General features: G+C 40.9%; 50 protein-coding genes and 6 pseudogenes (1 of these 56 running past the window's edge). 18 read left to right on the top strand and 38 right to left on the bottom strand.

The window, feature by feature from the left end:
• The 4 genes from H6G14_RS19085 to H6G14_RS19070 all read right to left on the bottom strand — a co-directional run.
• Positions 1–123, bottom strand: partial view of a phage tail protein gene (locus tag H6G14_RS19085; protein WP_190568888.1) — the beginning only. The gene continues 414 nt to the left of window position 1, outside the view; 123 of the gene's 537 nt are visible here — the first part of the coding sequence; it begins with the start codon at positions 121–123; its stop codon lies off the left edge, out of view.
• A 12-nt stretch (positions 124–135) separates the two neighbouring features.
• Complete coding sequence (locus H6G14_RS19080) at positions 136–2,037, bottom strand: phage tail sheath subtilisin-like domain-containing protein (RefSeq protein ID WP_190568887.1); 1,902 nt, start codon at positions 2,035–2,037, stop codon at positions 136–138.
• A 215-nt stretch (positions 2,038–2,252) separates the two neighbouring features.
• On the bottom strand, positions 2,253–2,396 hold the full coding sequence (locus H6G14_RS19075) for a hypothetical protein (protein WP_190568886.1): 144 nt from the start codon (positions 2,394–2,396) through the stop codon (positions 2,253–2,255).
• 600 nt (positions 2,397–2,996) lie between these two features.
• Complete coding sequence (locus H6G14_RS19070; protein WP_190568885.1) at positions 2,997–3,929, bottom strand: ParB/RepB/Spo0J family partition protein; 933 nt, start codon at positions 3,927–3,929, stop codon at positions 2,997–2,999.
• A 784-nt stretch (positions 3,930–4,713) separates the two neighbouring features.
• Here H6G14_RS19070 and H6G14_RS33170 point away from each other — a divergent pair.
• Positions 4,714–5,709, top strand: a complete 996-nt coding sequence (locus H6G14_RS33170; RefSeq protein ID WP_338421205.1) for a PEP-CTERM sorting domain-containing protein — start codon at positions 4,714–4,716, stop codon at positions 5,707–5,709.
• A gap of 311 nt (positions 5,710–6,020) precedes the next feature.
• On the opposite strand, the gene H6G14_RS19060 is transcribed toward H6G14_RS33170, so the two are convergent.
• The 5 genes from H6G14_RS19060 to H6G14_RS19040 form a co-directional block, all read right to left on the bottom strand.
• Positions 6,021–6,224 (bottom strand): hypothetical protein, encoded by a 204-nt coding sequence (locus tag H6G14_RS19060; RefSeq protein ID WP_190568884.1) that lies wholly within the window; start codon positions 6,222–6,224, stop codon positions 6,021–6,023.
• Positions 6,225–6,317: 93 nt separating this feature from the next.
• On the bottom strand, positions 6,318–6,515 hold the full coding sequence (locus tag H6G14_RS19055; protein WP_190568883.1) for a hypothetical protein: 198 nt from the start codon (positions 6,513–6,515) through the stop codon (positions 6,318–6,320).
• Positions 6,508–6,894 carry a hypothetical protein gene (locus tag H6G14_RS19050; protein WP_338421204.1) on the bottom strand — a complete coding sequence of 129 codons (387 nt, stop codon included), beginning with the start codon at positions 6,892–6,894 and terminating at the stop codon, positions 6,508–6,510. Before H6G14_RS19050 ends, H6G14_RS19055 begins: the two co-directional genes overlap by 8 nt.
• A gap of 69 nt (positions 6,895–6,963) precedes the next feature.
• The gene (locus H6G14_RS19045; RefSeq protein WP_199326222.1) at positions 6,964–7,758 is read right to left on the bottom strand and encodes a hypothetical protein; all 795 of its coding nucleotides are present in this window, start codon (positions 7,756–7,758) and stop codon (positions 6,964–6,966) included.
• 256 nt (positions 7,759–8,014) lie between these two features.
• Entirely contained in the window at positions 8,015–8,296 is a 282-nt protein-coding gene (locus H6G14_RS19040; protein ID WP_190568882.1) for a helix-turn-helix domain-containing protein, read from the bottom strand.
• Positions 8,297–8,624: 328 nt separating this feature from the next.
• Here H6G14_RS19040 and H6G14_RS19035 point away from each other — a divergent pair, with 328 nt between their 5' ends.
• From H6G14_RS19035 to H6G14_RS33160, 4 genes are all read left to right on the top strand, one after another.
• A complete protein-coding gene (locus H6G14_RS19035; protein ID WP_190568881.1) occupies positions 8,625–10,262 on the top strand; it encodes a coiled-coil domain-containing protein in 1,638 nt (545 codons plus the stop codon).
• 101 nt (positions 10,263–10,363) lie between these two features.
• Positions 10,364–11,713, top strand: a complete 1,350-nt coding sequence (locus H6G14_RS19030) for a hypothetical protein (protein ID WP_190568923.1) — start codon at positions 10,364–10,366, stop codon at positions 11,711–11,713.
• Between the two features lie 4 nt (positions 11,714–11,717).
• Positions 11,718–11,945 carry a hypothetical protein gene (locus tag H6G14_RS33655; RefSeq protein WP_190568880.1) on the top strand — a complete coding sequence of 76 codons (228 nt, stop codon included), beginning with the start codon at positions 11,718–11,720 and terminating at the stop codon, positions 11,943–11,945.
• Between the two features lie 463 nt (positions 11,946–12,408).
• The gene (locus tag H6G14_RS33160) at positions 12,409–13,425 is read left to right on the top strand and encodes an alpha/beta hydrolase (protein WP_199326221.1); all 1,017 of its coding nucleotides are present in this window, start codon (positions 12,409–12,411) and stop codon (positions 13,423–13,425) included.
• Between the two features lie 488 nt (positions 13,426–13,913).
• Here H6G14_RS33160 and H6G14_RS19015 read toward each other — a convergent pair whose 3' ends face one another.
• Both H6G14_RS19015 and H6G14_RS19010 read right to left on the bottom strand, forming a co-directional pair.
• The gene (locus tag H6G14_RS19015) at positions 13,914–14,777 is read right to left on the bottom strand and encodes a hypothetical protein (RefSeq protein ID WP_190568879.1); all 864 of its coding nucleotides are present in this window, start codon (positions 14,775–14,777) and stop codon (positions 13,914–13,916) included.
• 896 nt (positions 14,778–15,673) lie between these two features.
• Complete coding sequence (locus H6G14_RS19010; protein ID WP_190568878.1) at positions 15,674–16,156, bottom strand: hypothetical protein; 483 nt, start codon at positions 16,154–16,156, stop codon at positions 15,674–15,676.
• Positions 16,157–16,339: 183 nt separating this feature from the next.
• Between H6G14_RS19010 and H6G14_RS19005 the strand changes: the two are divergent.
• Positions 16,340–16,647, top strand: a pseudogene (locus tag H6G14_RS19005) (HNH endonuclease).
• A 41-nt stretch (positions 16,648–16,688) separates the two neighbouring features.
• Here the strand turns inward: H6G14_RS19005 and H6G14_RS19000 are convergent.
• Positions 16,689–17,156 (bottom strand): annotated as a pseudogene (locus H6G14_RS19000) (transposase); the annotation flags it as partial.
• Between the two features lie 93 nt (positions 17,157–17,249).
• Between H6G14_RS19000 and H6G14_RS18995 the strand changes: the two are divergent.
• Positions 17,250–18,043 (top strand): IS5 family transposase gene (locus H6G14_RS18995; RefSeq protein ID WP_190568877.1). Its coding sequence is split into 2 segments (ribosomal slippage): positions 17,250–17,601 and positions 17,601–18,043, totalling 795 coding nucleotides; the frame shifts between segments, so codons are not numbered across the junction.
• Positions 18,044–18,065: 22 nt separating this feature from the next.
• On the opposite strand, the pseudogene H6G14_RS18990 reads toward H6G14_RS18995, so the two are convergent.
• Positions 18,066–18,941: pseudogene (locus H6G14_RS18990) on the bottom strand (transposase); the annotation flags it as partial.
• A 217-nt stretch (positions 18,942–19,158) separates the two neighbouring features.
• Between H6G14_RS18990 and H6G14_RS18985 the strand changes: the two are divergent.
• The 3 genes and pseudogenes from H6G14_RS18985 to H6G14_RS18975 all read left to right on the top strand — a co-directional run.
• The gene (locus tag H6G14_RS18985) at positions 19,159–19,737 is read left to right on the top strand and encodes a hypothetical protein (protein WP_190568876.1); all 579 of its coding nucleotides are present in this window, start codon (positions 19,159–19,161) and stop codon (positions 19,735–19,737) included.
• 126 nt (positions 19,738–19,863) lie between these two features.
• A pseudogene (locus H6G14_RS18980) lies at positions 19,864–19,941 on the top strand (DUF2887 domain-containing protein); the annotation flags it as partial.
• Between the two features lie 2 nt (positions 19,942–19,943).
• Positions 19,944–20,279: pseudogene (locus H6G14_RS18975) on the top strand (transposase); the annotation flags it as partial.
• Positions 20,280–20,480: 201 nt separating this feature from the next.
• Here H6G14_RS18975 and H6G14_RS34345 read toward each other — a convergent pair.
• From H6G14_RS34345 to H6G14_RS18905, 14 genes are all read right to left on the bottom strand, one after another.
• On the bottom strand, positions 20,481–21,233 hold the full coding sequence (locus tag H6G14_RS34345; RefSeq protein ID WP_190568875.1) for a Fur family transcriptional regulator: 753 nt from the start codon (positions 21,231–21,233) through the stop codon (positions 20,481–20,483).
• A gap of 100 nt (positions 21,234–21,333) precedes the next feature.
• Positions 21,334–23,106, bottom strand: a complete 1,773-nt coding sequence (locus H6G14_RS18965) for an ABC transporter ATP-binding protein (protein WP_190568874.1) — start codon at positions 23,104–23,106, stop codon at positions 21,334–21,336.
• Positions 23,107–23,124: 18 nt separating this feature from the next.
• Positions 23,125–24,117 carry an ABC transporter substrate-binding protein gene (locus tag H6G14_RS18960; protein WP_190568873.1) on the bottom strand — a complete coding sequence of 331 codons (993 nt, stop codon included), beginning with the start codon at positions 24,115–24,117 and terminating at the stop codon, positions 23,125–23,127.
• 13 nt (positions 24,118–24,130) lie between these two features.
• On the bottom strand, positions 24,131–26,782 hold the full coding sequence (locus H6G14_RS18955) for a TonB-dependent siderophore receptor (protein WP_190568872.1): 2,652 nt from the start codon (positions 26,780–26,782) through the stop codon (positions 24,131–24,133).
• Positions 26,783–26,889: 107 nt separating this feature from the next.
• Positions 26,890–27,891 carry an AraC family transcriptional regulator gene (locus H6G14_RS18950; RefSeq protein WP_190568871.1) on the bottom strand — a complete coding sequence of 334 codons (1,002 nt, stop codon included), beginning with the start codon at positions 27,889–27,891 and terminating at the stop codon, positions 26,890–26,892.
• 153 nt (positions 27,892–28,044) lie between these two features.
• Positions 28,045–28,434, bottom strand: a complete 390-nt coding sequence (locus H6G14_RS18945) for a MerR family transcriptional regulator (RefSeq protein ID WP_190568870.1) — start codon at positions 28,432–28,434, stop codon at positions 28,045–28,047.
• Between the two features lie 99 nt (positions 28,435–28,533).
• Entirely contained in the window at positions 28,534–28,989 is a 456-nt protein-coding gene (locus tag H6G14_RS18940) for a DUF1392 family protein (RefSeq protein WP_190568869.1), read from the bottom strand.
• Complete coding sequence (locus H6G14_RS18935) at positions 28,989–29,243, bottom strand: MerR family transcriptional regulator (protein WP_190568868.1); 255 nt, start codon at positions 29,241–29,243, stop codon at positions 28,989–28,991. Before H6G14_RS18935 ends, H6G14_RS18940 begins: the two co-directional genes overlap by 1 nt.
• On the bottom strand, positions 29,240–29,512 hold the full coding sequence (locus H6G14_RS18930; RefSeq protein WP_242053480.1) for a hypothetical protein: 273 nt from the start codon (positions 29,510–29,512) through the stop codon (positions 29,240–29,242). Before H6G14_RS18930 ends, H6G14_RS18935 begins: the two co-directional genes overlap by 4 nt.
• Positions 29,513–29,529: 17 nt before the next feature.
• Entirely contained in the window at positions 29,530–30,336 is an 807-nt protein-coding gene (locus tag H6G14_RS18925) for a hypothetical protein (protein WP_190568867.1), read from the bottom strand.
• Positions 30,337–30,451: 115 nt separating this feature from the next.
• Positions 30,452–30,646 (bottom strand): hypothetical protein, encoded by a 195-nt coding sequence (locus tag H6G14_RS18920; RefSeq protein ID WP_190568866.1) that lies wholly within the window; start codon positions 30,644–30,646, stop codon positions 30,452–30,454.
• Between the two features lie 22 nt (positions 30,647–30,668).
• On the bottom strand, positions 30,669–30,866 hold the full coding sequence (locus H6G14_RS18915; RefSeq protein WP_190568865.1) for a hypothetical protein: 198 nt from the start codon (positions 30,864–30,866) through the stop codon (positions 30,669–30,671).
• On the bottom strand, positions 30,859–31,182 hold the full coding sequence (locus H6G14_RS18910; RefSeq protein ID WP_190568864.1) for a hypothetical protein: 324 nt from the start codon (positions 31,180–31,182) through the stop codon (positions 30,859–30,861). The genes H6G14_RS18915 and H6G14_RS18910 overlap by 8 nt, the downstream gene beginning before the upstream one ends.
• A gap of 141 nt (positions 31,183–31,323) precedes the next feature.
• Positions 31,324–31,950, bottom strand: coding sequence for a hypothetical protein (locus tag H6G14_RS18905; protein WP_190568863.1), 627 nt, complete (start codon positions 31,948–31,950; stop codon positions 31,324–31,326).
• Positions 31,951–32,348: 398 nt separating this feature from the next.
• On the opposite strand from H6G14_RS18905, the gene H6G14_RS18900 reads away from it, so the two are divergent.
• The 4 genes and pseudogenes from H6G14_RS18900 (at position 32,349) to H6G14_RS18885 (ending at position 36,801) form a co-directional block, all read left to right on the top strand.
• Positions 32,349–32,561: a hypothetical protein gene (locus H6G14_RS18900; RefSeq protein ID WP_190568862.1), complete on the top strand. Its 213-nt coding sequence runs from the start codon at positions 32,349–32,351 to the stop codon at positions 32,559–32,561.
• 557 nt (positions 32,562–33,118) lie between these two features.
• Positions 33,119–34,751, top strand: a pseudogene (locus H6G14_RS18895) (hypothetical protein).
• A 105-nt stretch (positions 34,752–34,856) separates the two neighbouring features.
• Entirely contained in the window at positions 34,857–35,663 is an 807-nt protein-coding gene (locus H6G14_RS18890) for a BRO family protein (RefSeq protein ID WP_190568861.1), read from the top strand.
• A 40-nt stretch (positions 35,664–35,703) separates the two neighbouring features.
• Complete coding sequence (locus H6G14_RS18885) at positions 35,704–36,801, top strand: hypothetical protein (protein ID WP_190568922.1); 1,098 nt, start codon at positions 35,704–35,706, stop codon at positions 36,799–36,801.
• Between the two features lie 285 nt (positions 36,802–37,086).
• Here H6G14_RS18885 and H6G14_RS18880 read toward each other — a convergent pair whose 3' ends face one another.
• The 6 genes from H6G14_RS18880 to H6G14_RS18855 all read right to left on the bottom strand — a co-directional run bounded on the left by H6G14_RS18880 (position 37,087) and on the right by H6G14_RS18855 (position 46,025).
• On the bottom strand, positions 37,087–38,340 hold the full coding sequence (locus H6G14_RS18880; protein WP_190568860.1) for an alpha/beta hydrolase: 1,254 nt from the start codon (positions 38,338–38,340) through the stop codon (positions 37,087–37,089).
• A 219-nt stretch (positions 38,341–38,559) separates the two neighbouring features.
• Complete coding sequence (locus tag H6G14_RS18875; protein WP_190568859.1) at positions 38,560–39,651, bottom strand: trypsin-like serine peptidase; 1,092 nt, start codon at positions 39,649–39,651, stop codon at positions 38,560–38,562.
• Between the two features lie 15 nt (positions 39,652–39,666).
• The gene (locus H6G14_RS18870) at positions 39,667–41,193 is read right to left on the bottom strand and encodes a hypothetical protein (protein ID WP_190568858.1); all 1,527 of its coding nucleotides are present in this window, start codon (positions 41,191–41,193) and stop codon (positions 39,667–39,669) included.
• A complete protein-coding gene (locus H6G14_RS18865; protein WP_190568857.1) occupies positions 41,190–42,509 on the bottom strand; it encodes a hypothetical protein in 1,320 nt (439 codons plus the stop codon). Before H6G14_RS18865 ends, H6G14_RS18870 begins: the two co-directional genes overlap by 4 nt.
• 239 nt (positions 42,510–42,748) lie before the next feature.
• Positions 42,749–44,488 (bottom strand): hypothetical protein, encoded by a 1,740-nt coding sequence (locus H6G14_RS18860; protein ID WP_190568856.1) that lies wholly within the window; start codon positions 44,486–44,488, stop codon positions 42,749–42,751.
• 700 nt (positions 44,489–45,188) lie between these two features.
• Positions 45,189–46,025 (bottom strand): response regulator, encoded by an 837-nt coding sequence (locus H6G14_RS18855; protein ID WP_190568855.1) that lies wholly within the window; start codon positions 46,023–46,025, stop codon positions 45,189–45,191.
• Between the two features lie 254 nt (positions 46,026–46,279).
• On the opposite strand from H6G14_RS18855, the gene H6G14_RS18850 reads away from it, so the two are divergent.
• Positions 46,280–46,474, top strand: a complete 195-nt coding sequence (locus H6G14_RS18850; RefSeq protein WP_190568854.1) for a hypothetical protein — start codon at positions 46,280–46,282, stop codon at positions 46,472–46,474.
• Positions 46,475–46,666: 192 nt separating this feature from the next.
• Here the strand turns inward: H6G14_RS18850 and H6G14_RS18845 are convergent, their stop codons facing one another.
• The 4 genes from H6G14_RS18845 to H6G14_RS18830 all read right to left on the bottom strand — a co-directional run bounded on the left by H6G14_RS18845 (position 46,667) and on the right by H6G14_RS18830 (position 52,671).
• A complete protein-coding gene (locus H6G14_RS18845; protein WP_199326220.1) occupies positions 46,667–47,668 on the bottom strand; it encodes a hypothetical protein in 1,002 nt (333 codons plus the stop codon).
• A gap of 375 nt (positions 47,669–48,043) precedes the next feature.
• The gene (locus H6G14_RS18840) at positions 48,044–49,033 is read right to left on the bottom strand and encodes a trypsin-like serine peptidase (protein WP_190568853.1); all 990 of its coding nucleotides are present in this window, start codon (positions 49,031–49,033) and stop codon (positions 48,044–48,046) included.
• Between the two features lie 706 nt (positions 49,034–49,739).
• Complete coding sequence (locus tag H6G14_RS18835; RefSeq protein ID WP_190568852.1) at positions 49,740–51,866, bottom strand: lipoxygenase family protein; 2,127 nt, start codon at positions 51,864–51,866, stop codon at positions 49,740–49,742.
• Between the two features lie 568 nt (positions 51,867–52,434).
• Positions 52,435–52,671 (bottom strand): hypothetical protein, encoded by a 237-nt coding sequence (locus tag H6G14_RS18830; protein WP_190568921.1) that lies wholly within the window; start codon positions 52,669–52,671, stop codon positions 52,435–52,437.
• 109 nt (positions 52,672–52,780) lie between these two features.
• On the opposite strand from H6G14_RS18830, the gene H6G14_RS18825 reads away from it, so the two are divergent.
• From H6G14_RS18825 to H6G14_RS18815, 3 genes are read left to right on the top strand one after another with little or no spacing between them, the layout of a single operon-like run.
• Positions 52,781–54,103, top strand: a complete 1,323-nt coding sequence (locus tag H6G14_RS18825; RefSeq protein ID WP_199326219.1) for a tyrosinase family protein — start codon at positions 52,781–52,783, stop codon at positions 54,101–54,103.
• A gap of 54 nt (positions 54,104–54,157) precedes the next feature.
• Complete coding sequence (locus H6G14_RS18820; RefSeq protein WP_190568851.1) at positions 54,158–54,946, top strand: hypothetical protein; 789 nt, start codon at positions 54,158–54,160, stop codon at positions 54,944–54,946.
• On the top strand, positions 54,943–56,079 hold the full coding sequence (locus H6G14_RS18815) for an SCO family protein (RefSeq protein ID WP_190568850.1): 1,137 nt from the start codon (positions 54,943–54,945) through the stop codon (positions 56,077–56,079). Before H6G14_RS18820 ends, H6G14_RS18815 begins: the two co-directional genes overlap by 4 nt.
• Before the next feature lie 410 nt (positions 56,080–56,489).
• Here H6G14_RS18815 and H6G14_RS18810 read toward each other — a convergent pair.
• A partial coding sequence (locus H6G14_RS18810) for an AIPR family protein (protein WP_190568849.1) occupies positions 56,490–57,671 on the bottom strand: 1,182 nt, incomplete at its 5' end.

The raw sequence follows: 57,671 nt of genomic DNA, 5'->3' as shown, positions 1-57,671 counted from the left end.
AGTTGTGCGCTTTAAAGCACCCACTTTACTGATCCCGGCAACATATCGACCATCCCACTTGACCCGAAATTTAAAGTTCTTGTAGGGGTCAAATCGCTGTGAATTAACGCTAAATTGTGCCATTTTTCATCTCCCTTAAACTTGAATCTGCCCCGCCATTTGTTGTAGTTGAATAATCACAAACTCCGCAGGTTTCAACGGTGCAAACCCGACTTTGATATTGACAATCCCCAAGTTGATGTCGTTCTGTGCCGTGGTTTCGCGATCACATTTAACGAAGTATGCCTCTCGCGGAGACTTGCCCTGAAACGCCCCCTGGCGAAACAGGTTTTGCATAAATGCGCCCAGATTCAACCGAATTTGCGCCCACAGAGGTTCATCATTTGGCTCAAACACCACCCACTGAGTACCCCGATACAGGCTCTCTTCGATAAACAGCGCTAACCGCCTGACCGGAATATATTTATATTCTGATGCCGCCTGATCGGAACCTTGGAAGGTACGAGCGCCCCAGGCAACCGCACCATAGGTAGGAAACAAGCGGATACAGTTGATTCCTAGAGGATTCAATATGCCATTTTCTGCATCGGTCAACTTGTAAGTTAATGCCTGAACTCCCACTAAATTGGCTTCAGTTCCAGCTGGAGCTTTCCAAACACCACTGGCACTGTCTGTGCGGGCATAAAGTCCGGCAACTGTTCCACTGGGTGCAGTCAGGCGTAGCTTGCCATTGTTTAACGGGTCAGCAATGTAAATCCAGGGGTAATAGACTGCGCCATTATCATTGTTAGTAACTTCTGTACTTTGTATATCAGATACTGTGTTCGTTTTTGGCGCATCAGCAATTAAGAAAGCTCTTCTTTGCTTACAATATTGAGCTGCCTCACTCAAAATGTTGCTTTTGGTGACTCCCGGTATGCAGAGCAAGTTAAATAAATCCACTTCTTCTAGAGCGTAAAAGCCTTTCCTCTCAGCCTGGCTAAATGTCAAATTATCCAAATCCGCTTCAGAATACTGTGTTTCAGTGCCGCCTGTTAAAGTTATGATTGTATCCTTGGGCAGAGTCTCATCTAGACGAATGGTAGCCACTGCGTCTTCTTCAACACCCCCATTCCGGTATCCAAGTTTAAGGTTAGTAGAGAGATCGTTGAAAGTAGCGCGTAAAACTCTCACACTTGAAAATTCGCCTGGTTGCCCAGAGGTTAGAATGAGTTTGTTGTCCCTGAAAGTACAGGTGAAAGAATTGTCATTAGTTGCAGATATAACCTTTGTTTGAATGGTATTCGCCAAACTAGTTAACTTTGCTGAAACATTATCTCCTGTGATTTCATTACTGTCAATTTTGACAGTGATAGGCTTTAAACCATTGACTGATATCTGGAACTGGTTATGTCTATTGTCTATGAGCTTGCTAACATCGGCGTTTTGCAAATCTCCACTGACGCTAGTGCCACTCTTATCAGACAGTGAATTGACTGCATTTTCCTCCCGTTTTACTGTCACTAATCGAGATATGCCGTTAATCACTGCTTCAATGTAACGAGCGTCTTGACTATTTAGCGACAAATTGTCAAATTTCTCAGTCAGGCGATCACTCGGATTATCGGGTGATGTATAGTTTAGGGTCAAATTGAAGGTATTGGCAGGATTCAGCGTTTTGTAATCCACCTGAATCTCAATCCTGTTACCCGCTAGTCCTTCATCCAGTGCTGTGATTTTTAAAACATCCTGCTTACTCTTATCTTTTAAGGTGTGAGTAGCGCTTTGAGCGTGTTTAACAATCCGGACGACCCAGGCATCACTGCCACCGTTTAGAAAGAATTGGCGCACAGCGTAGCTTAACTCAGAACACGCATCTAGTCCACCAAATCTGCGTTCAAAGTCGCTATAACTTAAAATACGTACTGCTTTGTCAATTGGCCCTCGTTTTGCCGCACCCACAAAGGCTGTAACAGATTTGCTAACTCCTGTAATGGTTCGTACCCCACTGGAAATCTCTTCGACATAAACGCCTGGATAGGTTGGTGTAATAGGCATTGGGATTCTCCGTATTAATTCTTATTGATGCCTGCATATGCAATACAGGCATTTCATTCTTTCTTAAGTGTTTTGCTTAAGCGTTTTGCTCGCAGTGGATAAACAGCAATTTTGTAACCGTAATTACTCGCAGCAAGAATCATTTTTGTAGCACACCAGCGTGTTTTAGAATCTATCGAAATTTCTTACTGTTGTCTTTGCAGAAAAGTATGAAGTTAAGACTGCCACGGCAACATTTCTATTACGTTATCAATAGAAGGTTTTAAATATTCCTGAATTGTTGAATCATTTAGTTCAATTTTTTGAAATATTTCATGTCCATTTTCTGTATAAATTTTTAAGATTTCATCTACTTTCATTCCTATTGCTAACCCTGTGGCAATGATTGACTCCGTACTTGTACCTGCAACAAAATTAAAATAATCTCCTAAACAGTTGCAGATTGGGTTATATCTAAGAACTATGTTCTCTATTTCCTTGAGGATTTGAAGAGGTAAAATACCTCGAATATCACTACCATCAATAGATAATAACTGCTTAGGACGGTTTTCTTCTATGATTTCTTAAATTTCTTGAGTCATGAAAATTACTCCTTAAAGAAAGATACTGTGTTGAAAAAGTAATTCAATATTTCGACAAGGAATATACAATTAATTTTTCATAAATACCTTGAAAATCAAGATATAAACGTTGTTTTTCTTTATGTACACCCTCTTTTTATGTTAGTAAAGCATAGTTTAATTTGAAGAATTAAACCGTAGAATTACTGTACCGTTATGCTTTTAATATTCTACTTGCTTGATCAATTAGTCAATTATTTTTTACGGTTAGATATTATCACTTACATTTGTTTATATAGTTATCAACTCATAAAAACAAAAAGACAATTTTTCAAGGGTTTTGAGGTTTCCTTTTGTTAAGTAAGATTACGCAGATTTATTTGCATTATCTCTGCGTTTTTAATTTTCGCAAATCAATTTCTCCAATTCATCTAAAAGCTTAGTGATTCTCTCTTGGTTTTGAGATTTGATTGAAGCTTGTTTTTGATGTAAGAGTTTATTAATCTCATTGAACCTTTCAGTTACAGCATTTTGTGATTGTGGTTCTGATGAGGATTTTAGTGCTTTAACTCTTGTTTTGATTTCGCTCAAAGAAAGATTTTCTGTGATCGCTATCTTGAGCAAGTCAGCACGCTGTGGTTCAGATTTAACTCGTGCGATCGCTTGGGCTTTGGTGTACTCAATCTCTCCTTGTCGCAGAGATGAAAGAATTTCTTCCGGTAGCTTCAGTAAAGGCAGCCGACTAGAACGGAAACTAGCTGCATTGAATTTTCCTATTTGTGACAACAGTAATTCAATCTGCTCAAGTTGAATCAAAACGTTTTGATTCAGTTGTTGATTCCTTTGTTTAGCGTTAAAAGCACTGTGTAATAAAGAGATAACTTTATTAGTATCTATTCCCAAAGATAACGATAGTAGTCCTAGTATGGCTTCTGTCTCTTCAACAGGGTTAAGGTCTTCCCGTTGCAAATTCTCCATAAGAGCAATTTGTAGGGCTTGTTGATCATTTAGCTCTAGGGAAATAATAGGGACTTCAAGCAATCCTACAGTGCGTGCGGCTCTGATTCTTCTTTCGCCAGCTATCAATTCATATTTGCCGTGAGCAAGTGGACGAACTAGGACTGGTTCTAAAATGCCGTGTTCTTTGACCGATTCTACAAGTTGAGCTAACTTCTTCGGGTCAAAGTAACGCCGTGGTTGTTTCAGAGATAATTCAATCAGATCAATTGCAACTGTAATAGGGCATTGAGTAGGCAAAATACTATAGTTAATATCTAGCTTATTTGTTGGTGTTGTCCATCTAAATTGATCTGGCAGGGCAGCATTCATCATAAATTTCTCCATTAAAGTTGAAAAAGTATCAAATATGATGATTAGCTTCAGAAATGTAGTTAAATCTGCTTCTAATTTCAAATTAGAGACTAAATTTGAGGAACTTGTGAGGAATTGACATTTCTGAAAGGGAAATGTTTTTAGTGGGATTATATGGTTGTAAATGGTGATTTGATCGAGGAAGGGAGAGGATGTGATGGCGCTTTGGCTACTGTAGATGATTGCCGCAGATTGTTAATATAGTTGTGCTACCAAAAACTGCATCTAAATTTTGTCAAAAGCGATAGTATTTTTAACATTTATTTACTTATGAATTCACAAAAGATTCTTTTAAATCAAATACTTTTGTGCATTATCATATTCTTTACTGGGATAATTAAAGTTTAGGTAAAACTTACTAATTTTATATAGACAGTTAACCGTAAAATTTATGAGATGTTGTACTGTAAAAAAAACAGCAAGCGGATGCTTAAGAACATCTTTTAAAGGTTCCCTATTTTTGAAATAAGAGAAACTATATTAGCATCAGGTTTCTCCAGGAATTTACATAATCAATCATTCCTTAACAACTCAATAAAGGTGCTGTTTGATTATCTTGTGGGTAATACGTCACCAAGTAAAACTTCGGCTATATCTTCAGTTTGGAAAATTTTTAGTTTCATCTTACACCGCAAAATTTTTTGCAACCTTTGCCTGTTGGTGGCTTCTTCCCTGAATCTTGGAGATATCCCACCACTTTCTCTTCTGCTTAAACAAAAAACCTGCCCTTGAAAGTGGAGGTTGGGTGGGTCTGTTTCTTGACTCAAGGTACGAGAGGAGTGCTAGCTCTAATATCTCAACCTGTAATCAATACACACAAACTGCTCTTAATCAAAAAATAAAAATTATGAAACTTACTCATTCATTACTAAAAGCCACATTGAATTTAACAGTAACTATACCCTTAGTTTCTTTAATTAATTATTCTAGTGCTTTAGCAGCACTTGTAGTGTCATCTGGAAACGTTCTAATAAACGACTCAAATGTACCAGCAGAGGATGCTAGAATTGGATTTAAGATTCCTGGTTTTGGCGAAGGAATTTTAGGGGGTTCAATCAACATTTTACCTATTGGTCAAGTAGTACAGATTGCTAATACTGGTCTTAGTGTTTTTGATCAGGACATTTTCTTTATAGATCCAACTACTGGTGATAGGACTACCATACCTGTTAATAAACCAGTAGTAATCGATATATTGTTTGATTCAAAGAAAAAAAATGCAGTTAAATGGCTAAGAGACGTTTATCTAACCGGCCCACTGGGAGTGAGACTCCCAACTCGAAATGGTTTGGCAGGTTTTGTCGTACAACCAGAAAGGAACCCAAATCCTTTGTCTCCCTTAGCATTGTCGTCTACTCCGTTGTCATATACTTTCACTAATGATGGAAATAGAGAACTATTCATAAATAGTATTCTGCTTGGAAGAAGTCCAAATTTAATAGAGCGTAGCAATTTTACAACAAGTTTATTAGAGGATATAAATATATTTGATAACGGAGGGAGGGGATGGAGTGTTTTACCAGATGAACAAATAGAACTTGATGTTCCTTTTTCTTTAAGTGATGGTGAATTTTTAGTAGCCAATGTGGTAGGAACTCTAGATCCAGGGCAGACTAATTCATTCTCAGTAAATTTTCTACAACAACATCAAGAAAGTGTCCCCGAACCCTCTTCCATCCTCAGCCTCCTTGCCCTCGGCACTCTCGGTGCAGCTTCAACCCTCAAACGTAAACTAAGGTGATTTCTGGAAAATAATTTACCAGATAATTGATGGTCTACCCTCGTGGCTCAGTAATGCCAAACTCTAAGAGGCATTGCATTGATCCGAGATACGGGTACTGTTGCCGAAATATTACTGAACAAGCATCAGAACCATGACGGAAAATTGCAAAGTCCTAGTTTGATTTCGTTACTCATTCTTAACCTCTAAAATTTCCGGAGTATGAGACAATACAATTTCTGCTAGAAGATGCTATTGCTAACTGCGTAGACGCAACGCGGCTTGTCGTAGACATCGCCTGAAATAAGAACTCGTTCAGGCGATAGTTTCTTCTAATCAGAAACCTTGGCAATAGCCGCAGATGGTTGATTATTTTCTAGCTCATCCTTAAGATAAGACAGTGCAGTTTGAGCATCACCAATGGTTAAATCTGGGTAGTATTCCAGCTTAATAAAATCGGGATGTTTCTCAATTTGGGATAACAGGTATTGAGTGACACTAACTAAATCGATTAGGCTAACTTCACCTTCGCTCATGACACTATTTCCTATTGCTTGTACTTGTTGATAATTAAGAGCCAGGAACCAAAAGGTTTATGATTTTTAATTGCTTTGGCTCCTGAATATTCCTTACGTTTGCTCGATAAGTTCCAACACAAAACCGCAACCAGTATTTTTAACTTTCACTAGGTTTTGCTCTAGTAAAGATTGGATAGCAACGTTAGAGAAATAGATGGTATGCAAAGGTGCAGAACCTCCACGACAGCGAAGTGAATGCAACAAATTCGTAGCAGTCAAATCATTACCGTTCTTCTTTGGTCTAGCCATTGCTGCCTCCTGTAATCATCAGTAATTGCTGTTGCAGAATCACGATTTGCTGTTGATGTTCTTCAAGTTCTGCGGTGATTTGTGCAAGTAATTCTTGCTTTGAAAGTTGCTTAAGTTGTGATTCCTGGTAGTGGAATATGTCTTCAGACTGCTTATGTGGCATCAAAGCGTAACGCCAGCCATGACCGTACTCGTAAGCCAACTGAGTGTCAGGAGGATAATATTCGAGTCCAAGAATGACTCCTTGCTGGGTGCGTTGACCAAAGACAAAGCGGGGATAGTCCCAATATTTTGGGATGGATATGGTGGGTTCCATGATGAATTGATGGTTGAAGCGATTGGTAGACTTTTGAGAAAAATCTGCTAAAGACGATTTCAAAATGAAGGGTTATATTGAACCCGATTCAGCTTCATTTAGATTAGTGGGCAATACTGCCCACTAATTCCCTTAAGCCGCTACCAATTCGCTGACTGGCTCAGATTCCATCACCAGCAGCCACTCGTCAGCCGTTAGCTCGTCAAAAGCCTTATCCAAAAGTTCGTTCCAGCCCACAGCCTCAACTTGCAACAGTACCCGCACTCCAGCGATCGCTGACTCACACGTAGCCTTTTGCTGCCCAACTGAAGAAGCCCGGATGACCCACCAATTGCCACCAGTAAAGCCGACTGCGCCTAATTTCTCACCATCACGGGTATAAATCCCATCATCGAGAAGTTCCAACCCGCACTGTTCACACGCATCGAAAATCTGCGTCATGATTTCGTTGGCAGTAGTAGCGGCTGGTGCTTCTTGTTCTTGTACTGGGAGTGTGCCGCGTGAGTAGTGCCATTGGATATCATCAAAGCACTTCTGCCACCAACTGCGGCGGAATACTTCGGTATTGTTCACCATCACCACCCAGCGTTGGGTGACAAAATCTGCGTTATCGTAAACAATCCGAGCAACCAGTCTTTCACCTATGTACAATTCATGCTCGTAAAAGTCGATTTCGCGTGATGTCAATAGTTCCGGTGCTACGGCTTGCGCTTTTTGGTTGATGTGCTGCTGTAGTTCAGCTTGGGCTAGGGTTTGTTCGTCAACCTGATGAAGCTGGGCGGACTGGTGGGTAATGATAGAGTTGATCCAAGTTTTGCGCTGTGTCTTGTCGCCTGTTGAGTTAACTCCCAGGTCAGCCGCAATACTTTTGATTTGTCCAAGCTTTAGGTTAGCTAGGACTTGCTGGGTATATACAGGATGCGTCATAATAGAGTTCCTTTGATATAGAAAGGCAAGGCGATCGCAAAGTTTTCCAGACCTGGGCGGTCGCCTTTGTTTTTGGGTTTAGACAACGTTGTGGTTTAGCACAACGCTTTCAACTCAATTAAGCGTAGCTTTATATTTTTTGCTTAAAGCCAGAAGCAGAAAGCATTAGTGATAGAAAATTTAGCTTTGCTTGTTAAGGAAGCATTGCACTTTTCTGCTTCACAATTAATATATTAGTCTACCTTGGTTGCCACAGTCAACCATTGTAGACAGAAAAAGCATAGATTTTTACTAGGTCTTGGGCAGGAATAGATAATATTTCACTAATACCACGAGCAATTTCTAGAGAAATAATTGAGTATTTACCGTTTAAAAGTTTACTCAGATTTTGATGACTACAAGAAATATCATTAGCCTGTAAAGCTTGTGCTAAGTCTCTTACAGACATATTCTCTTTTTCCCGCATTGCGTTTTTGACGATAGCAATTTTATCGGAGTTCCACCGAACATAAGCTACATCATCAATATCTACCGCCATTATTCGGAGTTCCTTATTGACTACCACGGTTGACAAAACTATTCTAAATGTCTACCATAGTTTACGTCAAGATAAGCAATACCTTGCGCCCAAAGTGAGCGCTTGTTTGTCATGCTAAAAAAAAATGAATCGCCCTAAATAATAAAACGCTCAAAACCGGACAATCGCCGCCGGCAAGCAGTGCAATTGTCCAGATGGTTGGGCAACAAAGTGACCTAACTACAATGCTGACATACTTTTATTAAACCTTCCACATCAGCATGGGTGTTCACTTTGGCAATTTGCGTTCGTGACCGTCTTCAGCATTTACCAATAGTGGGCAAGAAATATGCTGACACTGGAAAAAACATCAACCATTGACTATGGCAATCTCAACGCCAGCATTCAAGAAACGTTTACCTCCATTGACCGCTTTGAGTGGCAAGCTGTTGAGGAAATATTGCAGATGCGGGATAAACAGATGTACCTTGAAGCCGGGTACACCAGTTTTAAAGAGTACTGCCAGCATGAATTATCAGATTGGGGGGGCTTCCGGCGAATTAACCAACTGCTGGGAGCCAAAAAAGTTATTGACACAGTAGGAGAATTAGGCGAACACATCAAAAATGAACGTCAAGCCCGTCCCTTGCTCCGTTTGGTCAAGGAACCAGACAAGCTCAAGGAAGCTGTAGCGATCGCAGTACAAGAAAACCCCTCCCCCAGTGAATCGGATTTTGCGGCTGCTGCCCAAAAAGTGGTTCCTCAAGTGCCACGTAAAAAAGTTCAGGAACCAGTGGTTCCCAAAATTCAAGAACCAATGGTTCCTGAATTTGCGAAAGTCACGGTTACATCAGCAACTCACCACAGACATGGAGAATCGGGGACAATCGAAGCAGACCACCCGAACTACTGGCAGCAGATTGTTACTTTTGCTGACGGTAGTAAGGAACTGGTTAACAATGCTGACTTAGATGCACCAAGCGTTCCATTCTCTACCGAAAGAACTTATCCCAAAGAATATGCCGAAGCGATCGCCCAGATTAGAAAACAGCACCAGCAAGAATTGGAGAGGCTGGAGCAAGAGTTAAGAATCGGCTTACTCACAGAAGCTACAACCAAGGCAGAGGAACAAGTTCAAGAACAATTAACCTCACTACAGCAGTTATTCCAACAGCAAAAACAGCAGAACATCGAGTTACAGCAACGCTTGGACGAGATGGAAGCATTGAAACAGTTGGAATACGATAACCAACAACTCAAGCAGCGTATTCAGGAACTAGAAAATGCTGTACAACAACGTCCTGCTCAAGAATGGGGCAATACTCTTACCAAACAGGCGACTAAAGCACTGAACAAAGGGGTTAAACAAGCTCTGGATAAGACAATTGACCTGCGATCGCTGGCGGAGGAACCACCCAAAGAAAACGCCCAGGAGTGCTTACGACTGATGGGTATAGCGCTTGGTAATCTCGCCAGCGCCATGAACAACACCAAAGCGTTGGAAGCTGCGGCATTGATTTTAGGCAGTGAAGCAACACCAAGTGCGATCGCATATCGTGCAGAACAACTACAACTGCTACCCCAAGCGGTTAGCGATATTAGGGCTGTGCTTGCCAAACCTGGGTGTAGCTGGTGGGACTATTTGAGTGTGGCGCAGGAATACGAAGTTATCAAAGCTGATTACTGGGCAGAGTTGACCACCGAAGAGACAGAGCTAATCACCGCTTTGGAGAAAACGGAATCCTCACCCATTGCGGAACCATTGGTTCTTGAAGAAACCCCTGCCGAGTCCGGTTCTTTTGATGGTGAAGTGATTGGTCTTAGTTCTATTGTTGCCCACGCTGATATCTACTGTGCTTTGTATAAGGCCAGAGGTGAAGTCATCGAAGACATGGGGGATGAGGTCTGGGTGGCTTGGGAGCATTGGAAAGACCGCCCGAAAAAGACAGACCGATATTTCAAAAATGAATTACGGCTGCTGTGGTGAGTGCTAATCACCACTAAGTAGCAACTCGTAATGCAAGAAGAACAGATGCGGCACGGATACAGTACCGCCGATATTGTCATGCTCAAAATTAGGGGAATACTATGGCTACAGCACTCAAAGCAATTAAAGGTGGACACAAGCAAGGCGATCGCAAGCCCTTAGATGAAAAATCAATCAGACCCCACTGCAAAATATCGATAGAGGATATTAACTGGGTTCGTCAGCAAGCGCCATGTGTGCAGCAGTTGTGGCTGGATTCCGTAGCAGCAGAACAATTTGGTGGGGCTGCCCACAAGTTGGACACCAACCTCACTTATAAGTCAATGCAAAAGGCGGGTGCAGCGTTGGCGGCTCAGGGCTTGTTCCAGTATGAAGAAGTGTTTGGCCGTTTGCCTTCCGGTAGACCTGGGCTGATTAGTTATCGAGTGCGTAATTTGCATGGGTATTACAATCGATTCTATTGGGAGTCGTCCACATCTGGCGAAACCAATTCTTGTGATGAGAAAGGTGTCCAAGCCGGGGAGCAAATCAACCAAGCCGAGAGGAAGCAGAACCATTCCGGCGTGGAACCAATCCAGCCTGATTTGGAACAATTCCAAAAGAATGGTCAAAAAAGTGAGGATTTGCAAGGCTTCCAGAAACCTAACAACGTTTCTAACCACCCCTTAACTACCTACCAACAACCAACTAAGGTTGTTGGTAAGGTAGTTAGTCCTTCCACGCCAAACGAAAATTCGCATGGTGAGGAGACGGCAGACGCACCCCTCAAGGGTGCGTCGCCTCAGACTGTAGAGAGCGTGGAAGAAAGAAAAGAGTTACCTACGGTAACGGACTGCACGTCGCTGGCGCTAGTGGATGCTGTACCAAGTCAACCCGCTTTGTTGCTGAATGAGAAACAAGACTTGGGTGTTGAGCCGAGAACCAGTCATGAAGACCACAATTCCGCCGCGCCCGTTGCCTCTGGTTTTGAAAATTCGGTAACGCAAAGTGAGGAACCAGTAGGGCAGAGTCAACCCATTTCGTTGTTGAGTGAGAATCAGGACTTGGGTGATGAGCCGGGAACCACTCATGAAGGCCACAGTTCCGCCGCGCCCGTTGCCTCTAATTTTGAAAATTCGGCAACTCAGTGTGAGAAATCAACCCAAGCTGGTATTTCTACTTCGTTACAAGATGAAAATATTGGTTCTGCGCCGTCTGTCTCCGAGCCAGAAACACAGCCTGACAAGTGGTCGAGTGAGGCGATCTCCCTTCGGTCAAAGGCTAGACCCTGGCGCATGGAGAAACTGAAGATGGCAGGGTTATTAAAAGAAAACCCCGGCTTAGGTTTTCTTATGGAGTGCTGGCAAGATGACCCAGCTTTGCAAATCGTGATTACGGGGTTGGTGCGGAAGTGTCAGCAGTGGGGTTATGTTGTTGTGAATGGGGAGTTGGTGAAGTGGGAGCGAGAGTAAGGCAGTGCAGCAAGACCGAAAGCCATCGCTGCATGAGTCACAAGAAAAATCAGTACAGCCAAGTCAACAGGAAGTTCAGGAGGTATTGCAGCAAGCAGTTGAGGGAGATTCCTTGTACCCCACAGTTCCGGTTAAATGGGGAGATTCAGCGTATAGTCAAGCGGTATTGGGAGAATGTGCCGGGGGCGATCGCTTATCTCAAAGAGGCGTTACGGACTTGGAAAGGGATTAAGTCACCGGAGGCTGTGTTTGTGGCTGCTTGCAGGGAGGGGAGGAAACCGGAATCAGTGCAAGTTAAATCGGAGGCGATCGCTTGGTTTGAGTGGGCGAGGAAGCAGAGGATTGTGATTGCTATGTCGTGAGGTCGTGTATACGCCGGATGGGGAGGCAGTGGCGTTGGCGGAGATGATGCGGCGGTTTCCGGTGGCTAAATTGGATGCTAAGGGGTGATATAGATCGCTTACAGCGATTATTGCTTAAATTTAGTTTTTTAAGTTCTGAATTTACTAATAAAAACCTCAGATTGACACCGAACAGGATCAAGATTCCCAAAAACCGCTTTCTTCTTCCCGCCCAAAATCATGTAAACAAATCAGAAATTTTCACTTATACGTGTCAAAATATGTTGACACGCATCTATCTTTAAGAATAAATTTGGAAGCAAAAAATCATCTAGCTTTCAGAAAAATAACACTATGAACAGTATTTCTAAACCTATACCTCCAGCTAAACCTCAATATAATTACATATCTCCTCCGGCTAACCCAACTACAATAGGCTTTTGCGCTCAAGGAACTTATACGGAAATATACCAACCTGAAAAACCTTATATAGACAAGAATTGCCACAAAAAAGTCGTTATTTATTTACACGGTTTTTGCTTAGGCCCCTCTCAAATTTATGGCACTCACATTCAGCACTTAGTACAACAAGGTTATTACGTCATTTATCCTAATTATCAGGTAGGGTTTTGTAAATTTCCCGCTCTGAAAATTACATCAATTAAGGATCTTATTCGAGCAGCTCTATCGCCCTATCCCCTGAGTTCGCAAACTTGGCTAAAGAACGCCGTAAAAATGACGGCTCAAGCTTACCAAAAAGCCGACTTACTACAACCCAATGTAGATACTTTCTTGTTCGGGCATTCTTTAGGTGGACTGTTTGCTCTATCCTGGCAAACATATATTCAAGGTACGGCAATCGCCAACATTCAACTAAAGCAGATTGTTGTAGCCGATCCTGTGCCAAGTTCCTACTCTAATATTCCTGCTTGTATTCAGAACATCATTAGAAAATTAGGAGGTTTTAGGGATGAAATTAAAATTCAAGATACGGGCAAAGATATCACTATACCTGTAGCCATTCTGCACGGAAAGGATGATCAGATTGTCCCTTGTAAAGATTGGGTAGAAAATTTTTCATATATACATAGTCAACAAAAAACTATGTACCTTTCTTCCAGTGATGATTATGGTTCACCAGCTATGTATGCTAATCACGAACAAGCAACAATTGATACAAGTTTTACATATAACTTTGTAGCTAATACATTTTTCAATGGAGTGGGAACAGAAGACAATTTAGACTGGCGCTATATTTGGTATGCCCTGGATAGTGCGATCGCTGGCTTACCAGTAGATAAATTAACTTTTGACATGGGTAAGTGGTCGGATGGAAAAGATGTAAGCCAAATAACAACTTATTTGCCGTAAGTTAATGTCATACCTCCTCTTGTACTGCAAAGGTTTCTTCTGACAATTGTGTTGGGAGCAAGGAGCAGTTTTAATTACTGTGAGTTGTCTAATAGCACTTTAGTTGCAGTCCGGATTTTATACAAATTAAAATATAAATAGAATAGCAGTCGAGATTGCCTTACACGTAGGAGTAGCTAAAGGATTTGTCACAAAAGTAATTCAGAAATATTACCTTAAGGGAGAAATCAGGGTGTCAACACCAAAGAAAACGCTATAAAAGTATATTTATTTTTGGACAGCCAGGTTTAAACACCACCACTAACCAATCTCCCCAACAAAAGTTCTCCAGGGGCAACTACTGTCACGATGGGATAACTCGCCTCAACCCCCAGCCAGCCGCCGCGCCCGTGTCAGCCTCAGATTCCGTGGTAGCATAAACTAATTGTAGAGCCAAAGCGTTGCTTGCCATTAACACAACTTGAGGTAAAACTAATCTGGAAACACTTTTACCACAGGAAACCAAATAAATATATCTGTGTTAGTAGACCAAGATTGAGAAAAATAACAGCTAAAAAATGTATCCATTGGTTGAAGGTAGATTCAGCTAGTACTCCTTCAATCACACCACCTACCATAAAAAGGATTGGTGCTAAAACTGCCAGAGCGCTTGGGAAGCTTGCAGATTGTAAAGCTAAACCAAAGAGGTGATAATATGCCACAAAATTAACAATTGCATTGACAACAAATACTGCAACCAGCCATAGGGAAATAGGAAATACAGGCTGATTGTTAAAATAGAAAGTGGCTTTAGGGTTTTGCGGCCCAAAAAATGCAATAAGGATACTTACAGTTGCAAAGATAAGAGTTATATAGCTAACTCCAAACACTCCTAGAGAAAAAGCTAAAAGTCCAACCACTTGAAGAAAAAATAGCATTTTATATGCTACTTCACGCAACCATTGGTTGTTGCAATCCTTAATATTGAAGTCAGAATCAAGTGGGTTCTGAAAATACACAACTTGCCAGCCTTCATACTCGTGCATAACAACGGCAACTAAGCCAGCAAAAGCCTGAATTAGAGGAGCAACCGACAGCAAATATACTTGTAAGTCTGTTCCCAGGCGAGAAACTAACACATCAGAATGTTGAAAAATAATAAAGGATAAAATAAATGATGGAATGAGTAGAATCCAGTGAACAAATTCAACAAGGTTGAGTATCCAAGCTTGGGCGTATTTAGCTAAACTATGCTTTACAAGATAGGTTTTCGGTTCAGGTTTTTGCCATTCCCAGCCCGGTTTGGGGTAGTAGCCTAAGTTCGGATCAGAATCTTTGTTGCACTTATTATGAAATGTAGTATTAATTTCCATTTAGCTACTTTCTTCCTACTAAAGAATAAATGCCACTTAAGTCAAATCTGCGTGAAGAAGTCAAAATGTCCTTAGCTCTGAGCAGATATGCAAAATACTCCATCCTCTCAAACCATAAATATTATGTAGATTATGTAGCATTTATTCTCTTATTTGCTTGATTAAGAAATCAAGCAAATTTTACAAACCTATATAAATATATAGTTAAATATTAGATTTAGACCTTGAATAAAGCAATTTTCAAGCAAGTTGACACAACCCCTAATAGGGATTATAAGTAAGCAGAAATAAACTTACAATACTGTAAGGAGATCGCTTTTTTGTTAATGATGCGTAGTTTACTGCCTTTGGCATTTGTCTACAGAGTATCATCCATCCAGCCGCATTTTAAGTTTGGGCAATCCCAATGCACCCTTGAGATATAATCACGCTCATACTCAGCAACTCTAATCATTGTATCGAGTGAGAGTGCCACGAGATGCAAAGCGTCCTTGCTTCAATCCCACGTTTTTAAGCGCGGGTTCCTCCAGCAAGAACTGCCTTCGACCTCCTGGCTCCTGAACTTTATGTTTGATGTGACGATACCACTTAGGCACGGGAGCAACGCGATTTGGTGAGGTGTTTAAAATTAGGGTACTAAATCACGTATTTCAAGCTGCGATCACAGCGAAAAATCTGTTTTTATTGAGAATCTAGCTATATAACTGAGAATTAAATCCCGATCTCACTTTTTCGCGTTGCTCCCCTTAGGCACTTAGGCACTTAGGCACTTACAAGGAATAAAACCAATTCGCAATACCGCAAGCGGAAGGCTAACGCCAACGCAATTCGCAATATTTATCTTTGTTTATCTGTTGAGTTATGCAAATTTATACTTACGATTACTCCTACGCCCTTTAATTAGTGGCATATTCGAGAACTCGTTGCCATTCCCAACGCCATGCAGTCTCTACCTTAATTTCTTTCCCGTTGGTGAACTTAATAAATTCTGTGCCTTCATCATAAACAACGTCAGCTACAAGTCGATTGCGTACATCATATCCCCAGGTTGACGCGGCGGTATTCAACCACCTTTGTCCTGGTGATTCTAAGCTTGGTAGTTCCAGGTAGTCATCAGACCATGCCATAGGCTTCCATTGCTCCTGCAAAGCACGAATCAGAATAGCATTTGGGTAAACTTGTTTTTCATTCTTTTGTAACCACAAAGCATAGTCGATTGTGCTTCTAAACGCATCTTCTAGCCCACAAGTGCAACTTTCTAGGGCTTCACTAACTTGCTCAAGAGAAAAGTTTACGCCAAGAGTAACTAATGCCCGTTCATATTTCTTGAAAATTTCGTATTCAACCGAATCACGTTCCCAAAACCAAAAACTTGACATACCTGCTAAAAAAAATAGTTGGCAGTTTCAATTGATTCGATTGTAGCAAGTACGGGGTTTGGTAAAGTATGAGATGCGATCACCGTAGTCAACGCAAGAGTATTTGAATTGGCCTGATGAATGCGGTAAGCTTTTGTGGTGATTCAGCCATTTACTCGCTTCCTAAGTTGCAAGAACACTGTTATGAGTCAGGATCTGTATCCAGATAATTGGAAACAACTAGCCACAGCATTGAAAGCGGCTTCTAACTGGCGTTGCGCTAAGTGCGGTAGAGTCTGCTTACGTCCAGGGAAAAACCCGATAATTTAACTTTTTCTGAGCGTAAAGCCCACACATTGCAAGTACACCATTGGAATAGAGATCCGTCTGACAATCGCTTAGAAAACTTAGTTTGTCTGTGTAGTGGCTGTCACCTGTCATACCACCGTTTTGGCAGAGGTAATGTTTCTCCGGGGCAGTTGTCACTGTTTGCAGAGCAGAAAGTTAGCTAGAACTTAACTTTATTTTGCGGTAATACAATACCTTAGCCAAACTACGAGGGTTCAATGCCCGTAGAACTGGGATGAATACGCCCTAAAGAAGTGAGCTTGGCAAAAATTTGCGCTAATAAAATAGGCTCAGGCTTTTGAGGAAGCATTTTTAAGATTTCACGGACATATCGAAAACCACGGTAATAAGCTTTCAGGTCAATAATGCCAGAGTCAGGATTATATTTGCGGAAATCAACAAGAAGATGATGAGATAAATTGACCATAAAGAAAGCAAGATTAGCCGCATTAGTCACAGCAGTCTGGGACAGATTCATAAAATCTTCTAAACCCCAAAATTGCTTGGCATCACGGAAGTTAAACTCGATTTGAAAGCGAAGTTTGTAATAATCGATGATTTTATCAGCATTCAAATCCAGGTCGCTGGAAAATAAAATTACATGGCTACGAGCATGAGTATAAAGATTGATTTTGACCAAAATTACTACATTAAGAGCCTGTGCAAATTCCTTAGAGGTTATTTATAAAGTAAATCTAAAAGCGAGAAGAAAAGATTTATGGCGAGGATAAAATACTTCATACACAGTGTATTTACATAGTTAGTTATGGCGCGAAAGTCTTACCCTACAGACTTAACTGATATGGAGTGGGAAATCCTGGCTCCCTTGATTCCAGCAGCTAAAGAAGGAGGGCATCCACGCACAACAGATATGCGTGAAATATGCAATGCCATCTACTATCACTTGAAAACTGGATGTCAATGGAATATGCTTCCAGGGGACTTTCCACCAAGCTCGACTGTATACCACTACTACCGCAAATGGCAGCGTCAAGGGGTTTGGGAAAAATTAAACCATACATTGCGTGGTCAAGTTCGCACAAGATTAGGTAAATCAACACAACCTAGCGCGATAGCCGCAGATAGTCAGTCGGTCAAGACTGATCAAAAAAAGGGGATGTGTATGGTTTTGATGGATGTAAAAAGGTAAAAGGAAGAAAGCGGCAGACTTTGGTTGATAGCTTGGGACTTTTGTTAAAAGTCGTTGTGAGTGAAGCGAATGCCCCGGAACGATTACTGGCTGCCTATGCACTCATGGAACTATTAGAGGAACGCCCGGAATTACTGGAAAAAGTGGAAGTTTTATGGGTTGATTCCGGTTATGACGGTGATAAATTTGCTCTTTCGGTTTGGCTGATGATCCAAGCTCATGTTGAAGTCATAAGACGTACCGAAAAAGAATTTCAGGTTTTGCCTAAACGTTGGGTAGTTGAAAGAACATTTGGTTGGTTCAACCAGTACCATCGTCTCAGTAAGGATTATGAGCGTCTTTCAGAGATGAGCGAAGCAGCCATATATGCTGTTATGACTAGGATTATGCTACGTCGTCTTGTATCCTAAAGATTTACTTTATAAATAGTCTCTTATGAAGCAGAGTGGCTTGATAAACATCAGTTTGAATATTTTTATCAATTGTGCTTTTACAAAAGTATTTGTCAGGTAGATTACGATAGTCTAGTTTGTCACCGTATTTACGACGAGAGCGTTTACTGGAGTTAGGATTTTCATAAGGGATGTATAATGCCGAATCATGGCGTAACTTGGAAATTATGTGCAAATTAACTTGTCGTGCCATCTGTAAAGCATTGTTGTTACCAAAATGACCATCTACTACCAAGTATTTCAGGGGGATAAAGTGAGCTATTAACTCGAATAATGAATTAATCATCTTTTTAATTAGCAACAGTTCAGATGTTAATATCACTTCGGCTTTGTTTTTGTTTTTACTGCCTTTTGGTCGTCCCCGTCCACGTTTCTGTTTTGCTTCTACTTTTTTGGTTGGCGAGGTGCTATTTATTTGGGCATCACTTTTGATTACCTGTTCTATTCCGATTGGAAATGATTGCCTTTCTTCTACGCTTACTAATGACAATACGAAGAAAGATAAACCATTAATTGGTTTACTAGCCAAGCTAGAAAAAAATCTATCTACCCCATAAGTTTGCTTACCCGATTTACTAACTACAACTTCATCTCCTGCCAACAAATACACATCATTTTCGCGCCACAAATATTTCCGAAAAAACAGCCAAAACAATGTTGCCCACGGTATCACTGTCGAAAAAAATCTCCCCATTGTCCGGTAGCTACCTTGTTCCCCTGTCCAACGGGCAATTCCCAACATGGTGACTCGCCCACTCATTGCTAACATCGCAATGATTATCTGGTTCAACTGACGCATCGTCGTGACGTTTATCTGCGGTAATAGGCATTGCAGCAGTGATAAGATATCGGGCATGGGTTGATTGTGGCTTTTGAGTTGTCGTTTGGGAAGACAATAACTCTACTACATCAGCCCTCTCTCTTCACCCTCTTATTTTGGCTAAGGTATTGAGGATTTATCAATAATTCTGTATAGTTGTTTGGGTGTCAGCTATGACGCGATCGCCCCAAGTCGCTGCTCAAATTTTCCCAAGATATCAGCAAATCTTCCATAGGTCGAGATTCGATAGATCATGAAAAAATACCTTGTCGGTCAATGGGTGGGAATTTCGTTTATTCACTGGCTAATAATATTTCCTTGGGGAATTTACCTCACTACCTATCCCCTTGCAAACTGGTCGTTATATCACTTAGGAATTGCCTTAAGTGTCTTCTTATCCAGTTTGATTGTATGTTTCTGGACAATTTACCTATTGAACTGCTATTTCCGTCTAATTGCCAAATCTATTATAAGGTTTTGGCTTCCAGTGTTTAGAGTAATTTACGTCTTAGGACAAACTACTACGCTGCTGATCGTCATGATTGGTACAGTGAAAGTCCTACTAGGGTTTTTATCGAGCGAGATTTTTTTGCTTTTATCTGATAGCCTTGGTTTCTGGATTGTCATCTCGATTGCGATCGCACAAGGTTTACAACATTACTTCTACAAGTTCCTCTCTGGTAGTGCATCTCGTTTAGATGGACTATTTGATCGAATCGGAAGAGATGAACCAATTGATTGGGGATATCCCATTGGTGGTTCGATTGGGGTTGAATTGCGTCGATTACGTCGTATCGAATCCAGACGAAGAGGAATAGTCAATCACAGGTAGGTGAGTTGAAAAAGCAGGGAAGCAGGGAGCAAGGGAGAGTTGCACTCTGTACTAAATTTTTTCATACATTCTACGGCAACACCTATTCGCTGCTAAAATTCTTCCCAAGGTTTAAGCCAATCTTCCATGCGCCGAGATTCGATATTTTATAAGTTATTTCAACAATCTCCCAGTTTGTTATTTGAGTTATTGACAAATCCACCAAACAAGGTTTATTAATTGCAGACAAGGGTTATTTAAGTCAGTTTTTGTCAGGAGAACTTGAAAGAGTGGGTATTAATTTACAAACCCCTCTGCGTTCTAATATGTCTGACTCTCGTAGTCAATCTTCAGTTCGATTAATGCAACGCTTTCGTCGCCTCATTGAAACAGTAATTGGTCAATTAGTGGAAAGATTTCATATAGAAAAGATTCGAGTTAGAGATATGTGGCATCTTACCAGTCGTCTCAATCGCAAGATTTTAGCTCATACTGTCTGTTTTTGGCTTAATCGCCACAATTATGACCCACTTCAGTTCGACCATCTTGTTACAGAATATTAAGTCGCACATAGCGTAAATTATGAAAATAACCTCCTTTCCTCCCCTGCCTCCTCTGCTTCTCCGAACCGTATTGGGTGAGGTCGTGTACACGCCGGATGGTGAGGCGGTGGCTTTGCGGGAGATGATGCGGCGGTATCCGGTGCGTTAGCCCCGAAGCGAATTGTTGTGGTGCGGCGGCATCGGGTGCAGGAATGAGTAGCATCAAATTTTCAATATTTTTGGATCTATTTCGTATCCTGGAAAAAGGTTTAGTACATCTGAAGATTTTTCTACAGGGAAATGCCAGGTTTTATCTGTTCTTGAAAAACGCCATCCTGTAATCAACTTTGCTTTGTGTTGACAGTTCTCAATCTCATCTTTGGGTATATAAACTACAATATATTCTCCTTTTAAATCGATGCGACGCTCAGATTTTTCTTTGATACCGGTCTTTAAATCTGGTTGCTGATGAGTTGAGTTTTTTTCTTTGTCTGCCTTGAGAAATCGAGGACACACCCAATTACTAGATATTTTCGGCCATCCCCTTTGTAGAGCTTCTGGGCAAATAGTTTGCAGTGTAAATTTACAATCAATTAGTTGCCATCCTATTGTTTCTACTTGTCTTAAGCCTTGTTGGAGAATAAATTTATTTTCAAACTCAATAATCTGATGACATTGAACACACACAATATGGTGATGATGGGTAGAGATGGTGTTGAGTTCGTAATGTTTTTGTGCTTGTGCCAATTCTACTTCTCGGATAATCCCCATATTAGTCATGATTTTGAGGATACGGTAAACCGTAGATAAACTCATTGCTTCCCCACGTTCTAGCAGTAACAGGTGTAGTGACTCAGCACTTAAATGTTTACCTGTTGGCAGAGTTTGAAAAAAGTCAAAAATTAATTGGCGTTGAGGGGTGAATCGATAACCCTGAGTATTGAATTTGCTTTTTAATGAATCTAAATTATCCATAATCACAGCTTCCTCAAGAAAATTTTTAAGTGCTGTAAAACTACTAATAAAAGTTGTGTAAGGCTTGCCTGTAGTTATCAAAAATAGTTAAAAGAAAGTATTAATGAGTACCAGACTGCACGCGCCAAAGACTAGCATAGATACCATTAAGTGCTAGTAACTCCTCATGCTGACCCTGCTCGAAAATTTGACCATCATTCATCACATAAATACAATGACTGTGGCGAATTGTCGAAAGACGGTGAGCGATCGCAATTGTCGTGCGATTTTGGGTAATCATCGCCAGTGACTTTTGAATCGCCGCTTCCGTCTCATTATCCACCGCAGATGTCGCTTCATCCAAAATCAAAATTGGTGGGTCTTTGAGAATAGCACGGGCTATAGCAATACGTTGGCGTTGACCACCAGAAAGCTTTTGACCTCTTTCGCCCACGATAGTATCGTACTGGAGGGGTAGTTGCACAATAAATTCGTGAGCTTCAGCTAACTTGGCAGCATGGATAATTTCATCGTGACTTGCATCAAAGCTACCATAAGCAATATTCTCAGCCACCGTACCGTGAAATAAAAACACATCCTGACTTACCCAACCAATACAACGCCGTAAATCGAATAAATTGAGGTCGCGGATATTAATGTCGTCAATTAAAATACGTCCATTTTGTACTTCATAAAACCGTAGTAGTAGTTTAACTAACGTACTTTTACCAGAACCCGTTGCTCCCACAATACCAATTGTGGCTCCTCTGGGAATCTGGAGAGATAAATTTTTGAGTATATCGTTGCGATCGCTGTAGGCAAAGGTAATATTATCAAATTGCACTTGACGGGCTATAGTTGCAATTGGTAAGGAATTATTACCGTGGGGAATTGAGATCGCAGTATCCAGTAAACCCATGACACGCCGCACCGATGCCATCGCTCGCTGATATTCATCCATGATTTCACTCAGTTCCGTGAACGGCCAGAGTAAATCTTGCACAATAAATACCATAAAGCCATAAGTACCCACACTCAGGCTACCCTGAAGCACTTCCCGACCACCCAAATACAGCGTCAGTACAAACCCTAGTAAAATCAAAAATCTCAGCACGGGCTGAAAAGCTACACTTAAGGCGATCGCCTTTTTGTTACTGCGACGATAGACATCACTTTCTTGGTAAACGCGATCGCTTTCATAAGCTTCAGCCGTAAAGCTTTTGATGGTGGCAATACCAGAAATGTTGTTAGCCAGGCGATCGCTGATAATCCCGGCGCGATCGCGTACTGTGTCATAGCGGGGAGCTAAACGGGATTGAAAGGTAAAAGTTCCCCATAGGATAAACGGGATGGGTAACATCGCCATCCACGCAATACCGGGAGCGAGCAGCAAAAAGCTCATTCCCACCGCAAATACTCGTGTGAAAAAGTTGATGAGGTTCTGAGCGCCAAAGTTGAGAAACCGCTCAAGCTGGTTGATATCATCATTAAGAATAGATAGCAAGATGCCCGTGCTGCGGTCTTCAAAGTAGCCGAGTTCTAATGATTGTAAGTGGTTGTAAGTATCAACTCGTAGTTCGTGCTGTAGGGCTTGTGCTAAATTACGCCAGAGTTTGTCGGCTGCATATTGGCTGAGGGATTCTAAACCCCAGACGGCGATCGTCAACATAGACAATACTAATAACTGAGTCAGGGGATTTTGAATGCCAAACCGCGCAATTAACGAAGTTTTTCGTTCGACTACCACATTTACCGCAATACCGATGAGAAAAGGTGGTGCTAGGTCTAATAGAGTACGCAAAATCGAACAAAGAACTGCACCGCAAATTTGAAGTTGATAGGGTTTAGCATAGCGTAGTAAATGCGGGAGGGGGTGAGCAGAGCGTGTTGCCATTGTAATAGAAATGATAATTTAGAAGGATTGATAAAGGTCGTCAATAAATCTATTAGTTGTGATTGGCCCTGCAACAGAAAGCCATTGTCCTGCATATACCTGTTTCTTCTGAACGGCTTTTAGGGTTTGCCAAATTGGTTGTTTCAAAAAAGATAACGAGTTTAGGTTTTTAGAGCCTCTTTCGAGAACTATCATCACAAACAAAAAATCAGCATCGTACTCAGGTAAAGTTTCGATGCTTAAGCTTAACCAATCATTTTTTAGCTTTTTATAAGCTGGAATAAATTGAAGACCAATATCACTTAGTATCTGGCTTAAATAAATACTGTCTGGCCTATAAACACCAATAGTTGAACCAGCAATGACAAATACGGATACTGTCTTTGCTTTCAGTTTTGTTCCGACCTTCTGCCGGAATAGTTGAATTCGTTTTTCATAATCGGCTAGAATTGCCTCAACACGATCACTTTTCCCTACTACTTTGGCGATGTATTGCAAATCTCTTTTAAAGTCTGCTTTACTAGAATTAGGTAGCATTACTGTAGGCGCAATCGCAGAGAGAAGTGGGTAACTCTGTTTTTGCCATTCACTTCCTAAAATTAAATCTGGTTTTAAGGTGAGAATTTTTTCCAGAGAAGGATTTTCTCTACTACCAACTATAGGGATATCAACAGCGAGTCGAGTTAGTGAACCTTCTCCTATACAAGTAAGACAGGTTGCATAACCTACTGGCTTGATGGCTAATGCTAGTAGAGAATCGAGTAGGAAATAATCATCCACCAAAACTATACGCTGGGGATGAATGGGAATTTCAAGCTGACCAAAAGCATGGCTAACTATTTTTGTTGCTACTAGTGTTCCTGTCGCTGTCTTGTTAGTTGGAATAGCAGTCGAATTTGCTTTTGGTTGCTCTAATTGGATTATATTGTTGCAAGCGGAAATTGATAAAGCAATAATAGTTGTCAGGAAAAGCAGAATCAAAGCGATGCTACGGGTAGCTTTATTTCTCATGATGAACAGCAAATTAAAACTCCCAACTCACAGAGCCAGTAATGGTAAATGGTTCGCCCCTAAAATTATAAATTTCGCCGATAGTTGCACTAAGGTAATCTGTGTTAAAAAGATTGCGAACATTAATTGCCGCATTAAATCTATCTCGACGATAGAAAAGTGCTGCGTCAGTACGTAAGTAATCGCCTAGCTGAAATGAGTTATCCAAATTACCTTGCCGCTCACCAACGTAAAATAGTCCTAATCCAAATCCCAACCCTTGCAAATCTCCGCCCTGAATTGTGTAGGTTGTCCATAGACTTGCTTGATGTTGTGGTACCATTTCTAGGCGATTACCGATTCGGCTGGGTGTGGAATTATCGGCGGTGACTTCTGCGTCAGTCAGAGCATAGGAAGCTACAATCCTCCAACCAGGTAAAACTTCACCTGCAACGTCTAGCTCAATTCCGCGACTGCGTTGTTCTCCTACTTGTACTTGGAAACCCTGTAAAGCTAGAACAGGGTCGGGGTCGGGAGTCAGTACATTGGTTTTTGTGAGATTATAGGCGGCTAGAGTTGTTGAAAGCCTGCCGTCTAAGAAATCAGTTTTAATACCGACTTCGTATTGAGTTCCTCTAGTTGGTTCAAATGCTCTATTGTCTGGGTTGCGTCCCACTGCTGGGCGGAAGGATTGGCTATAGCTAGTGTAAAGTGAGATGTTTTCACTGGGTTGGTAAACCAGTCCAATTCGAGGGCTAAAGGCTCCGTCATTTTGGGATGGATCGTCGCTGTCAATAAGTCTGAACCCACTAGAAGATATCCAATCATAGCGACCACCAATCAACAACTTGAGATTATCGCTAAAAGCAATTTGATCTTGAAGGTAAACTCCGTAGGATTGAGTGATATCCTGGTTTGTAAAGACTGGTATCAGAAAATCAGGTACCGTGACATCGTAATTTGGATTGAATATATCTAGGTCTGGTAAACTAGTTGACTCCTGAAGTTGCCCAAAGTACTGTACTCTACGGTTGAAATCAAAGCCAGCTAAAAGCTGATGAGAAATTGAGCCAGTCTTAAACTTCCCAAGCAAATCAATTTGCCCAGAATAGGTACTAATTGAATCATCAGCTGCAAAATTTTCAAACCCTGATAGAAAGCGGTCATCCAATATTCCTAAATAATAGATTTCCCGATTTGAAAAGTTTGTAAAATTAATAGCAAGGTTATTGCGAACCTGCCAGTTATCGTTAAACGCATGGTTTAGGGCATAACCAAATCTTTGGCTTTCACTCTCCAGTGATGTCCCATAACTAGGATAAAAACTTCTAGGTGGTAGGCTACCATCACCCAGAAGCGCAGTATAACTGCTAGAAGGGTTGGCGTAGTATCTAGCATACTCATAGTAAATATTTAGATTTGTCCGATCTCCTATTTTGAATGTCAGTGAAGGTGCAATGGTTGTTGTTTGAGAGTTGGTATAATCTTGAAAGCCCTCTCCACCGTCATAAGCAGCAATAAAGCGATAAAGGATGCTCCTATCTGTTGTTAGTGGGCCTGACAAGTCAACACTGGGTTGATAGCGTCCAAAATTCCCTGCTTCAAACCCAAGTCTGTAATAAGGTTCAGCTAATGGTTGCCGAGTAATAGTGTTAATAACCCCACCTGGTTCTAATGCTCCGAACAAAACCGAAGCAGGCCCTTTTAATACTTCAACCTGCTCAATCGTTCCAATTGGGTTAACACCAATACCGGGATCGCCATTAAGACCATTCCGGAAACTGCCTCCTTGAACGAATCCTCGAATGGTTCTAAAACCACCAACAGTACCAACCGAACCCGAATAGGAAGAAGATAGAGTTACACCACTGACAGTTTCTACTGCTTGTGTTAGAGTTCTGACGCTGCGATCGCGCAATACCTCTTGGGGTACAACCTGAATCGACTGGGGAATATCCCGTAATGGTGTATCCGTCCGCGTCGCCGTACTCGCATTCGGTACACGATAACTATCCCGTTCACCCGTCACCACCAACTCAATCGGGTCATCCTGCTGTGCTGTTGGTGTTTCGCTTGCTGGCTGTTCTTCAGTTGGCGGTGTTTGGGGTGGTTTTGTCGCCGTTGTCGTAGATGTTACCGCAAAAACCAGTCCTGCATCATCATCAAATAACTCAACTGTGGGTAATGCTGCAACACCCACCACCGTCACCCTTACAGTATTTGCATCAATATTTGTAACTGTAATTTCTGTAATTCCATTGACTGGTTTTTCCGAGCGAAATGTAAAGGCTTCACCACTGGATAAACGCAATTGAGCATTAGGAATATCTGCAATAAAGTTATTCTCAGCACTGCGATTTGAGACTTGCAGTTGTTCCCCAAGCGTTGTCTCTAAAATTATCTCTACACCTTTATCCGTGGGATTTGCTTTCACTCCCGTAATTGTGACAATACTTCCCGAAACGGCAGGGGAATTGCTGGGAGTTGGTGACTGTACTAGCAGTTGGGCGTTAGTCGTGGGTAGTTCTATTTTGCTGGGTTGGCGAATTTGAAAACTTGTTTGATGTTGTGTATCTACATCTTGCTGTTTTTCACTAGCCAATACCGATGAAACTGCAACAATACTCAAACATCCCGAAACACTGATTAAAAAAGATAGACGAACAGATAAACACCAACCCCTCATAGTTCCTCACAGAGCCTTGCAGCTTTTGTTGCTAATGATTTTTGATAACAATAAGGTGTAGTGTAGAGAAGTTGACTGTGGCGTGTCTATCCGAAAAATGCCATTTATTAGCCGAAAACTACTTTTTTACCTGCCAAACACTGACTAGGTGTGATGCCATACTGTCGCTTGAATGCTGCTGCAAAACGACTGAGGTGGCTATACCCTACTAGATTGGCAACTTCTGACACTTGATAATTGCCTTGACACAATAAAATCTCTGCCTTTTGTAACCGTTGCTGTGCCAAATAACCCATGACAGTTGTGTTAAAGAGTGTAGTAAAACCTCTGTGGAGAGTGCTAACGCTGACACCTACTTGCTGCGCTAGTTCCGAAAGCAATGGCGGATGCTCAAATTGTGTTGTCAAAATTTCTTTAGCGTGGTAAATGCGGGCGATGGTGTCAGGTTTAAATCCCAGCGTGGTATGAATTGGCTGTCGATCTGCTGAAATCAAATCCAAGTACATCGCTATTATTTCAAACACCTTTGCCTGGAGATACATCCGTTTTGCTGTACCACGATAGGGTGCATTCCACATTTGTTGAGCAAGCTCGCGTATTGCTGGTGTCACTTTTGGATAAAATGAGTTTTTCCAGTCTTCTCCTTTGAATAGTAATTGTTGGATATCAGAACTATACTGCCCATCCTCAATCAAAAATGATTCTATCAGTTGTGGTTCAATTTCTACATTCACCGTAATTAAACGGTCTCCAGCACGATACTTTTCAATGTAGCTAGGCGAAATTCCGCTACCCGAAAAGTAGCTACGTGTCCCACCGATATGAGGATGAACTTCATCAACATAAAGGTAGCCTGATAGAAAAATCGTGAACTGAATCGGATGCTCATGGGCAGGCGTTTTTACCATCAAGTCCTGGTGATATTCGCAATCTGAAAAATTTAACGACACCCCAGGCGATAGCTTCATGCTGCGATCATAGCCCTGTCCTACGATTTCCGGTACGCCCTCAAGCCTCTCAAAGCTATCAAGTACAAGATTTTCCACCTGGGGTTTAGAAGCCTGTTGGTGCAGTTCGTCAAGGTCTGATTGGCTGAGGATGAGTGTCATGCTGGAGTGAGCTAAGTGCAATTTATTATCAATAAATTTACCACTATAGCCCTAGAATCAAAATACCAGACAGCAAATGCCTACCTTCCGTCTACCCTTATCCCTTTCTATGTCTACATTCTACATTCTGCTTATTTGACATAAAACTACCGATTACCCCACCAAATAGCTGATAACCTGTGGGCCTATTGCCGCAATCCGCGTTCTAATTGATGCAGGCGGATTTTGGAAAAACCGTTTTAAGTCCTGACTTCTGACCTGATAACAATGAACAGAGCGTTTTTTCGCTTTGAGCCAGCCCTGTCTCACCCATTTAGTAATAGTTGTTGGATGTAAGCAAAGATTCTTGGCAATTTCGCTACAACTATAATTATCAAGGGTGGGACGGATAGAGTAACCAAGTTTATACAATTTGCAAGCGATTGCTAACTCGCTACGATAGTATCCTCGTCTTTTGAGGCGAAAGGCAATCTGTTTTACTGTGAATATTTCTGCCATTTCCTCAAGGGTGTCTAACTCTTCTTGTGTCCATTTAATGCTCATAGATAAATCTCAACACTCATCAAAATTGAAATTAAAATTTTGTAGTGGCGACTTAAACGTGAGTTACTTTTACTAAAACTCGTCAAGGTTGGAGAAAACTTAGACTTTCACCCGTACCAAGTCTTCCTCCCTGACCAAAGAAGAGCGATTGGGCATAGATATACTGGGTACAAGCATAGGTGATTGCCATTCAACCAAGTAAAACCAACCCCTATCCACCTGCTGAACACCCAAAACCAAACGCTGCTTTGTCCCTGGCGCATGACCAACCAACATCACGCGATCGCCGATAACGTAAGCTGGCTTTTTCACAGTGTTCTGTTCTATCCGACCAGTAGCAACAATCTCGTGCTTAGTAGCGTGTACAACCTCGTCTTCAAGGTCGATGAAATAGACCCAATCGCCTTTGCTCCACCCAAGCCCAGAGCAGCATCCGAATGTCCGCGAAGCCTTGAGATAAACTCGCTCCCACAAATTGACTTCAACCGAGGGAATCTCTTGACCCCAAGGCGGCGAGAGATACCAACATTTCTCTAGTTCAGTGATTGCTTCCATTACACTTTCCCCTTTAAAAGATGATTAATAGCTTGGGTATCCAGACTGGCAATGCGTTTTTTAATTTGTTGCGGAGGGTTATCTAAAAACTGTTTGAGATGGCTAATCCCGACTTCGTAATACTTTGGACTACGCTTGTTTGCCTTAAGCCAGCCTCGGTTAATCCAAAGACGGACAGTAGACAAATTCAGCGAGAGAACACTGGCGATTTGATGACAGTTGTATTTTTCTGAGTGAGTGAAATTTTTAGTCATACAGTTGCCTCAGATTCTTTGGATTCAGTTATTAAAATCTGTGCGCTGATGGATATAAAATCGACTTGAGCAATATTGAAATCAGTTTGCATTTGGCCAGAGTTGTATCTGTCAACTATTTCTTGCTTGATTCCTTCTTGGGTCAACTCGTCTGGGATATCAATGTGAGCTTCACTTGTAATTTTCTCGACGACAGTAACGATGACTTTCATGGTTAAATCGTGTGTACTTAATAAGTAGGAATAGGAGCCATAAACACTCTGATTCATGACTCCTATAAATGTCACTAAGCCATCCCAGCGTTAGCCCCTTGCACCTGCTGCATCCATTGGTTAATCGCTGTCAATTCATCATCCCCATTAGCAACCAAATCAACCACCTTCTGTTGATATAAACTTTTAGCTTCATGAGGATTCTCCACATAATTAGCAGCCCAGGCAAGACACATATTTTTGACGAGAGCATCCACCTTAGTAACAGGTAATTGACTGGGGCTAGTTACATCTTGAAACTGCAAATACTCCTTGACTAAATCAAGTGGATAATCTAACAAAGTGCGAATATATTTCACACGTATATCCTGGGGATGCGGGGGCTGTTCTAGTACCATAGAAGATGTCCCACTCAAGCGAGATTGGATATCGGAAATAAGACTTGCCCAGTCAGCATTAGGATTCCATTCACGGCGTATTCTCACTTTTGTTGCTGCATCATATACTCGACAGAACACAACGTTCTCGTCTCCAGCAGTAGCAGCAATAATCAAAGGTTTAGAAAAGTCGTAAACTTGAGATGCTGCGAGTAAAAATGTCTTCGCAAAGTTGGTTTCTATGCCCGTGCGGATGATGTAAACTTCATCAGCAGCAATGACAATATCTAACTTCATATTGTCCTTGCCCTTGAACTCTTTTGCTGTTACTCGCAGTTCTGATAAATAGCCAGTTAAACCCTTTTGATGTACAGGAATGGTTTTATCTTGTTCTATGTTGTAGTGATACCACAAGTACGATTCACCGCTTAATTCCCCATTTTTGACGTATAGATAAAGGGGTTCGGGAGGATTACAAAGCCCTAACTTAATTTCGTTATTCATTCTTAACCTCAAAATTTTTTGGAGTGTGCAATAATACAAATCCTGTCGGAAGATGCTACTTACAGACCTAGCTAATGCCTGAAGAAATAGCACTCGTTCAGGCATTCACTTTTTCCTAATTCGTTTCCTTTGATGCAGCAGATAACTGTTGCTCGTTCTCTAGCTCATCTCTGATATAAGACAGTGCAGTTTGAGCATCACCAATGGTTAAGTCTGGGTAATATTCGAGCTTTAAGAAGTCTGGATGTTTGGCTATTTGGGATAGTAGATATTGAGTCACACCAACTAAATCGAGTAAATTAACTTCCATGAAAACTTCCTTTCTGCGTTGATTATTTTTCTTCGATAAGTTCCAACACAAAACCACAGCCAGTATTTTTAACTTTCGCTAGCTTTTGCTCTAATAACGATTGGATGGCAACGTTAGAGAAATAGATTGTATGCAAGGGTGCAGAACCACCACGACAGCGAAGTGAATACAACAAATTCGTAGCAGTCAAATCATTACCTTTCTTCTTTGGTCTAGCCATTGTTCCCCCCTGTAATCATCAGTAATTGCTGTTGCAGAATCATGATCTGCAATTGGTGTTGTTCGAGTTCTGCTGTAATCTGTGCAAGTAATTCTTGAGTTGAAAGCGTCTTAAGTTGCGATTCTTGGTAGTGGAATGCTTCATTAGATTTTTTGTGAGGCATCAGAGAATACCGCCAGCCATGACCGTACTCGTAAGCTAATTGAGTATCAGCAGGATAATATTCGAGTCCAAGAATGACTCCTTGCTGGGTGCGTTGACCAAAGACAAAGCGCGGATAGTCCCAATGTTTTGGGATGGATATGGTGGGTTGCATGATGAATTGATGGGTGAAGCGATTAGTAAATTTTTGAGAGAAATTGGCTAAAGACGATTCCAAAACGAAGGGTTATATTGAATCCGGTTCAGCTTCATTTAATTAAGTGGGCAATACTGCATTACTGCCCACTCTTTTTCCCTAAGCCGCAACCAATTCGCTGACAGGCTCAGATTCCATCATCAGCAACCACTCGTCAGCCGTTAGCTCGTCAAAAGCCTTATCCAAAAGTTCGTCCCAGCCGACAACCTCAGCTTGCAACAGTGAGCGTACCCCAGCGATCGCCGACTCACACGTAGCCTTTTGCTGCCCAACTGAAGAAGCCTGGATGACCCACCAATTGCCCTTTGTCCAACCGACTTGTCCTAATTTCTCGCCATCACGGGTATAAATCCCATCATCGAGAAGTTCCAACCCGCACTGTTCACACGCATCGAAAATCTGCACCATGATTTCGTTATCCGTTGTAGAGGTTGGGGTTTCTGGTTCTTGTACTGGGAGTTTTCCCCGTGAGTAATGCCATTGGGTATCATCAAAGCACTTCTGCCACCAACTGCGGCGGAATACTTCGGCATTGTTCACCATCACGACCCAGCGTTGGGTGACAAAATCTGCGTCATCGTAAACAATCCGAGCAACCAGTCTTTCACCTATGTACAATTCATGCTCGTAGAAGTCAATTTCGCGTGATGTCAACAGTTCCGGCGCTACAGCTTGGACTAGGGTTTGTTTGCTGGTGGGTTGCTGTGTATGTGCAATGTAAGTCATAATAAAATTCCTTATGTAATAGGGTAAAAGGCGATCGCAGATTTCTCAGGTCAGGCGGTCGTCTTTGGTTTTAGGAATGGTTTTGTTGTGGGGAAGCCACAACGCATTCATTGAGATTTGGCGTAGCCGTTATTGATATTTAGAGGTAAGGGATCTCAGAGTTATCAAGACAAAGGTAGTTACAGAAGCTAACTATGAGTTACTTTTGTTTTTTGTGCTGTCTCGATAGGTTTTAGTTTTTAAGCTTCAGGCGGTTTAAAATTACCTCATAATATATAGTGTACATCCTGTTATCCCATATGTCAACCCACTGGGATGACTAAATTACTCTACTTGGGAGTACACTTGTTATTACAATGCTTTCGCTGATAGCGTTGAACAATAAACGAGGAATCACTATGAGTGAAACAAGAATAAATATCAGGATTACACCTGAAAAGAAAGATGCTTTTTATGAAAAGGTCAAGCAAGAGGGGAAGAATGCTACTGATGTCCTGATTGAGTTAATTGACCAGTACCTTGGTAATAAGGTTGAATCTAGCGATATTTTGGAGCTAAGACAGAGAGTAGCGAAATTGGAAGAATTAGTGCTGGGGGAAACTGCCGCCTGAGAGAAGAGAATGATTCTCTCAGGCAGTTATTGGAAAAATTAAAAGAGATGCTCAAGGAAAAACCCGCCAATCATTAGGCGGGTTTACTGCTTTTTATGTATTGTGTCTGTTGTGATCATACTGTGTTACTATTTGGGATAACAAGGTACTCCCGGTGAAAGTAATTTACTCTTATTTGGGAGTATTCTATGTGTGCCAAGGGTGACAGCAATTAAAGCAAGGCATATTGTCACTGGTTCAAGATGTTTTCTTCGCCTTCGACAATATGCCCTTTGTTGTTTGAAATCATCCAGAAAATTTAAACCCAAGAGCGCCTGCCTCGAAAACACCGCTCTTGGGTAAGTTTCACAAACCACACAGTTTATGACCAACCAAACAATACCAAATTTTCTTGCACTCTGCACAGAGTTAAGTTCAGCTATTGAAACTTATATACCTCTGTTAGGTAAAAGCATTATTAGTTGTTGTGTTGAGGCAAAGCTAAGGCGAGAAAAAGCTATTAGCCAAATGCAAGTATTTTTCACCACCTCTTTTACGTATTACAAGAGGAGAAAAATATGCTGACACTAGACCGTGAGGAAACATCAACCCCTGACTACAGCCTTCTCAACGACAGCATTAAAGAAAGCTTCACCACCATAGACCGCTTTGAGTGGCAAGCTGTTGACGAGATTTTGCAAATGCGAGATAAACAGATGTACCTCAAAGCAGGGTACAAAACCTTTGAGCAATACTGCCAAAGTGAGTTATTGGCATGGGGTGGATACCGACGAATCACCCAACTGCTGGGAGCCAAAAAAGTCATCGATACAGTTGGTGAATTAGGCGAACACATCAAGAATGAGCGCCAAGCTCGTCCTTTGCTCCGACTGGTTAAGGAACCAGAGAAGTTAAGGGAAGCCGTAGCGATCGCACTTCAAGAGAATCCCTCACCCAGCGAATCAGACTTTGCGGCTGCTGCCCAAAAAGTGGTTCCTCGTCTACCACGGCAAAAAGAACCAGTTCAAGAACCAGTGGTTCCTCAAATTCAAGAACCAATGGTTCCTGAATTTGCCACAGTCAAGGTTACGTCACCAACTCACCACAGACATGGAGAATCGGGAACAATCGAAGCAGACTCCCCGAACTACTGGCAGCAGATTGTAACTTTTGCTGACGGTAGTAAGGAACTGGTCAATAACGCCGATTTAGATGCCCCCAGCGTTCCGTACTCCATAGAACGGGCTTACCCCAAAGAATACTCTGAGGCAATCGCCCAACTCAAACAGCAGCACCAACAGGAATTAGAACGACTTGAGCAAGAGTTAAGAATCGGCTTACTCACAGAAGCTACAACCAAAGCAGAAGAACAAGTACAAGAACAACTCTCTTCATTACAACAATTATTCCAACAACAGAAAGAGCAGAACATTCAGCTACAGCAACGGCTGGACGAGATGGAAGCCTTGAGACAGTTGGAATATGAGAACCAGCAGTTAAAGCAGCGTATTCAGGAATTGGAGAATGCTGTACAGGAACGCCCTACCCAAGAATGGGGCAATACTCTGACCAAACAGGCAGCTAAGGCACTCAATAAAGAAGTGAAGCGATCTCTCGACCGAACCATTGACCTGCGATCGCTTGCCCAAGAACCACCCAAGGAAAACGCCACCGAGTGCTTGCGACTGATGGGTATTGCTTTGGGTAATCTCGCCAGTGCTATGAATAACACCCAAGCCTTGCAAGCAGCAGCAATCATCTTAGGCAGTGAGCCGACACCACAAGCGATCGCCTATCGTGCTGAACAATTGCAACTAATACCTCAAGCGGTGAGCGATATTCGGGCTGTGCTGTCTAAGCCTGGGTGTAGTTGGTGGGACTATTTGAGTGTGGCGCAGGAATACGAGGTTATCAAAGCGGATTGCTGGGCGGAATTGACCACCGCAGAGACAGAGTTAATCACCGCTTTGGAGAAAGCCGAATCCTCATTCATTGCGGAACCAATGGTTCCTGAAGAAGCCCCTGCTGAAGAATTGCGAATTGCGAATTGGTTCAGTTGTTGCCCACGCTGACATTTACTGCGCTTTGTATAACGCCAAAGGTGAAGTCATCGAAGACATGGGGGATGAGGTGTGGGTGGCTTGGCAGCATTGGCAAGACAAACCCAAGAAGAATGACCGCTATTTCAAAGACGAGTTACGGCTGTTGTAAGCCGTAGATTGTGATTTTTTAGACATTGTTTGCCGAACGCCCACAAAACAAAGACTCAGCCTGAGCTTTGGGTGATATTTCCATGCGTCAAAATTTGGAGTCACTATGAATGCAATCACATCAGCCCAATCTACAGATAGCCCTTTTGACCAAATCAGAAAAATTGATGATGACGGTACTGAGTATTGGTTGGCAACCGAATTGTTAGCCTTGCTGGGTTACAAAACTTGGAAACGAATTAAGGACACTGTTGAAAGAGCAAAAATCAGTGCCAAAAATTCAGGTTTAGATGAATCCTACCATCTGGTCGATGTCGTCCAAATGGCGCAAATTGGGGCATCTCAGGCATTTCGTGAAGTGCTGGAAAATTATAAGCTCTCACGACATGGTTGTTATTTGGTGGCGATGAATGGCGACCCACGTAAGTCTGAGATAGCAGCAGCGCAGAATTACTTTGCTGTGAAAACCCGTGAGGCAGAATTAGCTCCACAAAATTCTGAACTACTTGCTCAATTACTCCAAAGGCTGGAACAACAAAGTCAAATCATCGAGGAGCAAGGCAAAGCGATCGCCCAATTACAAGCCCAAATACAAACACTGCTGCCCCCATCATCTGATTTTGTACCCCCAGGTTGGGATGCCGAAGTATGGAACCAGTTGCCCCCGCAAGACAAACGCCACTTTCGGTTTATGTTCCGTCGCCTCAACTTCCGACCTTCTCACCAAGGTCAAACTGAGCCGTTAGCCTTGCCCTCTGTCACCGTTGAGCAGTTGAAAGAACAACAACGGGCTGAAGTAGCGCAATTAGTTGGTGAAATGTCGCCCGAACAGAAACGAGAACTTCAGTTAGCCAAACAAGAGATTTTGAGGCAGTTCTGGTCACAAGCGCCGGATGAAGATGTGCCGTTTTAGATTTACCAATTTCTGCAAATATATATATTGAAGGTGAAATATGAGCAGCATTGCATCTACTGAAAAATTCTCCATCCTGGTGATATTACGCCGAGAATACCTTGACATCACTGGTAACTTCTGCGCGGCCAAGCTAATTGAGTATTTCCGGCACTGGACAAAGTGGAAGTTGAAGAATCACCGGACACCCTGGATTTACCAGCCCCTCAAGCGCATTTACGCTGATTTGATGGGTGAGCATAGCCTTCATGTTATCCGAAGTGCGATCGCTCTGCTTGAGGAAATGGAGATTATCACCAAGCAGAAGAATCCGGGTAATGGTCAGGATAGGACTTGGCAGTATAAATTAAACCTTGATGTACTCAATGGGTTATTAGGACATCGCAAGTGCAAAACTGAACGTTCCAGATTCAGTGCAGAACAATACCACAGAAACCAACCTCAAACTTCAAAACCACAACAACACTCTGCTGTTGAGCCTCCTAAAAGTGAAGAACTGGAAAACGAGATTTTGGACTGTGACCAGGAAGGGGCGGGTCAAACCCCAGAGTTAGAGTTACCCCAGATTACCCACTTTGTTGAAAAAATAGAACAGGTTGACTCGACTAGCAAGACAGATACTCATGATGGCCATTCTTCCGCCGCCGTGTCAGGTTTTCATAACGAAGACTCTGGTGATGATGATTACATCGAATTACAAGAAAAGTCAGTACAGCCAAGTCAGCAGGAAGTTCAGGAGGTATTGCAGCAGTTACGGGAGATTCCTTGTACTCCGCAGTTTCGGCTTAATGGAGAGATTCAGAGCACGGTCAAGCGGTATTGGGGGAATGTACCGGGCGCGATCGCGTATTTGAAGGAGGCAGTGCGGACTTGGAAGGGGATTAAGTCACCGGAAGCTGTGTTTGTTGTTGCTTGTAAGGAAGGACGGAAGCCAGAGGCACAACAGGCTAAGTCGGAGGCGATCGCTTGGTTTGAGTGGGCTAGAAAAAACAGGATTGTGATTGCTATGTCGGGGGAAACAGTGTATACGCCAGAGGGTGAGGCTGTGGCGTTGGCGGAGATGATGCGGCGGTATCCCTGTGGGGGAGTAGGCACTACATCCATCCAAAATCCTGAGAAATGGTCGAGTAATGCTTAACTAAATAATGGTTTTACCAGTTGTGATCGTCGTTCAGGACACTTCCATCCTCTAAAATAAGGCCTCTTACGCTTAACCCTGTTTTGTCACTCTCGTAAAACAATAATCGAAGCAAGATTCTGTAACTTTGATTGAGTCAAGCTTTGAGCCTTTATTTTCTAACAGTAACTTAAATGTATAGGCAAAACCTGGATATTAAAGCTCTGAAAGGCTTTCAGCGATTGGGTTATCCCAAAGTGATAAAAGAGGGTTAAGGGTTATAGTTTGGAAACACGCTCTATCCCACTATAACTTACTAAAAATCCACATCTTACCACACTGTAGAGTTCTACCTTTTAAACCAAATCTGTCATCTGGACTCAAGTTATTTTTAAATAGGTGGAATATATCAGAAACAATTGATTTGTTATCGCTAAAGTAGCTGTGACCCACGAAATCGTTACGACGATTTGAAGCATCAAGAGTTTCGACAGGGTTAACGATAACGACATCATTTTCATCCTTAAACTTTCCTGCTCGAGGATAACTACCATGCAAAAACTCAGAAAGTCTCACTGCAAGATCATGTTTGGATGTGTATAGTGTGTATCGAGCAGCATTAGATGGAAAGGATGCAGCAAGATGTTTAAAGGTACCAGCATCGACATCTGGGGCTGCAAAGACAACTTGACCAAGCTTACCTTTAGTTTGGACGTTAATAATTTGCGTCAAAGTCTGCGTCAAGATGCGATTACCCATGCTATGAGCAACGAGATGTATCGTATCCAACTTCAGTTCATTAAAGCAGAACTCTAGAAAACTCTCAAAATGTCGAAGTTGCTGTGACCATCTGACATTTTCTTCGTCGGCTGAATAACCCATAAAATGCCCAGTGGATGTCCAACTAAATAACAAAGGTAGTCCTTTGAAAGCAAGATCATAGGCTAGTTGACCTGTCCGTAGTAGCGCTGTCTTGAACGTTACATTATAACCATGTACGAACACCATTCCCTCTCGCTGTTGTCCGCCGCTGAATGCTTTATTGGCTTGTGCTGAAAACTCTGACTGAGATAGTTTAGTGAGTGAATAGATTGTCATATCCCTATCTATATCCTCGGATCTCCAAAATGGTGGTTGATTAATACTTCCCATGCGGCGATCAGGAGGAATAGATACTTCAGCTACTCCATAATTAAGAGAGCCATCACCACGAACTTCAGTAAACTGTTGGTCTAAACTTTTGGAGCTATCGTAGTGACGAGGAGTGGCAAAATATACTGGGATAATTTCGTATTCGGCTGATACTGATCCTGCTTCATAATTTTTAGGTGATAATTCCTGATATTTTGAATCAAGAAGTGCCAATGCTTGTTCGTACTTTCCAAACTTCTCAAGAATTTCCTGTGCAACCTGATCATTGGTTTTGTTGGCTGCATTTGTCTTTAAAAACTCAAATAAATCTGTTTCAAATGATTCCCATCGCTCATTAAGTAGTTCAGGCAACTCGTGCCAAATGGCGAACATTGCCTCGATCACTCTCTCCAAGTTTAAACTTGTCATTGCATCTCCCAGTATTTCACTATGTGTTGATATCAATAATTAGCTCAAGTCGATATCCCTGTTTTGTCATTCTGGAAAAACCCAATCGCTGAAAGCCTTTAAGAGCTTTTATTTTCAGGTTTTGGCTACAAACTTTAGTTACTGTTAGAAAATAAAGGCTCAAAGCTTGATTAAATTAAAGTTTCAGAATCTTGCTTTGATTATTTTTTCCGAGAGTGACTAAACAGGGATATTCTTACTTTTAAGAGATTCAACTATCTTGTCGATTGGAATTCCCTGGTTCCGCTCTCCAGCAACTCCTTGAAGCCCACCAGCATGATGTAAGGCAACTAAATTCCACTCTGCGTCAAAACAAGGAGAACCTGAAGATCCCTTTTCTGTATTGGTAACATACTGAATTCGGTTATTCCTCTCGTTTATTGTTAAAACGCGATCGACTGCAATTCCCATTGGTTTACCACCTGGATGTTGGATTATAAATAGTGGCATTTGCTCTTTTACCGAAATTTCATCTAACATAGCGATATGCCCTCGTTTTGTCATATTGCTATCTCTAGATTGGTTCTCAAAACCACCTGCTGCTTCTGCTGCTGCTTTTTTTTCTAGTCTCAATAATGCGTAATCAAGTTCTTCTTTAGGACTATGAGCTGCCAGCCAGGAAGATTGATCTAATAAATATGTGATGCCAGCCTGCTTTTGATTTGTATCTAACTCAGCAAAAAAACCAAAATGAGCGGAAATCGAATCTGATTTTATTGCTTTTGGCTTTCCGTCTGTGTCAAAAAAACGCTCGACTACATGCCAGTTGGTCAAAACAAGATCGTCGCCAATCAAGAATCCGGTACCATTTGGAATTGATTCGGAATTATCATCTTTCTTCAATTTAATGAAACAAACTTGGTTCTCTATTTTTCCAAGCTTTGACCGCCACTGCATTAAATTGGGAATTCCCGTCTCTTGACGGATGATTGATTCGAGATTAAAATCTGGTATTTCTGGGGGAATGACTTCTGCTGCCAGCCCAACTTCCACCGAATACGAATAAAGTTTTTGATCATTAGGACGCCATTGGCGCAACCCCATAACCACATTCTTTAATTTACTTCGTTTCTCAAAGTAAATCAATGCATCATAAATAAATTGGTTTATATCTCCATGAAGATTGATTTCTTCAGGATTAGTAGACAAGTAATAGTCAACAAACCTTTTGAGTTCTTCGTAAGTGAAAATATTAGGGATAATGTCAGCTAAATCGCCCTTCTTTATTTTAATTTTATTTTCAGCATTAATTAGTAATGTTTCATTAGTCATGTTCTTTTCATCCTCTTATTGTGAGTTATCAATTTTTGACCAGTTATCCAAGTCATTAATAAGATTTTCTCTAACTTGTTTAACCTCATTAATTAGTTCTTGGACAGTTTTACGCTTCCTCATCATATTAACCAAATTAATAATTTTCCATAGTGTACTACGTCCCTCAATCGTCTCGTATCCAATGTTTAATTTAAGTGTTAAACTTCTTAAGTCAGATTCATCCATAACCTGATCAAGCAAAGCCACCAATTTAGCGTCTTTAGCAGAAGAAAAACCGTTGCTCCTTGGTTCAACGGACTTCGCTAAATTAAGTATAAATGTACTATCCTCATGAGTTAATGAGGATAGTACATTTATTTCGATCAGAGTTCTCAGGAAATATTCTAGTATCTTCTTTTTTTCAAGTTGATAAACCAGAAGGGTTATTGATATTTTGGTAATATTGCCACTGTTACTATAGTCGGGAAAATCATTTGTGTTTATTCCATTCATTAATTTAAGGAAATTAGTTATATCTTCGTGTTTCCTAAAAAAGTTTAACTGTTCAATAATATCTATCAATTTACGTCTGGTTTCGTTTTCTAAAGATTTATTGTCAGACAATTGTGGCTTACTCTCACTCTTCTTTACTGAGAGACCCTTAGGATAGTATTTATTGCTCATTCTTTTTACACTCATCTCATTCTTTTTTTCTAAAGGGCTCTCAAAACTATTTGCAAAATGATTTGATAGCACCTCAAAAAAAGATTTTAATCCATCATCACTTCCGCCCCATCTATTAAGAAAATCAATAGTTATTAAGGGGGCTATTCCTTTAGGATAAATCTCCCTCGAATCCCTTCCAATAATAGGACTGAAGATATGATTACTTGTTTTTAATAAGTTAAAGGGAAGTATCATCTTTGGATCTATGTATGTTATAAGCGCTTCTAATCCCTGTTCCCCATATGTATACCAAAATAAGCTTTCAACAATCTCTTGAAGAGCAATTAGTTCCCCAGAGAGGTTAGGCGGTTTTTCCAAACCCAAACAATACTCTAATTTTTCTTGTATAATACTATTTACATTTGTTTCAAAGGATTTATTCTTAGCAACAAATTTCATTAAATAATCTCGATTTTTTGCTAGCTCGTCAATTAAACTCAAGGCTCTTAGCTTGAAATTGATATTGATACCCTCCCTTGATCCTGAATCAAATAATTTTTCAGTAGCATCAAAAGGAAGCGGAGAAGTTTTGGGAGGGTCAGGGTGTAATATTGTAACTGTTTTATTAACTATTTTAAATCTCCCTTGAGAACAGATGTCTTTAAATATTGTCTGGACATTTTTCCAATCATTGACAGAAAATAAGAATAAGAAGCACTCTATATCCTTATCATTCTTGTTATATATTCGAGTGCAAATAATCTTTTGACTACAATGGCAGTCATTATTAAGGATACATTTGTTATCAATTTCAAGGTCTTGAGATTCTAGTAATATGTTCAGACCTAAAATTTTTAATTTATCAAATTTTTTGAGAATAGACATATCTTTCATTTCATATCTTCCTCTGTTTTGTTGCTTCTCCCTTTTCCATCTGTCCCAGCTTCCTTGCCCGCAAATCGCTCAACAAATGGCTCAGTTATCGCTTCAATAATATTTATATTTCCAATCAATATTTTTTCTTCTACGAATATGGAATAGCCTCGTTTATTATAATTGGAGGCTCTTGGAATGTTGAAATCTTCGCGTGCTTTTAATTGCAGCTCCTCCAGATTCTTCAATTTCAATATCTCCTTAATCTTATTCCAATTGTCAATCGTGATGACCTGCAAGTCTGTTTCTTCTTCAAGCCAAACAATATTGTCAAGATTTTTAAGTGATGGAAATTGCTTTGAAGCAACAAAAATAAATAAAGGTTTAACATAAGAAGAATATTTGTCCCTCTCTTCTTCGTTCTGGAAAAAGCTGGTTAAAGTCCAAGAGGCAGTAAGAAGGGAAAATATTGCTGTTTCAGATGTAATTTTAGCGGTACTAGCTATCATTACCTCAACAGCAAATGAATAGTTTCTTTCTCGGGCAAGAAAGTTAACTTCAGTCAGAAGGGGATCAATCCCTATATCGTTCGTTCTAAACGACGAATTCACATCATACCCGCTCACCTCAAAGAGTTTTTCGACAGCAGCTATAGCTCTTTCTTGTAATATTTTTGGTATTAGCAAGTTGTATCTTGCTAATCGATAACTTATGTATATAAGAGCTAGCAACGAGTAGAAAGTAAACCACCAGCTTGTTGAATATATGCCCATGAGCCTAATGTAAGCAAAAATTAAGAAAACAAAGATACCTACTATGCTTAACTGAGCTACCTGCTCAGAAACGGATCTATTATCAACTATTTGAGGATACAGATATAGTTGCTTCACAAGTAAGTCAGTAACGAAGTGGATTGTTCTATATTCATAGACAATCACAAATAAAAGGCTAAGATAGAAAGCAGGCAATTCTATCTCAATTTGAACGTCTAAGCTAAACTGAGTAAGTATGTACCTTGCAATATTACTTACACCAATAATCAGCCAGTAGATCATGCCTCCCATGAAACTTGCAATCGCTGACCAAAAAGTGGAACTGATGCCACCCAGTAGAAACTCGATTTTTCTAGGCACCCTTTCACGAAGAGTTTGGAATGATTTAACTTTAACTGATAAGATAGGGACAATAAGTACACTCAACGTGAGATAACTTAATAATTGATCACGCTCAACTAATATAAAATAGGGCGAGAGTCCTACTAAGATAGAAAATACTACCAAGACGTTAATAACAAATCTGTTTGCATAACCAGAATCGGAAAATCTGTCAGAACTCACGGCACTCCTTACATATAAAAAGTTTCTTCCTGTCCAACGGTTATCGCCGTCAACAGTAAACTGCTTAAAGTCTATGTTCAGGGGTTTAAAATAACCTCGACTCTGAACGCCGAAAGGTTATGGCGTTAGCTCGAAGTCATAGCATTAATGTAATTTTAGTGACCGAAATGAGTCAGTAGGGACTTACCACCATTGATCTGATTGAGACGTTTGAGTCACTCCATAGTTGACATTTTTCCTTAACTTGAAGGGGGTTTACCTGCATTGCGAACGTTGATAATCTTGCCGAGCAATTCAAACCAGAAGGGCGCACCCATCATGATGGCAAAGCCACTGACAATCCAACCCAAAAATCTTCTAAGTGGTGGATAGAACCATCCTTTACTTTCTTGTGTCTGCTGTTTCAAATTGGCCTCGTCCCGACCAAGGGGCAATGAAATAGACGAATTGACCTTTTGACGAACACATTCTAAATACTCAGTGTTCGCGCCTTTATTATTTTGAGTAGGCAAACAATCTTTTGTCACCAATTCTGCATTTGTAGTAAGGGCTTCCCGGAGTGCGGAGTCTGTCGTTAGCCGACTGATGATATGAAAGGTGTCAGCGTTCACAGCAATGGCAAGAAAGAAACCAATTAGGAAAGCAATTCCTTTGGCATTGCGTTTGTAAACTCCTGATGCTCGCTCCATTGAGCGATCAAACCAGACCTGAATTTCAGTTTTGAACTGATAAATTTCATCCTCCACAGATTGCACTTGACCTTGAGCATATTTGACATTAACCTGAGCGCGTTTTGCTAAAGAAGCCAAGCTTTCTCGAGTTGCATCGGGCAGACATTTTCCTATTTCTCCAATCTCTGTCTTAATATCTTCGTAAACTTTATACATCTCATCATTCTTGTCAAGATTACCAAATTCATCTTGAAAAGCCTTGTAAGTCTTACTTGCAAATTTATCTGGAAAACCCTTGTAAGTCTTACTTTCAAATTCATATTCATCTGGAAAATCCTTGTAACTGCCCTTCAGGTTTCTGATTTCCTGTTCTTTAAATTTTACGTTGCCAACTACTAGATCCAAAATATGAGCAGGACTGGGTTGTAGTAAGCGCATTAATTCATCCATGTTGTTGTAGCTTACATTTTTATATATATAATCACCTTGGTAGAAAATCCCATTTTTCAAAGTCTTCAACTTAGTAATAAGTTTTGTAACATCAGGATCTCCATTTTGTTGGCTTAGAGTTTGATTTTGTGACCATAAGGGATTGTCTTCTTGCTCCTCTGAATCCTGCTTCAGAGAAGATGAAGAAATACTAGGAGCAAATAACTTGGATGTTTCAATAAAAGAATCAATCTCATTTCTAATTCCATTTATACTAATTAAGAGAGTCGTTTTTTTATTATATAAATCTACACAAATAACTTTGAGGTTACTTTTGAAAATTTCAAACTCGCTTTCCAAAACATGACGAGTTTCATTCCTAATATTTAAATTTTTATTATTAAGGTAATCGTCAACTTTGACAATGATTTCAAATTTAATCATCCTTTGCAGATTAAATACTGTTATTTTCTGAGAGATATCAGAGAGATTAAGCCTCTCCATTAATGTCGATGCAAAGGTTTCTGAAGGCATATACGAAGGTTCATCGCCATTTAGAGTAAGACTATTTTTTCTTCCGAATGTGACGAAAAATCGAGATGCCTGACGTAGCCATGCTTCGATACCTTCTTTAGATTCTTGACTAATATTTTTAATGAGAGGGTTGTTATATAAATCACTAACGATCTCCTTTACCTTTTTATTATTTGCTGTTCCCTCACCACCCGTCAAAAGAATTTCAATTGACTTTTTTAGGTGGGCAGCACGCCACTGTAAAAGTGTGGTCAATATCTCCTGAATTTCTGAAGCAATTAAACTTAAGATTAGGTAAATAAAAATTAAGCCGATTACTAGATTTAAGAGAAATGGCAAGCTCATTATATAGGACTCCTATTTGATTAAAAAAACTCAGTACGCTTAATTGTCTGTAATCCTCTTGGATCTTGTCTTTTGCTTATCGTGTGTGTACGGAAACAATTTCAGGAATCAAATCTGGTTCCTATATTAACTTTATCTTTAAGTGTTTATTAGGATAGAAGAAACTTATATAAAAATAAATAATTTAATTAATATAGGTGAGAGGAATTAATATATTCAATGCTTTTAACCAAGAAAGAAGTTATTTAAAGCTTCTTGCTTTCATTGAAATAGCATCTACAATGGACTTGTCAGAATTAAGTTTGCTTTATCACACAATAACATAAAAGTTAGTCAGTAAAAGTTATTTTCCTTGCAAGCCTTATATCATTTGTATAAGAGTAAATATGTAGACTTGCTTTAATCAAGACCAAAAACACAAAAAGTATACTTATTCTTGAGTATCACTAACAATTACACCTCTTATGCAATTTGAAGATTACCCAGCAGTACCAAAAGATATAACCTTTGATAATCATCTGCTTGGAATCCTATCAACTCACATAAGCCGTGTTGTTGAATCCTAGATGGGTGCAATTTCTTAATAAAATCACACACATTTATACAAAACTTTTATTTGCTGTTTATTTTCACCACTGTATAGTTTTCTAGACAATACTTTAAATACAATCGAAACACAATTAGGAAAATCCTTATAGAACTAAGGAATTTCCTTAGTCCCATACTCATCTTGTTCACTCACAGGTTTTTCTCCAGTATCAAAAGTTCTTATACCATGACGATCTGCATAGCGCACTAAACCCACAACATCATGAATATTCAAACGTTTCATCAATTGTACTCGGTGTGCTTCGACTGTTTTAGGACTGATATTGATGGATTCTGCAATCCCTTTTGTGGAAAGTCCTTCTGCAATCAATCGTAAAATTTCAATTTGGCGCGATGTTAATAGAGACGCAGACTTATCCTTTGGACAAATGTACTCTTCCTTGATCTGCCACTCTGAGTTGACTTGAGGTTGCTGAGGGACTTCTAGTTGTAATTCCTCATTCAGCAAAGAGATTTTAGTAGCGTAATTCCTAAACTTCGCTTTTAATTCCTCATGTGCTTTATGTAATAAAAATTCTGCTTGCTTATATTGAAAATTAGTAAGTCCTGTTTGAATAGCAACATAGAGATTTTCTTCGCTAACAGGTTTAAGGACATAACCGAAAGTAAATATCTCTGTAGCTCTTTCTACAGTACTTTTATCAGAGTGTCCAGTCACATAAATAATAGGGATGCGTAGATAAGTCCAAATTTCTCTGGCGGCTTCAATTCCGTCCATTTTACCGCGCAGCCGAATATCCATCAAAATTAAGTCTGGGTGAAACTCAATTGCGGTCTTAATTGCTTCCTCTGCGGAATCTACAATATCTATAACCTTGTGTCCTAAGTTGTCCAACTTTTCTTTGAGGTCAAATGCAAGGATAAATTCATCCTCTACAATCAAAACCTGGATGCTCCCTACTGTGAGAGGGGTTGGCAATATGTTCATCTAACTTATACTTACTCAGCTAAAGTTTGCCTTATCAGGTATTGACATTTACAAGAGAATTTTTAAGCATTTAGCCAAAATTGTCTCAGGAATGCCTAAATCCGTATAAGGGTTTATACTGAGATGTATACAGACTCAGCTTTCGCTTTTACGGAATTCAACGGAAATACTTTTTTAGTATTGCTTTGAATGGAGCTATAGACGCATTGATAAGGAAGACTGATTGATCCTTAAGGTAAACTTTTATACTGTACTTGGTTAAGGAACCAGACAAGCTAAGGGAAGCAGGCGTGATCACCTATGGTGGGCGGAACGCCACCGCAGTACAAGAAAACCCCTCAACCAGCGAAAAAGACTTTGCGGCAGATCAAAAAGTGGTTCCCCGACTCCCTCTTCAAAAAAATCAAGAACCAATGGTTCCTGAATATTTCAATTTGCGATCGCTATGAACTACCTCTAGCTGGCTTCGCCTGAGCTAGGGGTTTAGACCCGTTGCTTCACCCGCCGGGAGGTTAAAACTCCTGTGCAATCACAATAGTTTACTGAAAGGTTGCCTACTTGGACTTGGTTTGAATTTCGGTTTATTTTAATGAACTAGGATTATTACTATGGTCTGTGGATGAATGCCACTACAGTTTACATTAAAATTCTTCACCATCTCCTGAGAAATACAATTTTTTGATATTCGATTGAGGCACATCTACAGATAAATCATCTTCCTGATTGTTAATTTCCCTTTCAGCCTCTCGTTCTCGGATTGTTTTTACCTCTGCCAATCTCGCAGATGCGGGAGTGTCGCCTTTTTTTTCATCGTAGAGGCTAAACCAAGGGAACCCATACTCGGTATAAGTCTGAGCGCTAATTGGTGTTGGAGGCGGTTCAAGACCAGTTATCTCTCGGTACTTTTCGCTATTGACAATATAGACAAAAATAGAGCCGTAATTTTCGAGATCCCAAGTTTCTATTCCATACTCGTCAGGATAAATTTTCTGTTGCATCTTACCTCCTGCTCCAAGTCCCATTTCATACTCCCCTGAACTTGTCATCGATACCGATTCCAGTACTATTTCTGGCTCAGGTGGTGGCTGGTCTGGAAATTTACCCGGTTTGGGTTCATAGACTAGAATTTGGATTCCACCAAATTTCTCTACCCCAGTTAATTGAGCTTCAATTGTATCTCCTAACCCCAGAGGGACGGCAACAAATTGACGGATCAAACCTTCCCCAACATTGATACCATCTAACCAAGGTTGGTCTGGACAAACAATATAATCTTGTGGATCATCATGCAGTTTTTTATCCCATACTTCACCAGAGATTGCATTGATATTACCAACCCCAACTTTTACTGCATTTGGCTTCCAATCTGCCCCGTTAAAGCAAAGCCATAGCGCTTCTCGTTGATACATGGGAATGAAGAAACTATTTGGCTTGTTCCAATGTTCTGGGACGCGATCTAGATAGTCAGCAACGCGGTTAACTACAAACTCACCCAAACCTGGCGGAAGTGGGTAGGTTTTATCGTCATCAGGAATTCTTAGTGTCCGTTGAAACTCAACTGAAAATCTTTCGCCAATAGCTATTCTATAATCTTCGATAGAAATATTTAACATAGTAACCTCTAACAAAACTGGTTCTTGCATTGGTTTTATGGTAGAGCATTAAAATAGCCATTCTATAGAAAGACTCAAAAATTAAAAAACCAGTCATAGCAAGGAATATAGGCTCTGATTAGATTTTATTTATTATTAGACTCCATAAAAAGAACTGAAGAGCCAGAAAACTTATTCTCTTAATTTTAAGAAAAAATATCTAAAAAATAGTGTAATTAAATTGAAGTGTGTAATTTTAAAGTTTTTTTTAAACACTTAATGTTTACTTCTACTCTGCCGCTTCTCTTGCTACAGTATGCACCTTTGTGTAAATACTAAAACATAGTACCTGTAGTGAAAAATTTATATTTATACAGGTACTAAATTAGCTATTAATTACCAGGCTTGTGTGTTGATTTTGGCAAATTAACGAATTCTGTCAAGGCGATCTTTAATCACAGATGCTGGGACTGCATAATTAGTTTTTCTATAAGTTCCTGCGAAGTGAAGTCCCAAAGCTTTCCCTGTTTCTAGATCGAGTACAACAGAACCAGAATTACCCCCAAGTGTAGAACAATCATGTGTTATGAAGTTATCTTTTACACCTGTAATCTTGCCTGGTTGTAGTCTCTTTACATCATATACACCAGCAAAAATTCGATCCATAACCTGAGAATTATTTCGATCACCATCTCTTGCTGGATAGCCGATTACCGCTACATCTCTATTTTGCTCGATTGGCTCGGAGAACAAGGAGATTGGAGTAGCTAGTGAATCACCAGAAGATATCCGTAAGAAAGCAATGTCGGGGCTTGGTACACCGTCATTCAGTTTAGTATCATCTTCAATATAAAGGATATCCTTCACTTTGAATTGAGGAGCATCCGAATCTATCTCGTATTCTACTTTAAAATCAATATTGGCTCGTATTGTCTGGCGAGCAGGATTGGATCGAAAAACAAATTGATTGTTTTGCTTTACAGCAAACTCACGCGCTACATGGCGGTTTGTCACTAAAATATCAGAAGCAACAAGCCAAGCAGTTCCCACCCAGTCTAATGTAGGATGGTTGCGAAGTTCAACTCGACCAACTGCCTTAATCGCAGATTCGATAAGAGATTTTGATTTGTTCAACCTTTCTTGCCAAATATCGCTTTCAGGTGCGATGAAAGAGTCATTTTGAACGAATAATACAGGTCTGCCAGTGACTAAAACTATTGCTTCTGCAATATTTAAAGTATCATCCTCTTTCGTAGCAGAAATATGAGTCGGTAAGGCAGAAATATCTAAAGATGAAATTCGATCTTGCAGTTCTTTTTGAATTTCTTCATCCTTAAAAATATTCTCAATATCAGCAGATACATCTACATTTTGTCCAAAGATATTTGCGATAGCTTCTTGCAGTGATAAATCCATGTTTTTCTCCTTATCTCTAGATAATTTATATGTATGCTAGAATAAAATTTTGATTGTAAATAGACTCAAAGAATGGGTTTGAGCCTATTTTAAAGATGACTTTTATTTAAGTCTAGTTAGAAGCATACTATTTCTTCATCCCATTCATGCTTCGAGTGGAATCAACCATCAACATACCCTCTTGTTCTCAAACACGAACCAAATAAATAGAAGCAATATTTGACTTCTTCAAACCCAATACTCGGGTTGGCACAAAATTCTCCTTTCGATAAGTCCACCACAGTAAGCTGTTCAGCATTAAAATTGAGCGAGCAATTTAGACACAGCAAGGAGTATAGCTCTCAAAAATCCCAGTTTAAATGCACAACAGCTTATCACCGATTTGAATGCCTATGACAGATCCCTTAATCTCCAATCTGCCAGATTTACAAATCTGTCCACTAAAGACTTAATATCTTGATGTCAAAATTGAAATCTATGCACTCATTAACAGCCTCTAACGTTTCTGTTGTATCTAAGTTTCCTATTTGAAGACTGCCCTGTAGAACTTCACTAATACTTCCTTGAAACTTATCCATTGTAAACATCTCCTTTTGTTTTAATTTTGCTCTGTCTCTATTTACTAGAAACTTTTAGGAAGTAACTTTTGAAGTTTTAAATCATTCAGTACAACTAGAGGGGGAATTTATCAACCTCTATAAATTGGTTAAATATTGATGCTTTGAGGAATATTGTTGGGCAACAGATATCTATAAGACACAAGCCTTTGGCTATCTTCGTTTAGAATTTTTGTTTCGATGTCATTTAGATTCACCTTGAATTTATTCAAAGCTTTTTCCACTTTTTCCTTGTCTTCCTTCTTCGGAAATGATTGCAAAAATGAGCTAGAGTAATCACCTAGTTTCGTATAGTAGACTGAGCCAAGCAAATAAAGGACTTGTATTTGCAGTTCAGCCCGCTCTAAGGGTGATAGTAAACCCATGAAATCTTGCTGCTGTTGAGTCTTTTTAGGTGCTGGGGAATAGCAACCTAAAGGAAATGCTGGTGCGTAGGTCATCAAGCCGCTTTGCGGAAAGTTAACAGCAGCGTGTTGAGCGCTAGCTGTAAAAATAACTGTGGATATAGCCTCGACTAGATAATCTAGGGTTTTAATTTGTCCATCACCTTTGTCACCAATATGACACTTTCCTTTATTTAGCAACTCACTTGCCCACTTTTGTAGTTGTATATCTTTTTCTACAAAATTGTCGCTGGCGTAGAACAGACCTAAGTAATTCTTAACCCACTGATGAATGGCATCCCAAATCAGTTTTCCGTCATCTCGATAAGGATAAATTGGTAGCTGTTGGGAATTATTAACGCCGCGTTTTTCTAACGTCTTGGGGAATGCAACTTCATTAAAATTAGCTAAGTTACTTAGGGCTTCTTTTATAGCTAGATTGCAGTTACTGTCAATAGTTCCACTTAATAGCGAGTCTATAGGCCCTTCTGGTGCTAGTAAAAATTTATGTGCGCCATAGTTAATTAATACAGTACCTTCTAAATGAGGTTTCAACAAAAGTCTGACAGCGTGACTTTTATCAAAGCAGCGATTAGTAGCCAGAACAAAAGGCTCAATAAACAAGTGAGTTTGAGCTAAGTGAGAGAACAACTCGTGATAATTACTGTCTGCCATTTGTAAGACGGTTTTAGCTGTCATCCAGTTCTCTCCATCTAGAGGCGTAAATATAGGATTATCATCCCCTGGAGTTTGTTGACAACGAATTGCTATCGGTAGCAAATTCCGATTTAGATATCCATCTGGTGGTACTACAAATAAAGCTACTGGAGCATATATATACTTTTGAAATTCACCAAAACTACCATTTTCTAGAGTTTCCAGCTTCTTATAGTCTGCTAGATAAATTCGTCTTTCTTGTAGTGCTGCCTCTAAAGAATCCTGATGTACAATCTTTTGGTATTGTTCATTGGTAATTGGCAGACGAGAATCAATTTTTTTGATTTGATTGAGCATAACTGGGTTTGGCCCAGCTACTTGCATATAAGCAAAAACATCATCTTTTTGAAAATTAGTTAAAGTTGCGGGCTTGATCTTTAATGGGTTAATTAATTGTTCATACTCTGGTAGAGTAGGAACAGGACTAGGACTTTCTAGCCTCACTGTAGAATCCGGTTGATTTTTAATTAATTCTCGTCCTAAAGATTTAGCAATTTCCTGAAGATGTCCATATAATTCTTGATTAATTGGCTCAACTTCTTCAGCTTTAGGTGTTGCAGATTCTAGCTGTGTAATTTGGCTTAAATAAGCCTGTATTTCTCGGTCTATTTTATCAAATTCATCTTCATAATCACTCGAATTACTTTCCAATTGAATATCATTTTTAGTCTTTGAATCTAGTTCGCTTTGCCCGTCAGTATCTGCCAGTCCTAATGCCTTTTTTAGCTTCATAACAGCATTAGTTAAAGCTTCTTGCCCTTCTGCTTCTTTGATTTTGTCATTAATCAACCCTAAATCCTCAATTTCCTTTTCCTGGGGAACGGATTCATTTACAACATCATCAGTGGTTTTTTGATTTACCAAAAGGGTTATTGTACTTAATACTAAAGCAAACCACTTTTCATTAGGAAGTTCATCTGCTTTAGGGAAAGCAGGTAGCCCTGGTATTAGGCTAGATGGTATATATGTCATAGCTAGAGGATCTAGAACCTCATAGTCATATTCATATTTATTAGATAAAATCAAGTTATTGGCAAAAGGAACCGTTGCTAGAAACTTTAAAAGGCGGTATAAAAATTCAATAATTTTTGGCAGGTGAATCAAATTTAAGCTCATGGCCCATCTCTTTTTGTTTTTACTTTTGTTGCGAGTTTCAAATTTGGTATTTATCAAATATCTGTCGGATACTCTTACCTTTAAGTGGTAAAGATGTCAATTCAAGGGTTTACTTACATCTTGCACCAAGAAAAATTAATGTAATTTTATTAGTCAGTAAAAAAGCAAAAGTCCTAATTTAGCGATAAAAGCCTATAAAAATATGGTATCTTTACCGCCCATATTTTTACTTTACCTGGGGTTGTACGTAGAGGTGCAATATCTGAGTTTACGATTAATAAGATGATTTTTGCCACTTATTAACCAATTATTTGATACACATTATATTTACATCTTAAGATAGATGCTTGTCAACAGATTTTAATGATTCCCTGCTATTCATTCTTATAAGAAGATCCATAGTAAAGAATCTATCGCTTGCAGTACATCGCCTCTTGGAGTCTTATATCTTGCACTGGAAATATGAATGTCAAATCCATAACTTCGTGCAAATATTAGCGCTCGCAAATCCTGAGATGTTTCTCTAACTAATGCTTGACTGACACTTAATTCCACACCGCAGAGCTTTTTATACAGCGCGGTCGTACTGACAATATCTTTGTGCTTCAACCAGTGCGGGAACTTGAGCATCAGTTGCTTGTTGCGCTTGAGCAGATAATGGTAATAATCCGCAGCGAATGACAACTCCGCTCACAAGTAGCCATCGCCTCAGATACTCTCTCATCAAATCTTTATCAACCTGACAACATCTATTTAATGGTAATTGATGAAGCCAAGCTGGGAAGATGTTGAGGAATTGTACCATCAATATAGGGTAAATGCAGGCAAAATCGCATAAGCATTTAGATTGATCTAGCTTGTATATTTATTGACTAATAATTCTAGCACTGAACTTGTTAAAAATAATAAAGAGAGTGTTAATATGCAGTTATCAGTATGCAATAGTATTTATAATCATTTTATTACACATCAAAACTCATTTGATGGCAATTGAAATAGAAATAAATGGAACATTAAACGCAAATGCGCGTTATGTTGCTTATGCCCCTTCCCCTTGTCGCATCCGTTTACCTGGTGCGACTACAGAGGATCTCAAAGTGCAGTTGAGTAGTCGCCCTGCACAGGATGGTGGTGGTGTAGTGGTCTTTTACTCATCTCGAAATGAACCGTCGAAAGAGAGCCTGGAACTCACCCTGCCTGCTGATGGTTCATGGGTTGCTTTCGAGATCGGCGGTAAGTTTGGTTCTCCCAGTGTCAACGATAAAGACAGTCTGCTCGTCGTGAATGGAGTGGGGAATGAAATCACCTTACCTCTGATGGTGCGAGTTCGCAAAAATGCCAACAACCTGACGCAAGGCGAGCGCGATCGCTTCCTAGAGGCTCTCTTCCAGCTCAACCTTGCAGGTACAGGCATCTATCAGGACTTCCGCAAGAGCCACGTTGAACCCTCTAACGCACAAGCTCACGGAGGTCCACATTTTCTACCCTGGCATCGGGCTTTTATCCTAGACCTGGAGCGCGAACTTCAGCTCGTAGATCCCTCAGTTTCTCTACCCTATTGGCGTTTCGATGAGCCAGCACCGAAAATCTTCCAGGCAGACTTTATGGGACAAACGCGGCAAGTTCCTACGCCTGATAACGCTAGGGCTGACTTGGTTGTATTCAACATTGATAATCCGCTTGCCGCATGGGTAACGGATGATTTGCCTGGGATTCGGCGGAGTGCGCGTTTCGATACCTTAACCAGCCCCCCCGGCTTCCCTATGATATCCCAAAGCGAAACCCTGGCGCTAGGTGATGAGTATGCAGAATTTACGCAGAGAGAAGGTATAGAGCGTAGCCCCCACGCATCCGCCCATGTATCATTCACAGGCTCTATTTCCTCTGTTCCTACTGCCGTGAAAGATCCTCTATTTTTCCTGCTTCATGCTAACGTTGACCGTCTATGGGCGCTCTGGCAGTGGCTGTACAAACGCATCAACCCTCAAGAGTTAGAGAGTTATACCCCACAAGATAGAGATGGACTGCGGTTAGCTGACACAATGTGGCCGTGGAATGGTATTGTTACCCCACCCCGTCCTGACTTCGCTCCGGGAGGTTGGCTTGCAGATTCGACAGTTACATCAACGCCAGGTAAAACGCCAAAGGTGGAAGATATGATTGATTTCCAAGGCTACGAAACATCTACGGCGAGACTTGGCTATGGTTACGATGATGTTCCCTATGAATTCATCTGAAAAAACATCTTAAAGAATTCATCTAAAAAACATATCAATTAAGGAACACCAATCATGAGTAGCATTGAAGAATATCGACAGCAATTAAGTGAGCAGGTTGCTGCTGCTCGCGCACAAAGCAACGAACTACGCCGGGGTTCAGCACTCGAAAGCCTAAGTGCTAGGGGTAGAAGTGGGTTGACCCAAGGCGATATCCCCGATACACATGAGCTGCCTCTTGAAATCCTTGCTAATCCAGAAGAAACAGTGGAGAATCGTCAGACAGCACTGCAAACTCTGAAACTGTTAGCCATATCGAGTCGCACATTTTCCGAATGGCGACCCGCATATTTGGAAGCTCTGCGTATTGCGCTCGCCACACCTGAGTTAAGGCTTGCCGCCTTGTCTACACTCGTCCCTCAAGGAGACCGACGCGCCCAAGAACTGTTAATCAAGGGTCTTGAAGATCCTGAGCAGGCGTTGGTGGAGCCTGCCGATGCCCTGAATCTGCTCAGTGAAGACCCTCACGCCGATGTGCGTGAGCTGGCAGGAAAGCTCGTCGATCAGTCTACAGACGAACGAACTCAAGAAGCCGCCATTCGCCATCTTGCTGGCGATCCCTCATCTGTGGAGCGTCTCAAGGCGGTGATTAGGGATAAACAGAAGACAACTAATGTACGTAAGCTGGCGGTAGCGGCACTCAATGCGCTTGCACCTGAATCATTGCCTGTGCCTGACACCGAGGGTTCAATTAATCTCGATCGTCCAATTAATCTTACGAGTAGATCGGCAGATGTTGAGGCAGATGTAGATTCAGTGGAGGAATTTATCCGCATCCTTGCCAACCGACGGAGATCATCATGAAAATAGATTCGGGAACTGTAGTCGTTGATGTGCAGGCAATCAGATCGGAAGCAGAGGTGATTGATTTTATTCAACGCGGTCAAGGAGATGCAAGTTTCACCCCCTACTTTTTAGCCCTTCTTGAAGAACGCCACCCTGTCTATGCTGGTGTCGATTCTGCCACCGTCACACGAATCCGAGGTTCCCTAATTCAAGCCCTTGCTTATCGCGCTTTGCCGGAAACGGCCCTGCCATTTGTACTTGCAGAATTGGAGAGTGCGTTCGACCCTTGGCTGACTGCCGTGGCTGCGACTGCTCTTCGCAAACGTCCAGAACCCTCCGCCCAATTTGTGCAACCGCTACTTGAGGCCATCCTCTACATTCGCCATCGTGATGATCTGATTCGTCTTGATACCTATGGTGGTTACGGAGGCAATGGAGAACCGACTACTGCCCTCAAGGAAATATTGCGAACATTTGCGTGGCTGGGCAGTTGTGGGCGTAGCGCTCTGCCGCGACTACGTGAGCTGGCTGGTGAACTCAAGAGTGAAAACTTACGTTCAGACCTGAACAAAGCTATTGAGGTGCTGGAAACTCAACCCTTGCCAGAGACGGAAGAAGAGGCAGACCGTAGTTTAGCAATCATACGGCTGTTTCAACCACTCCCCTATGAACTCACCCAACTCCGTTTGCAGGATCAATCCGGTTCTACATTTCTGCTGCCAGATTTTTTTCGCGGTCAGCCAACAGTCGTGGTCTTTTTCTTTACACGATGCGGTAATCCAGCAAAGTGTCCACTGACTATATCCAGGCTGGGTCGTTTGCAGAAGCGCCTTAAAGACATGGGGAGCCGGGTTCGTACAGCCGCCATCACCTATGATCCTGAGTATGACGATCCGAGGCGACTCACACAATACGCTCGCAGTTGGGGCGCTCAAGTTGATGAAAACCACCGCTTTCTGAGAACTCTAGACAACCATGCCTTGCTACGCGAGTTCTTTGAACTTGGGGTGAGTTATGGCGGGACAAGTGTGAATCAGCATCAACTTGAAGCCTTTGTACTTGATGCCGAGTGCAGTATAGTTGGGGCCGTGAGGAGAAGGCGATTGGATGCCTCAGAGATCATTGCTGAGATAGCAGAACTAATGGTTTGAAGGGCTAGAAAGCTGTTATGAGTCGTGATGCGTAGAGCAAGCTTTTTCTAAAAGGGGGATGTAAGCGTATGACCGAACGCCACTTGCTACAACTTTTGTGTCTAACCAGTCTTCACGATGAATATGAATTTCCCGTTTCCTGTTTTGACACTCCTTATACCTTTAGGTATGAGGATTCTTGCATCTTCGGTATTCTAATGAATTTACCCTCAACAAGCATCTTGACCCTTCGGGTTCGCAGTCCCCTACGGAGGTAAACCCTCTTTCAGGGCTGACTCATTGCTGGGTGTATCAGTCATAGCAGTTTTAATAAGGAGCGAATCACAATCATAAGAATTTCAGATACTTTACAGTATAAGCTTTATAGCTCTTGCATAGGTTTAATTTGGGAATGAATGAATAATTATATGTCAATTCACTAGCTTCAGTTCTTCACGTTTGCTCTTGCTTGACCCAACCATCTTAAGCAACTGCTGATTCAGGTAACTCTGTGCTGAAACATACAGGTTATCCCAGATGATTGGATTACGACAGATTTTGCTGCCTACTGTATTACCAGCCAGTTTCTCCGATATTAAGTATTTCTTGTAATAGTTATTCCACAAATGCTGTAAAAAATCTTCAGCGAACTCATCAAAAGGAATGATCCAGTTGTAGTTCTCATCCAAAAACACCCGGTAAGCAGCAACAATGGGCATGGCGATATCAGCCGGCGCAGAAAAGCCGAACGAATACCGACTATCAGGCAATAGTGTATTCTTGCGTGGGTCAATGGAGGCGAGGTCAACTACTCCCTTTCTTTTAGGCTTAGTAATATGCTCCTCGATTACCTGAAATAGTCGCTGCTCAACCCACAACCCTTTGGACAGTAACGGTAACAGTTTCGACAGCCGTTGTCTTTCCGCCTCACTCAATGACGGGGTGTTACTCACAGGTGGGTGTTTGGTTCTGCTTTTAGAGTCTGGATTATATTTATTCCTGTCCAAACAGTTCATCAACTTAATCAAATGGTTGACGTTGCACTGGGGACTTTTTGGTGTACCGCTTTGGTTTTGGTAATATGCAATTCTGAACTTTGTCTTTTGCTCACGTTCCAATTGCGCTAAAAACTGCTTGAGGAATTTATAGTCACCTCTGGCGTTGACTTTAGAACGGGCATCTACTGGGGCAGATGTGTTTGATGCTAGGGCAATGTCTTTCGCCTCATCCTCAGTTAATCCAATATGAATTGTGACTTTGACTCTAGCTTCGGTTAGGTCATATTTATAATTTCTTGCTTGCTCAAACGCTAAAACCGTATGCCCACCATTAATGATACCGTCGCTACCACCCTCAGAAGCCTCAAGTATCTCTAATTCTAGTTGTGTCTTTTTACTGTTGGGCTTGACTTTGTTGGCACACAGTACAATCCCACTATGTCGCTCGAAGAACTTTTCGGGTTCGGTAGTCAGAGAGTCAAAAATCTGTCTGTATGTCGAACTTTTCTTGTTTGGTTCCCGAATATTCGGTTCTAGGGGTAGGTCGGCGGGAAAGCTGTCAACGTGAACGGTAGCGATAATGCAATTGGAAGTTGCATTGAAAAACTGGTCTAT

The sequence above is a fragment of the Nostoc parmelioides FACHB-3921 genome (assembly GCF_014696625.1).
GTDB lineage: Bacteria > Cyanobacteriota > Cyanobacteriia > Cyanobacteriales > Nostocaceae > Trichormus > Trichormus parmelioides.
The sequence above is the reverse complement of the archived record's forward strand: the minus strand, read 5'-3'. Positions and strand labels throughout refer to the sequence as shown.

What these genes read in the sequence shown, in the direction of transcription:
- H6G14_RS19080 (WP_190568887.1), bottom strand. Translation starts at nt 2,037, where the DNA reads ATGCCTATTACACCAACCTATCCAGGCGTTTATGTCGAAGAGATTTCC.
- H6G14_RS19075 (WP_190568886.1), bottom strand. Translation starts at nt 2,396, where the DNA reads ATGAAAGTAGATGAAATCTTAAAAATTTATACAGAAAATGGACATGAA.
- H6G14_RS19070 (WP_190568885.1), bottom strand. Translation starts at nt 3,929, where the DNA reads ATGATGAATGCTGCCCTGCCAGATCAATTTAGATGGACAACACCAACA.
- H6G14_RS19060 (WP_190568884.1), bottom strand. Translation starts at nt 6,224, where the DNA reads ATGAGCGAAGGTGAAGTTAGCCTAATCGATTTAGTTAGTGTCACTCAA.
- H6G14_RS19055 (WP_190568883.1), bottom strand. Translation starts at nt 6,515, where the DNA reads ATGGCTAGACCAAAGAAGAACGGTAATGATTTGACTGCTACGAATTTG.
- H6G14_RS19045 (WP_199326222.1), bottom strand. Translation starts at nt 7,758, where the DNA reads ATGACGCATCCTGTATATACCCAGCAAGTCCTAGCTAACCTAAAGCTT.
- H6G14_RS19040 (WP_190568882.1), bottom strand. Translation starts at nt 8,296, where the DNA reads ATGGCGGTAGATATTGATGATGTAGCTTATGTTCGGTGGAACTCCGAT.
- H6G14_RS19035 (WP_190568881.1), top strand. Translation starts at nt 8,625, where the DNA reads ATGCTGACACTGGAAAAAACATCAACCATTGACTATGGCAATCTCAAC.
- H6G14_RS19030 (WP_190568923.1), top strand. Translation starts at nt 10,364, where the DNA reads ATGGCTACAGCACTCAAAGCAATTAAAGGTGGACACAAGCAAGGCGAT.
- H6G14_RS33160 (WP_199326221.1), top strand. Translation starts at nt 12,409, where the DNA reads ATGAACAGTATTTCTAAACCTATACCTCCAGCTAAACCTCAATATAAT.
- H6G14_RS19015 (WP_190568879.1), bottom strand. Translation starts at nt 14,777, where the DNA reads ATGGAAATTAATACTACATTTCATAATAAGTGCAACAAAGATTCTGAT.
- H6G14_RS19010 (WP_190568878.1), bottom strand. Translation starts at nt 16,156, where the DNA reads ATGTCAAGTTTTTGGTTTTGGGAACGTGATTCGGTTGAATACGAAATT.
- H6G14_RS18985 (WP_190568876.1), top strand. Translation starts at nt 19,159, where the DNA reads ATGAAAAAATACCTTGTCGGTCAATGGGTGGGAATTTCGTTTATTCAC.
- H6G14_RS34345 (WP_190568875.1), bottom strand. Translation starts at nt 21,233, where the DNA reads ATGGATAATTTAGATTCATTAAAAAGCAAATTCAATACTCAGGGTTAT.
- H6G14_RS18965 (WP_190568874.1), bottom strand. Translation starts at nt 23,106, where the DNA reads ATGGCAACACGCTCTGCTCACCCCCTCCCGCATTTACTACGCTATGCT.
- H6G14_RS18960 (WP_190568873.1), bottom strand. Translation starts at nt 24,117, where the DNA reads ATGAGAAATAAAGCTACCCGTAGCATCGCTTTGATTCTGCTTTTCCTG.
- H6G14_RS18955 (WP_190568872.1), bottom strand. Translation starts at nt 26,782, where the DNA reads ATGAGGGGTTGGTGTTTATCTGTTCGTCTATCTTTTTTAATCAGTGTT.
- H6G14_RS18950 (WP_190568871.1), bottom strand. Translation starts at nt 27,891, where the DNA reads ATGACACTCATCCTCAGCCAATCAGACCTTGACGAACTGCACCAACAG.
- H6G14_RS18945 (WP_190568870.1), bottom strand. Translation starts at nt 28,434, where the DNA reads ATGAGCATTAAATGGACACAAGAAGAGTTAGACACCCTTGAGGAAATG.
- H6G14_RS18940 (WP_190568869.1), bottom strand. Translation starts at nt 28,989, where the DNA reads ATGGAAGCAATCACTGAACTAGAGAAATGTTGGTATCTCTCGCCGCCT.
- H6G14_RS18935 (WP_190568868.1), bottom strand. Translation starts at nt 29,243, where the DNA reads ATGACTAAAAATTTCACTCACTCAGAAAAATACAACTGTCATCAAATC.
- H6G14_RS18930 (WP_242053480.1), bottom strand. Translation starts at nt 29,512, where the DNA reads ATGAATCAGAGTGTTTATGGCTCCTATTCCTACTTATTAAGTACACAC.
- H6G14_RS18925 (WP_190568867.1), bottom strand. Translation starts at nt 30,336, where the DNA reads ATGAATAACGAAATTAAGTTAGGGCTTTGTAATCCTCCCGAACCCCTT.
- H6G14_RS18920 (WP_190568866.1), bottom strand. Translation starts at nt 30,646, where the DNA reads ATGGAAGTTAATTTACTCGATTTAGTTGGTGTGACTCAATATCTACTA.
- H6G14_RS18915 (WP_190568865.1), bottom strand. Translation starts at nt 30,866, where the DNA reads ATGGCTAGACCAAAGAAGAAAGGTAATGATTTGACTGCTACGAATTTG.
- H6G14_RS18910 (WP_190568864.1), bottom strand. Translation starts at nt 31,182, where the DNA reads ATGCAACCCACCATATCCATCCCAAAACATTGGGACTATCCGCGCTTT.
- H6G14_RS18905 (WP_190568863.1), bottom strand. Translation starts at nt 31,950, where the DNA reads ATGACTTACATTGCACATACACAGCAACCCACCAGCAAACAAACCCTA.
- H6G14_RS18900 (WP_190568862.1), top strand. Translation starts at nt 32,349, where the DNA reads ATGAGTGAAACAAGAATAAATATCAGGATTACACCTGAAAAGAAAGAT.
- H6G14_RS18890 (WP_190568861.1), top strand. Translation starts at nt 34,857, where the DNA reads ATGAATGCAATCACATCAGCCCAATCTACAGATAGCCCTTTTGACCAA.
- H6G14_RS18885 (WP_190568922.1), top strand. Translation starts at nt 35,704, where the DNA reads ATGAGCAGCATTGCATCTACTGAAAAATTCTCCATCCTGGTGATATTA.
- H6G14_RS18880 (WP_190568860.1), bottom strand. Translation starts at nt 38,340, where the DNA reads ATGACAAGTTTAAACTTGGAGAGAGTGATCGAGGCAATGTTCGCCATT.
- H6G14_RS18875 (WP_190568859.1), bottom strand. Translation starts at nt 39,651, where the DNA reads ATGACTAATGAAACATTACTAATTAATGCTGAAAATAAAATTAAAATA.
- H6G14_RS18870 (WP_190568858.1), bottom strand. Translation starts at nt 41,193, where the DNA reads ATGAAAGATATGTCTATTCTCAAAAAATTTGATAAATTAAAAATTTTA.
- H6G14_RS18860 (WP_190568856.1), bottom strand. Translation starts at nt 44,488, where the DNA reads ATGAGCTTGCCATTTCTCTTAAATCTAGTAATCGGCTTAATTTTTATT.
- H6G14_RS18855 (WP_190568855.1), bottom strand. Translation starts at nt 46,025, where the DNA reads ATGAACATATTGCCAACCCCTCTCACAGTAGGGAGCATCCAGGTTTTG.
- H6G14_RS18845 (WP_199326220.1), bottom strand. Translation starts at nt 47,668, where the DNA reads ATGCAAGAACCAGTTTTGTTAGAGGTTACTATGTTAAATATTTCTATC.
- H6G14_RS18840 (WP_190568853.1), bottom strand. Translation starts at nt 49,033, where the DNA reads ATGGATTTATCACTGCAAGAAGCTATCGCAAATATCTTTGGACAAAAT.
- H6G14_RS18835 (WP_190568852.1), bottom strand. Translation starts at nt 51,866, where the DNA reads ATGAGCTTAAATTTGATTCACCTGCCAAAAATTATTGAATTTTTATAC.
- H6G14_RS18830 (WP_190568921.1), bottom strand. Translation starts at nt 52,671, where the DNA reads ATGGTACAATTCCTCAACATCTTCCCAGCTTGGCTTCATCAATTACCA.
- H6G14_RS18820 (WP_190568851.1), top strand. Translation starts at nt 54,158, where the DNA reads ATGAGTAGCATTGAAGAATATCGACAGCAATTAAGTGAGCAGGTTGCT.
- H6G14_RS18815 (WP_190568850.1), top strand. Translation starts at nt 54,943, where the DNA reads ATGAAAATAGATTCGGGAACTGTAGTCGTTGATGTGCAGGCAATCAGA.